This is a genomic window from Streptomyces sp. NPDC057694 (assembly GCF_042799415.1).
In the GTDB taxonomy this organism is placed as follows: domain Bacteria; phylum Actinomycetota; class Actinomycetes; order Streptomycetales; family Streptomycetaceae; genus Streptomyces.
Window position 1 is genome coordinate 192,557 of the sequence record NZ_JBHVIX010000006.1, and the last position, 55,811, is coordinate 248,367.

General features: G+C 72.4%; 49 protein-coding genes, 4 tRNA genes and 1 other RNA gene (1 of these 54 cut by a window edge). 24 read left to right on the plus strand and 30 right to left on the minus strand.

Annotated features, from left to right (window positions below; genetic code table 11):
* Positions 1-125: 125 nt before the first annotated feature.
* Positions 126-4,079 carry a PAS domain-containing protein gene (locus tag ACFVDP_RS17110; RefSeq protein WP_383490026.1) on the minus strand — a complete coding sequence of 1,318 codons (3,954 nt, stop codon included), beginning with the start codon at positions 4,077-4,079 and terminating at the stop codon, positions 126-128.
* 203 nt (positions 4,080-4,282) lie between these two features.
* Positions 4,283-4,756, minus strand: coding sequence for an SSI family serine proteinase inhibitor (locus tag ACFVDP_RS17115; protein WP_383490029.1), 474 nt, complete (start codon positions 4,754-4,756; stop codon positions 4,283-4,285).
* Between the two features lie 160 nt (positions 4,757-4,916).
* On the opposite strand from ACFVDP_RS17115, the gene ACFVDP_RS17120 reads away from it, so the two are divergent.
* Together ACFVDP_RS17120 and ACFVDP_RS17125 are read left to right on the plus strand one after the other, a co-directional pair.
* Positions 4,917-5,007 (plus strand) — tRNA-Ser (locus ACFVDP_RS17120).
* Between the two features lie 193 nt (positions 5,008-5,200).
* Positions 5,201-5,273: transfer RNA gene (locus tag ACFVDP_RS17125), tRNA-Arg, on the plus strand.
* A 51-nt stretch (positions 5,274-5,324) separates the two neighbouring features.
* Here the strand turns inward: ACFVDP_RS17125 and ACFVDP_RS17130 are convergent.
* The 3 genes from ACFVDP_RS17130 to ACFVDP_RS17140 form a co-directional block, all read right to left on the minus strand.
* The gene (locus ACFVDP_RS17130; protein WP_383490032.1) at positions 5,325-6,206 is read right to left on the minus strand and encodes an alpha/beta fold hydrolase; all 882 of its coding nucleotides are present in this window, start codon (positions 6,204-6,206) and stop codon (positions 5,325-5,327) included.
* Positions 6,207-6,258: 52 nt separating this feature from the next.
* Positions 6,259-6,699: a VOC family protein gene (locus ACFVDP_RS17135; protein WP_383490035.1), complete on the minus strand. Its 441-nt coding sequence runs from the start codon at positions 6,697-6,699 to the stop codon at positions 6,259-6,261.
* Positions 6,700-6,797: 98 nt separating this feature from the next.
* Positions 6,798-7,172, minus strand: a complete 375-nt coding sequence (locus ACFVDP_RS17140; protein WP_383490038.1) for a hypothetical protein — start codon at positions 7,170-7,172, stop codon at positions 6,798-6,800.
* A 156-nt stretch (positions 7,173-7,328) separates the two neighbouring features.
* On the opposite strand from ACFVDP_RS17140, the gene ACFVDP_RS17145 reads away from it, so the two are divergent.
* The 7 genes from ACFVDP_RS17145 to ACFVDP_RS17175 all read left to right on the plus strand — a co-directional run bounded on the left by ACFVDP_RS17145 (position 7,329) and on the right by ACFVDP_RS17175 (position 15,673).
* On the plus strand, positions 7,329-8,159 hold the full coding sequence (locus tag ACFVDP_RS17145) for a DUF2797 domain-containing protein (RefSeq protein ID WP_383490041.1): 831 nt from the start codon (positions 7,329-7,331) through the stop codon (positions 8,157-8,159).
* A gap of 66 nt (positions 8,160-8,225) precedes the next feature.
* Positions 8,226-8,579 carry an antibiotic biosynthesis monooxygenase family protein gene (locus tag ACFVDP_RS17150; RefSeq protein WP_383490044.1) on the plus strand — a complete coding sequence of 118 codons (354 nt, stop codon included), beginning with the start codon at positions 8,226-8,228 and terminating at the stop codon, positions 8,577-8,579.
* On the plus strand, positions 8,536-9,504 hold the full coding sequence (locus ACFVDP_RS17155) for an amidohydrolase family protein (protein ID WP_383490047.1): 969 nt from the start codon (positions 8,536-8,538) through the stop codon (positions 9,502-9,504). Before ACFVDP_RS17150 ends, ACFVDP_RS17155 begins: the two co-directional genes overlap by 44 nt.
* 178 nt (positions 9,505-9,682) lie before the next feature.
* A complete protein-coding gene (locus ACFVDP_RS17160; RefSeq protein ID WP_383490050.1) occupies positions 9,683-10,432 on the plus strand; it encodes a response regulator transcription factor in 750 nt (249 codons plus the stop codon).
* Positions 10,429-12,033, plus strand: a complete 1,605-nt coding sequence (locus ACFVDP_RS17165) for a sensor histidine kinase (protein ID WP_383490052.1) — start codon at positions 10,429-10,431, stop codon at positions 12,031-12,033. Before ACFVDP_RS17160 ends, ACFVDP_RS17165 begins: the two co-directional genes overlap by 4 nt.
* Positions 12,034-12,059: 26 nt before the next feature.
* Entirely contained in the window at positions 12,060-13,478 is a 1,419-nt protein-coding gene (locus tag ACFVDP_RS17170; protein WP_383490055.1) for a glycosyltransferase, read from the plus strand.
* Positions 13,475-15,673: an ArnT family glycosyltransferase gene (locus ACFVDP_RS17175; protein ID WP_383490058.1), complete on the plus strand. Its 2,199-nt coding sequence runs from the start codon at positions 13,475-13,477 to the stop codon at positions 15,671-15,673. The genes ACFVDP_RS17170 and ACFVDP_RS17175 overlap by 4 nt, the downstream gene beginning before the upstream one ends.
* Before the next feature lie 268 nt (positions 15,674-15,941).
* Here the strand turns inward: ACFVDP_RS17175 and ACFVDP_RS17180 are convergent, their stop codons facing one another.
* Complete coding sequence (locus tag ACFVDP_RS17180; RefSeq protein ID WP_383490061.1) at positions 15,942-16,808, minus strand: endonuclease/exonuclease/phosphatase family protein; 867 nt, start codon at positions 16,806-16,808, stop codon at positions 15,942-15,944.
* A 93-nt stretch (positions 16,809-16,901) separates the two neighbouring features.
* On the opposite strand from ACFVDP_RS17180, the gene ACFVDP_RS17185 reads away from it, so the two are divergent.
* A complete protein-coding gene (locus tag ACFVDP_RS17185; protein WP_383490064.1) occupies positions 16,902-18,455 on the plus strand; it encodes an MFS transporter in 1,554 nt (517 codons plus the stop codon).
* Between the two features lie 87 nt (positions 18,456-18,542).
* On the plus strand, positions 18,543-19,301 hold the full coding sequence (locus tag ACFVDP_RS17190; RefSeq protein ID WP_383490067.1) for a TetR/AcrR family transcriptional regulator: 759 nt from the start codon (positions 18,543-18,545) through the stop codon (positions 19,299-19,301).
* Here ACFVDP_RS17190 and ACFVDP_RS17195 read toward each other — a convergent pair.
* The 4 genes from ACFVDP_RS17195 to ACFVDP_RS17210 all read right to left on the minus strand — a co-directional run bounded on the left by ACFVDP_RS17195 (position 19,298) and on the right by ACFVDP_RS17210 (position 23,897).
* Positions 19,298-19,759, minus strand: a complete 462-nt coding sequence (locus tag ACFVDP_RS17195) for a PPOX class F420-dependent oxidoreductase (RefSeq protein ID WP_383490070.1) — start codon at positions 19,757-19,759, stop codon at positions 19,298-19,300. The genes ACFVDP_RS17190 and ACFVDP_RS17195 overlap by 4 nt on opposite strands.
* A gap of 39 nt (positions 19,760-19,798) precedes the next feature.
* Complete coding sequence (locus ACFVDP_RS17200; RefSeq protein ID WP_383490073.1) at positions 19,799-20,617, minus strand: YceI family protein; 819 nt, start codon at positions 20,615-20,617, stop codon at positions 19,799-19,801.
* 209 nt (positions 20,618-20,826) lie between these two features.
* Positions 20,827-23,376: an MFS transporter gene (locus ACFVDP_RS17205; protein ID WP_383490076.1), complete on the minus strand. Its 2,550-nt coding sequence runs from the start codon at positions 23,374-23,376 to the stop codon at positions 20,827-20,829.
* Positions 23,377-23,396: 20 nt separating this feature from the next.
* Complete coding sequence (locus tag ACFVDP_RS17210) at positions 23,397-23,897, minus strand: MarR family winged helix-turn-helix transcriptional regulator (protein WP_383490079.1); 501 nt, start codon at positions 23,895-23,897, stop codon at positions 23,397-23,399.
* A 195-nt stretch (positions 23,898-24,092) separates the two neighbouring features.
* Here ACFVDP_RS17210 and ACFVDP_RS17215 point away from each other — a divergent pair, with 195 nt between their 5' ends.
* Positions 24,093-24,305, plus strand: a complete 213-nt coding sequence (locus tag ACFVDP_RS17215; protein ID WP_383490082.1) for a hypothetical protein — start codon at positions 24,093-24,095, stop codon at positions 24,303-24,305.
* A 15-nt stretch (positions 24,306-24,320) separates the two neighbouring features.
* Here the strand turns inward: ACFVDP_RS17215 and ACFVDP_RS17220 are convergent, their stop codons facing one another.
* The 9 genes from ACFVDP_RS17220 to ACFVDP_RS17260 form a co-directional block, all read right to left on the minus strand.
* Positions 24,321-25,127, minus strand: coding sequence for a hypothetical protein (locus ACFVDP_RS17220; protein WP_383490085.1), 807 nt, complete (start codon positions 25,125-25,127; stop codon positions 24,321-24,323).
* 120 nt (positions 25,128-25,247) lie between these two features.
* On the minus strand, positions 25,248-26,165 hold the full coding sequence (locus tag ACFVDP_RS17225; RefSeq protein WP_383490088.1) for an RNA polymerase sigma factor SigF: 918 nt from the start codon (positions 26,163-26,165) through the stop codon (positions 25,248-25,250).
* A 246-nt stretch (positions 26,166-26,411) separates the two neighbouring features.
* Positions 26,412-27,317 carry an RNA polymerase sigma factor SigF gene (locus tag ACFVDP_RS17230; RefSeq protein ID WP_383490090.1) on the minus strand — a complete coding sequence of 302 codons (906 nt, stop codon included), beginning with the start codon at positions 27,315-27,317 and terminating at the stop codon, positions 26,412-26,414.
* Positions 27,318-27,509: 192 nt separating this feature from the next.
* A complete protein-coding gene (locus ACFVDP_RS17235; protein ID WP_383490093.1) occupies positions 27,510-27,803 on the minus strand; it encodes a Dabb family protein in 294 nt (97 codons plus the stop codon).
* Positions 27,804-27,826: 23 nt separating this feature from the next.
* Positions 27,827-27,997 carry a hypothetical protein gene (locus ACFVDP_RS17240; RefSeq protein ID WP_383490096.1) on the minus strand — a complete coding sequence of 57 codons (171 nt, stop codon included), beginning with the start codon at positions 27,995-27,997 and terminating at the stop codon, positions 27,827-27,829.
* Positions 27,998-28,425: 428 nt separating this feature from the next.
* Positions 28,426-28,513 (minus strand) — tRNA-Ser (locus ACFVDP_RS17245).
* A gap of 10 nt (positions 28,514-28,523) precedes the next feature.
* On the minus strand, positions 28,524-28,982 hold the full coding sequence (gene tadA, locus ACFVDP_RS17250) for a tRNA adenosine(34) deaminase TadA (protein WP_383490432.1): 459 nt from the start codon (positions 28,980-28,982) through the stop codon (positions 28,524-28,526).
* A 93-nt stretch (positions 28,983-29,075) separates the two neighbouring features.
* Entirely contained in the window at positions 29,076-29,657 is a 582-nt protein-coding gene (locus ACFVDP_RS17255) for a hypothetical protein (RefSeq protein ID WP_383490099.1), read from the minus strand.
* 253 nt (positions 29,658-29,910) lie between these two features.
* On the minus strand, positions 29,911-30,141 hold the full coding sequence (locus tag ACFVDP_RS17260; protein WP_383490102.1) for a hypothetical protein: 231 nt from the start codon (positions 30,139-30,141) through the stop codon (positions 29,911-29,913).
* A gap of 152 nt (positions 30,142-30,293) precedes the next feature.
* Between ACFVDP_RS17260 and upp the strand changes: the two genes are divergently transcribed.
* Positions 30,294-30,929: a uracil phosphoribosyltransferase gene (upp, locus tag ACFVDP_RS17265; protein ID WP_383490105.1), complete on the plus strand. Its 636-nt coding sequence runs from the start codon at positions 30,294-30,296 to the stop codon at positions 30,927-30,929.
* Between the two features lie 153 nt (positions 30,930-31,082).
* Here the strand turns inward: upp and ACFVDP_RS17270 are convergent, their stop codons facing one another.
* Positions 31,083-31,736, minus strand: a complete 654-nt coding sequence (locus tag ACFVDP_RS17270) for a LytR C-terminal domain-containing protein (RefSeq protein WP_383490108.1) — start codon at positions 31,734-31,736, stop codon at positions 31,083-31,085.
* 114 nt (positions 31,737-31,850) lie between these two features.
* Positions 31,851-32,147 (minus strand): type II toxin-antitoxin system VapB family antitoxin, encoded by a 297-nt coding sequence (locus ACFVDP_RS17275; RefSeq protein WP_003955420.1) that lies wholly within the window; start codon positions 32,145-32,147, stop codon positions 31,851-31,853.
* Between the two features lie 121 nt (positions 32,148-32,268).
* On the opposite strand from ACFVDP_RS17275, the gene ACFVDP_RS17280 reads away from it, so the two are divergent.
* The gene (locus tag ACFVDP_RS17280) at positions 32,269-33,939 is read left to right on the plus strand and encodes a helicase HerA-like domain-containing protein (protein ID WP_383490112.1); all 1,671 of its coding nucleotides are present in this window, start codon (positions 32,269-32,271) and stop codon (positions 33,937-33,939) included.
* Positions 33,940-34,225: 286 nt separating this feature from the next.
* Here the strand turns inward: ACFVDP_RS17280 and ACFVDP_RS17285 are convergent, their stop codons facing one another.
* The 3 genes from ACFVDP_RS17285 to ACFVDP_RS17295 all read right to left on the minus strand — a co-directional run bounded on the left by ACFVDP_RS17285 (position 34,226) and on the right by ACFVDP_RS17295 (position 35,436).
* Positions 34,226-34,366 (minus strand): hypothetical protein, encoded by a 141-nt coding sequence (locus ACFVDP_RS17285; RefSeq protein ID WP_383490115.1) that lies wholly within the window; start codon positions 34,364-34,366, stop codon positions 34,226-34,228.
* A 54-nt stretch (positions 34,367-34,420) separates the two neighbouring features.
* A complete protein-coding gene (locus ACFVDP_RS17290) occupies positions 34,421-34,756 on the minus strand; it encodes a hypothetical protein (RefSeq protein WP_383490116.1) in 336 nt (111 codons plus the stop codon).
* A gap of 77 nt (positions 34,757-34,833) precedes the next feature.
* The gene (locus ACFVDP_RS17295; RefSeq protein ID WP_383490119.1) at positions 34,834-35,436 is read right to left on the minus strand and encodes an HhH-GPD-type base excision DNA repair protein; all 603 of its coding nucleotides are present in this window, start codon (positions 35,434-35,436) and stop codon (positions 34,834-34,836) included.
* Between the two features lie 88 nt (positions 35,437-35,524).
* On the opposite strand from ACFVDP_RS17295, the gene ACFVDP_RS17300 reads away from it, so the two are divergent.
* Positions 35,525-38,128 carry a GNAT family N-acetyltransferase gene (locus tag ACFVDP_RS17300; protein ID WP_383490122.1) on the plus strand — a complete coding sequence of 868 codons (2,604 nt, stop codon included), beginning with the start codon at positions 35,525-35,527 and terminating at the stop codon, positions 38,126-38,128.
* A 1-nt stretch (position 38,129) separates the two neighbouring features.
* Here the strand turns inward: ACFVDP_RS17300 and ACFVDP_RS17305 are convergent, their stop codons facing one another.
* Positions 38,130-38,891, minus strand: coding sequence for a sulfite exporter TauE/SafE family protein (locus ACFVDP_RS17305; RefSeq protein WP_383490125.1), 762 nt, complete (start codon positions 38,889-38,891; stop codon positions 38,130-38,132).
* A gap of 177 nt (positions 38,892-39,068) precedes the next feature.
* Here ACFVDP_RS17305 and ACFVDP_RS17310 point away from each other — a divergent pair, with 177 nt between their 5' ends.
* Both ACFVDP_RS17310 and ACFVDP_RS17315 read left to right on the plus strand, forming a co-directional pair.
* Positions 39,069-39,986: a LysR family transcriptional regulator gene (locus tag ACFVDP_RS17310; RefSeq protein WP_383490127.1), complete on the plus strand. Its 918-nt coding sequence runs from the start codon at positions 39,069-39,071 to the stop codon at positions 39,984-39,986.
* Between the two features lie 42 nt (positions 39,987-40,028).
* Entirely contained in the window at positions 40,029-40,355 is a 327-nt protein-coding gene (locus ACFVDP_RS17315; RefSeq protein ID WP_383490130.1) for a cupin, read from the plus strand.
* 10 nt (positions 40,356-40,365) lie between these two features.
* On the opposite strand, the gene ACFVDP_RS17320 is transcribed toward ACFVDP_RS17315, so the two are convergent.
* Complete coding sequence (locus ACFVDP_RS17320; RefSeq protein WP_383490133.1) at positions 40,366-43,533, minus strand: BTAD domain-containing putative transcriptional regulator; 3,168 nt, start codon at positions 43,531-43,533, stop codon at positions 40,366-40,368.
* 135 nt (positions 43,534-43,668) lie between these two features.
* Here ACFVDP_RS17320 and ACFVDP_RS17325 point away from each other — a divergent pair, with 135 nt between their 5' ends.
* Positions 43,669-44,934, plus strand: a complete 1,266-nt coding sequence (locus tag ACFVDP_RS17325) for an MFS transporter (RefSeq protein WP_383490135.1) — start codon at positions 43,669-43,671, stop codon at positions 44,932-44,934.
* A gap of 55 nt (positions 44,935-44,989) precedes the next feature.
* A complete protein-coding gene (locus ACFVDP_RS17330; RefSeq protein ID WP_383490138.1) occupies positions 44,990-45,469 on the plus strand; it encodes a LuxR C-terminal-related transcriptional regulator in 480 nt (159 codons plus the stop codon).
* Between the two features lie 15 nt (positions 45,470-45,484).
* Here ACFVDP_RS17330 and ACFVDP_RS17335 read toward each other — a convergent pair whose 3' ends face one another.
* The 3 genes from ACFVDP_RS17335 to ACFVDP_RS17345 form a co-directional block, all read right to left on the minus strand.
* A complete protein-coding gene (locus tag ACFVDP_RS17335) occupies positions 45,485-47,548 on the minus strand; it encodes a TerD family protein (RefSeq protein WP_383490140.1) in 2,064 nt (687 codons plus the stop codon).
* A gap of 168 nt (positions 47,549-47,716) precedes the next feature.
* Entirely contained in the window at positions 47,717-49,003 is a 1,287-nt protein-coding gene (locus ACFVDP_RS17340) for a sensor histidine kinase (RefSeq protein WP_383490142.1), read from the minus strand.
* Between the two features lie 130 nt (positions 49,004-49,133).
* Positions 49,134-50,465 (minus strand): DUF1254 domain-containing protein, encoded by a 1,332-nt coding sequence (locus ACFVDP_RS17345; protein ID WP_383490145.1) that lies wholly within the window; start codon positions 50,463-50,465, stop codon positions 49,134-49,136.
* A 107-nt stretch (positions 50,466-50,572) separates the two neighbouring features.
* Here ACFVDP_RS17345 and ACFVDP_RS17350 point away from each other — a divergent pair, with 107 nt between their 5' ends.
* Complete coding sequence (locus ACFVDP_RS17350) at positions 50,573-51,046, plus strand: hypothetical protein (RefSeq protein ID WP_383490148.1); 474 nt, start codon at positions 50,573-50,575, stop codon at positions 51,044-51,046.
* Between the two features lie 64 nt (positions 51,047-51,110).
* On the opposite strand, the gene ACFVDP_RS17355 is transcribed toward ACFVDP_RS17350, so the two are convergent.
* Positions 51,111-51,195, minus strand: a tRNA-Ser gene (locus tag ACFVDP_RS17355).
* Positions 51,196-51,290: 95 nt separating this feature from the next.
* Here ACFVDP_RS17355 and ffs point away from each other — a divergent pair.
* From ffs to ACFVDP_RS17375, 4 genes are all read left to right on the plus strand, one after another.
* Positions 51,291-51,389: signal recognition particle sRNA small type (gene ffs, locus ACFVDP_RS17360), an RNA gene on the plus strand.
* A gap of 54 nt (positions 51,390-51,443) precedes the next feature.
* Positions 51,444-53,657 carry a DNA polymerase III subunit gamma and tau gene (locus tag ACFVDP_RS17365; protein WP_383490151.1) on the plus strand — a complete coding sequence of 738 codons (2,214 nt, stop codon included), beginning with the start codon at positions 51,444-51,446 and terminating at the stop codon, positions 53,655-53,657.
* Positions 53,658-53,948: 291 nt separating this feature from the next.
* A complete protein-coding gene (gene purD / locus ACFVDP_RS17370) occupies positions 53,949-55,208 on the plus strand; it encodes a phosphoribosylamine--glycine ligase (protein ID WP_383490154.1) in 1,260 nt (419 codons plus the stop codon).
* Between the two features lie 381 nt (positions 55,209-55,589).
* Positions 55,590-55,811, plus strand: the 5' end (the start) of a protein-coding gene (locus tag ACFVDP_RS17375) for a hypothetical protein (protein ID WP_383490435.1). It continues 1,659 nt past the right edge of the window; only the first 222 of its 1,881 coding nucleotides appear in the window; the start codon lies at positions 55,590-55,592; its stop codon lies beyond the right edge, outside the window.

Sequence of the window (55,811 nt, forward strand, 5' to 3'; positions counted from 1 at the left end):
AAGGGGGGGGGGGGGGGGGGAGGGGAAGGTAGCAAGGGGGGGATGGTTTGTGGAAGGGAAAAAGGGAGGGGGAGAAAGGGGGGGGGGGGAGACCAAAACGTCCCCCCCCCTCCTGTCACTTGACGCTAGTTGGTGCCGATCTTCGCCAGCAGGTCCACGATCCGGCCCTGCACCTCGGGGCTCGTCGAGCGCTCGGCCAGGAACAGCACCGTCTCCCCCGCCGCGAGCCGCGGCAGGTCGTCGTGGTCGACGGCGGCCGTGTAGACGACGAGCGGGGTGCGGTTCAACTGGCCGTTCGCGCGCAGCCAGTCGATGATGCCCGCGCGACGACGGCGTACCTGGAGCAGATCCATGACCACCAGGTTCGGCCGCATCTGCGCGGCGAGCGTCACCGCGTCCGCGTCGCTCGCGGCCCGCGCCACCTGCATCCCGCGCCGCTCCAGGGTCGCGGTCAGGGCGAGCGCGATCTCCTCGTGCTCCTCGATCAGCAGGACCCGCGGCGGGTGCTGCTCGCTGTCGCGCGGAGCGAGCGCCTTCAGCAGGATCGCGGGATCGGCCCCGTACGCGGCCTCGCGCGTCGCCTGCCCGAGCCCTGCGGTCACCAGGACCGGGACCTCGGCCGCGACAGCGGCTTGGCGCAGCGACTGCAGCGCGGTCCGGGTGATCGGCCCGGTCAGCGGGTCGACGAAGAGCGCGGCCGGGAACGCCGCGATCTGCGCGTCGACCTCCTCGCGGGAGTGCACGGTCACCGGGCGGTAGCCCCGCTCGCTCAGCGCCTGCTGCGTCGTGACGTCCGGCGCCGGCCACACCAGGAGGCGGCGCGGGTTGTCCAGCGGCTCCGGCGGCAGTTCGTCGTCCATCGGCTGCGGCTGCGGCCGGTTGGCGACCTCGACCATGCCGCCGGGACCGTCGAGCGGCTCGGGGCCCTCGTCGGCGTTCTGGTCGGGGGCACCGATCGCGTAGGAGCGGCCGCCGCCCTCGGACGGGTTCATCGACGACAGCAGCGGCGGCTGCGGCTGCTGCGCGGACTGCGGCTGGGGGTGCGGACGCGCCGCCGTCCCCTGTGCCGGGGTCTCGGTGCCCTCCGGCTGGTCCTGCCGGTTGGACAGCTTGCGCCGCCGTCCGCCCGACGCCGAACCACCACCGAGCGTCTGGCTCTCCTGCGACTGCGGCACACCCTGCGCGGGCGTCGCCCCGGGCCGCGGCGGGGCGGCCTGCTGACCGCCCTGCTGCTGAGCGATCTGCCGCCCGAACGGCACGCCCTGGCCCAGGGTGCGCACGCTGAAGGCGCGGCCCTGCGTCGAGTTGGTGTCACCGGTCGGCGCGGCCGGTTCCTGCGAGGCCTCGGCGGGCAGCGGCTGGGCGGCGGGCAGCGGCTGAGCCACCGACTCCGCGGGCTTCGGCGTGCCCTGGGCGGGCGTGCTCTGCGTCGGGTGCGGCTGCGGCGGGGTGTGGTCGTCCTGCGCCGGATGCCCCGCGGTGGCGTGCTGCTGCTCGTCGGGCAGCGGAAGCGGCAGGGGCTGCCCGCCCGTGTTCTGCGGTACGTCGGTGGTGCCCTGCGGGCCGCCCGGCCGCCGATGCTGCTGTGCGGCGGCGGGGCTCGTCGGCGGTGCCGGCTGGGCCGTCTCGGGCGAACGGTCGGCCTGCGCGGGCGGCAGCGCGAACATCTCGCGCGGGCCCGCCGGCTCGGCCGGTGCCGTGGGGGTCTGCGCGGAACCGAGCGCACGCCGCGCCCGCCGTCCCGAGGGCTGCGCCGGGGCACTCGCGAGTTCCAGCTCGCTGCCCTGGCCCTGGCCCCTGTTCTGCTCGGTGGGGGCGGACGGCAGGGCGGGCAGCGCGGGCTGCTCCTGGCCCTCGGCGCGCCTGGCCCTGCGGCCGGTCGGCGCGGGTACGCCCTGCGGCGGCACCGTGTCGCCCAACGCCGGGGAGCCCGCCGCGTGTTCGGCCGCGGTCCGCACGGAACCCTCGGCCGCCGCACCGCCCGGCGCGGACCGCGCCCGGCGCCGGCCGGTGCCACCGGAGGCCTGCGCCTGCGCCTCCGCCTGAGCGTCCGCCTGCGGCTGAGTCTCTTCCTGAGCCACGTCCTCGTCGGCGGTCACCGACACGGCAGAAGGGCCGGTCGGCTCCGCCGCGGCGGGGGACCCCTCCTCGGCGGCACGCCGTCCGCGCCGCCGCCCGGTGCCCCCGGAAGGGGCAGCTGCGGCGGCCTCGCCCGGCAGCCCGCTCTCCAGGAACGCGTCGACCGAGGGACCGGCGGCCCGGCGCGCACGCCGTCGCCCACCGCCCGCGGCCGAACCGGCCTGCTCCGGCACGCTCGGCCTGGCCTCGTCGGCCACCGGCTCGGGTGCGGACGGCACGGACGGCGCGGGCGGAACCACCCCGGCCCCGCTCCCGATCGGCACTTCGAGCACGTACGCGCTGCCGCTCATGCCCGGCATCTCGTGCGTCTGCAGCACACCGCCGTGCGCCCGCACGATGCCCCGGACGATCGGCTCGTGCACCGGATCGCCACCGGCGAACGGACCGCGCACCTCGATGCGCACGCTCTCGCCGCGCTGGGCCGCGGCCACGACGACGGTGTTGTCGACGTACCCGGCACCGGCCGGCACCCGCGCGTTCCCGGTCGCGTCGATCCCGGCGACGTCGGCGACCAGATGCGCGAGCGCGGTGGCGAGCCGTCCGGCGTCCACCTCGGCCTCTATCGGCGGCGCGTGCACGGCGAACTGCACCCGGCCGGGCCCGATCAGCTCGACGGCCCCGTCGACACCCGCCGCCACGACGGCGTCGAGCATCACCTTCGTACGGGAGAGTTCGCCACCGCCCTCGTCCAGCGACTGGTACGCCAGGACGTTGTCGACGAGCGTCGTCATCCGTGAGTAGCCGGCGGCCAGGTGGTGCAGGACCTGGTTCGCCTCCGGCCACAGCTGTCCCGCGTCGTCGGCGGCGAGCTGGGACAGCTGGTGCCGCAGGTCGTCCAGCGGCCCGCGCAGCGACTGCCCGAGCACGGCGAGCAGCTGCGTGTGCCGGGCGGCCAGGGCCTCGTAGCGGTCCTTCTCGCGCTCGGCGAAGGCGGCACCGCGCTCCCGCTCGGCGGACAGCTCCTCCACGTGCTGTTCGCGCAGGTCCGCGAGCTCGGCGGCCAGTTCGTCGCGCACCCGCGCGAGGTCGGCGTCCCGCTCCGCGCGCTCGTGCTCGGCGGTCTCGTCGCGCCGGGCGATCTCCTCCGCGTGCTCCTCGACGAGCTTGTCGTAGGGGCGGCGGTCGGTGAAGGTCATGACCGCGCCGACCAGTTGGTCCCCGTCGCGCACCGGCGCCGTCGTCATGTCGACGGGCACCTTGGCGCCGTTCTTCGCCCACAGCACCTGCCCGCGCACCCGGTGCTTGCGCCCGGAGCGCAGGGTGTCGGCGAGCGGCGACTCCTCGTAGGGGAACGCCTCGCCGTCGGGCCGCGAGTGCAGTACGAGGTGGTGCAGTTCCTGCCCGCCCAGGTCGCTCGCCCGGAATCCCAGGATCTGCGCGGCCGCGGGATTGACGAGCACGATCCGCCCGTCGGTGTCGGTACCGACGACGCCCTCGGCCGCGGCCCGCAGGATCATCTCGGTCTGCCGCTGCGAACGGGCCAGCTCGGCCTCGGTGTCGACCGTGCCCGACAGATCGCGCACGACGAGCATCAGCAACTCGGTGCCGCTGTAGGAGCCGCCGCCGGTCGCGTACGAGGAGCTGTACGGGTCCACGGCGTCCCGGGCGCCGTCGGCGAGGTTGGCCGAGGTGACCTCGACCGGGAAGTCACTGCCGTCGGTGCGCCGGGCGACCATCCGCGTCGGCTTGGTCCGTCCGCGCTCGTCGGTGACCGTGTCGGGCCGCCGCATCGAGCCGGGGATCAGCCGGGAGTCGAACTCCGGCAGCAGATCGAGCAGTCCGCGCCCGACCAGCGCCGTGCCCGGAGCCTCGAAGGTCTCCAGGGCGATCGAATTGGCATTGACGACGGTTCCGTTGGTGTTGACCAGCACCAATGCGTCCGGAAGCGCATCGAGTATCGCTGCGAGGCGAGCAGCGCCTCGGGATGGCCTGCTGCTCACGACGACGCTTCCTCCCTGATGTACCGCTTTACCGCGACGTGCCGGCCGCGCCAGTCATCTTGCCGCGCGAAGCACAACGTGTCACGGGAGGGAGTCTACGGGCACGGCCTGCGCGCGCGACCCCGGATGAGAGGGAGCCCACGTAGAGGCGACGAAGAGGATGTGGGGATCGCGCGGGGGCGATGTGCTCGGTGGACCCAGGGTCACGGGGCGGTAGCAGGCAGCACGGGCGCCAGTTGCCGCCAGCGCGCGACCTCGCACCCGTTGCTCAGCTTGTACGAGGCGTCGACGGGCCGCCCGTGCCAGGTGCCGGTGATGTGCGCGGTCGCGGGGCCGCCGTAGAGCATCGAGCAGTACGCCCCGGCGGGCACCGGCGCGAACGGGTCGGTGCCGTCCGCCGCGATCCGGTCGAGCGTCGCGCAGGCGGCGGCCGGGTCGCGATGGGTGCCGCCGGCCGGGTCGCAGCGCAGGTCGGACGTGCCGTCGTTGCCGTTGCCCGAGTCGGCGACGGTGACCGTCAGCTCGTCGCGTCCGATCCCGTCCAGGGCGCTGAAGGGGGGCGGCGCGATGTGTCCAGGCCCGGTGTCGGCGTGCGCGGCCGCGGGCAGGGCCGTGAGGGCGGCGACGGTGGCGGCGGACGTGAGCAGGACGCAACGGGAGAGACGACGCAGCAGCATGCCCTGCCTAACGCGGGCACGGCCGCGACGTTGCGCCCCCGCAAAGGGCTTTGCTCTGCGGCCCGACCTCCTAGTACCGTGGGAGCCGATTGGTGACACGGCGCTCAGCTGTGTCATCATCTGCACGCAGCCGCTCGCGTTCGCGCAGGCGGGATGTGCTGGAGGCGTCGCCTAGTCCGGTCTATGGCGCCGCACTGCTAATGCGGTTTGGGACTTAAATCCCATCGAGGGTTCAAATCCCTCCGCCTCCGCAGCAAGATCCGAAGCCCCGGTCCACCAGGACCGGGGCTTCGCTGTGTCTGGGGCGCCTGGGATGCGTTTTCGCAGGTCACAAGCGGTGTGGCTAACGGATTTCACATGACGGCGGCAGTCATGTAATGTTCTTCTTGTCGCCGGGACGGGCCGAAAGGCCGGGAACTAAGACAACGACAAAAGAACAAACAAGCACTCGTAGCTTAACGGATAGAGCATCTGACTACGGATCAGAAGGTTGCAGGTTCGAATCCTGCCGAGTGCACACTGACAGAAGGCCCCGCCGGTTCTCCGGCGGGGCCTTCTGCTGTTTGCCTCAGGCTGTGTGGGTCGCCACGGCGTCGACGAGGGTGGGCCAGAGTTCGCGGGGGCGGTCGTGGCCCATGTCGGGGAGCAGCAGGAGTTCGGCGTCGGGGACCAGGGCCGCGGTGCGTTGTCCGCCGCTGGGGGCGATCAGGGTGTCGTCCAGGCCGTGGATCACCAGGGTCGGCACCCGTAGCTCGCGCAGGGCGTCCGCGCGGGAGCCGCTGAGGATCATGGCGCCGAGCTGCCGGGCGATGGCCGTGGGGTGGTGGGCGCGGTCGTAGGCGGCGGCCGCCGCCTCGCGCAGTACCGCGGGGTCGCCGTATCGCTTGGAGGCCCAGACCAGTTCTCTCTCCGCCGCCGCGATGTACCCCGCGCGATCGGCGGGCTTCGGGCCGAAGAGCACGGCCTGGGCCTCCGGGCTGGCCGCGCCGTACTCGCTCTCGCCGGTGGAGGACATCATCGACGTCAGGGTCAGGACCCGCTCGGGGGCGGAGAGGGCCATCGTCTGGGCGATCATCCCGCCCATCGAGGCACCCACCACGTGGGCGCGCTCGATGCCGAGCGCGGTGAGCAGGCCGAGGCCGTCGTCGGCCATGTCGGTGAGCCGGTAGGGAACCATCGCGAGGGCGGCGGGGATGTCTCCCGAGGTCACCGCGGCGATGAACGCGCCCATGTCGACGGGGTGGTCCTCGAACCGGGTGGACAGCCCGCAGTCGCGGTTGTCGTACCGGATGACGTGGCGTCCGCGGTCCGCCAGCATCCGGCAGAAGCCCTCGTGCCAGGAGATCATCTGCGCCCCGAAGCCCATCACCAGCAGGACGGCGGGGTCGGCGGGGTCACCGAACGTCTCGTAGGCGAGCGACACTTCGGGGGACACGTCAATGATCGACATGGAGGGAGCGTGACACGGCGCGTCGCGGGGCGCACTCGGGATTCCGGCGCGCTCAGTCCAATTGCTGGGCCAGGCCGACGATGATGCCTTCCGGGCCGCGGACGTAGGCGAGCAGGTAGCTGTCCTCGAAGCGGGCGATGTCGCCGAGGACTTCGGCGCCGTGCGGGCTCAGGCGGGCGACCGTGGACTCCAGGTCGTCGACGGCGAACATGACGCGGTGGGTGCCCAGGATGTTGTGGGGGCGGTCGCGCGGCTCGGGGCCGATGGCCTCGGGGGTGCGGTACTTCGAGAGTTCGAGCCGGCTGTGGCCGTCGGGGGTGCGGAGCATCGCGATGTCGCAGTGGACGCCGTCGAGCCCGGTGCACCGGTCGGCGACGGGGCCCTTGACCTCGGCCCTGCCCTCCAGCTCCATGCCGAGTTCCTCGAAGTACGCGATGGCGGCGTCCATGTCGTCGACGACGATGCCCACGTTGTCCATCCGCTGAATCGCCATGCCGGTCTCCCTTGCCTCGTGCGTCCGCTGTCGGTCGCTGTTGTACCCGGGACGGAGCCGGTGGGGCGTTCTCGACATCCCGGGGAGGCGCGATCCGGTCAGGCGATGGCCCGGCGGGTGGCGCTGATCGTCGCCGAGACCGTCGCCGTCGCGGCCAGGGTGCCGAGGGCGATGAGGACGACGCCGACCATGAAGAGGCCGCTGGAGTCGTCCGACCAGTCGTAGGCGGCCGCCGCCGTCAGTCCGGCCGTGGTGCCGAGGGTCGCCGCCGCGGCGTGGTGGCGGGAGGCCGCCCAGTAGACCGGCGCCAGCAGGGTCAGGACCAGGCCGATCACCTGCCAGGCGGCGTACGGGCCGGTCGTCGAGCCGTCGGGGTGGACGTCGCGGTGCTGGTCCCAGCCGAGCCAGGCGGCCCAGGCGATCAGGGCCGTCGCGGCCGGGACGAGGGCGGTGAGCAGGTGTTCTTTCTTCATGTCGTCGAGTGTCGGGCCGGGCGGCGCCGCAGAGGAGAGCGCACGTACTCAGGAGGTACTCAAAGCCGCGTTGTCGGCATTGTCAGTGGGCTGCGCCATCCTGGACGTATGACGTGGTGGTGCACCGGGATGCGATGGCGTGGGGGCGGGCCGGGCATGGGGTGGACGGGGGACGGGGGTGCTGAGCGGGAGAGCGTCGTGCGGTTCGGGGAGAGCGTGGCGTTCCGGATCGCGGGGCCGAGACGGTGCCTGGGCGTGTGGCGCGGCGGGCGGCGCAGCGCGTGCCCGGGGTGGGCCGATGTGCCGGTGCGGGGGACACGGGCGCAGTGCGCGGAGTGCGCGGGGATCGACCGGGCGCAGTCCGTGGCCGCCGACACGATCGCGGACGATCCGCGGCCGTACCACGTGTATCTGGCGTGGTTCGGGGACGGACTGGTGAAGGTGGGGATCACGGGGGTGGCCAGGGGCAGCGCGCGGCTGCTGGAGCAGGGGGCCGTCGCGTACACCTGGCTGGGGCAGGGGCCGCTGATGGCCGCGCGGCGGGCCGAGGAGTTGCTGCGGGTGGCTCTCGGGGTGCCGGACCGGATCCCGTACGGCACCAAGCGGATCGTGCGGGCCACGGTGGTGACGGGGCATGCGCGGGCCGAGCTGGGCCGGGCGCACGAGGTCGCCGTGGGGCTCGGCGGCTGGCCCGAATCGCTGGCGCGGCTGCCCTGTGAGGTCGTCGGGCACGAGGAGGTGTTCGGGCTCGGCGCCGTGGACCGGGTGGACGCCGTCGTGAGCGGTCTGGGCGAAGGGGCCGTGGTGGCGGGGCGCGTGGTGGCCGCCGCCGGGCCCGATCTGCATCTCGTCGAGGCCGGCGGGCGGCGGCTCGTGGTGGATACGCGGGTGCTGGCCGGGTGGCCGCTGGTGGGGGCCGGTGACGGGGCGGCCGGGACGGGGGTCGAGGTGCGGGAGATGCCCGCTGTGCAGGGCGGGTTGTTCTAGGGGCCGTCACCCCCTGGGCGCGGCGAGGGTGTGGACAGGGAGGAGGGCGCGGGTGACCGTAGGGGGATGAGTGATCACGCCGAGGCGCCCGGGGCGCCGTTGCCGGCCTTTGAACTGCCGTACTACGTGGTGGTGTTCAGCTCCGTACGGACCGCGGGGGACCGTGGGTACGGGGAGACCTCCGACCGGCTGGACGCGTTGGTGGCGGAGGTTCCGGGATATCTCGGGCACGAGTCCGCGCGGACGCCCGGCGGGCTCGGGATCACCGTCGGGTACTTCCGGGACGTGACGGCCATCGAGGAGTGGCGGTCCATCGCCGCGCACCGGGACGCGCAGAAGCAGGGGCGGGCCGAGTGGTACGAGGGGTACACGGTGCATGTGGCCAAGGTCGAGCGCAGCCACGGGTTCGTCCGTGACTAGCCCCGACACCTCCGCTTCCGGCCCCGCCGTGCCCGAAGACGTGTCCGAAGACGTACCCGAAGCGGAGCGTGTCGCCGGGTTTCTCGCGCGGCACGGGCTGCCCGGGCTCGTCGACGTGCACACGCACTTCATGCCCGAGCGGGTGCTGCGCAAGGTGTGGGCGTACTTCGACTCGGCCGGGCCGCTGGTCGGGAGCGAGTGGCCGATCACGTACCGGGAGGAGGAGGACCGCCGGGTCGCGCGGATGCGGGAGTTCGGAGTCGTCGCCTTCACGTCGATGCTCTATCCGCACAAGGCGGGGATGGCCGAGTGGCTGAACGGATGGGCGGCCGATTTCGCCCGGCGTACGGACGGCTGCCTGCACACGGCGACCTTCTTCCCCGAGCCGGGGGCGGAGGACTACGTGCGGCGGGCGATCGAGGACGGGGCGCGGATCTTCAAGGCGCACGTCCAGGTCGGGGCGTACGACCCCACCGACCCGCTGCTCGACCCGGTGTGGGGCCTGCTGGCCGAGGCCGGGGTGCCCGTCGTGACGCACTGCGGGTCCGGGCCCGCGCCCGGCAAGCACACCGGGCCCGAGCCGATGGCGCGGGTACTCGAACGCCATCCCCGGTTGCCGCTCGTCGTCGCGCACATGGGGATGCCGGAGTACTCGGAGTTCCTGGATCTGGCCGAGCGGTACCGGGAGGTGCGGCTCGACACGACGATGGCGTTCACGGACTTCGTCGAGCGACGCTCGCCGTTCCCCGAGAAGGAACTGGGGCGGCTGGTCGAGCTCGGGGACCGGGTGCTGCTCGGCAGCGACTTCCCGAACATCCCGTATCCGTACGCGCATCAGCTGGAGGCGATCGAGCGGCTCGGTCTCGGGACGGAGTGGGTGCGGGCCGTCTGTCACGACAACGGCGCACGGCTGTTCCTCCGCTGAGGCCATGAGGCCATGAGGCCATGAGGCCATGAGGCCATGAGGCCCCGCCGCTGTGGGACGCCGCTGACCTGCTGTTTTCGCAGCGCCTGCGGGATTCCTCAGAGGCAGCTGTGTGTTTCTCAGGGTATTCACAGGTAAGGAAAAGGGTGCTCTCAGAGGGCCGCCGCATGGTTGCAACATGACCGCGACCTCGCCCCAGGGGCGTACCGAACTGCTGAGGCCGGACGGAAGCCCCGTCCGGGTGCTTGTCGTGGACGACGAGCAGTCGATCACCGAGCTGTTGTCCATGGCGCTGCGCTATGAGGGCTGGCAGATCCGTACCGCCGGTGACGGGTCCGGAGCCGTGCAGAACGCACGTGAGTTCCGGCCCGACGCCGTCGTGCTCGACATGATGCTGCCCGACATGGACGGACTGAGCGTGCTCGGGCGGCTGCGCCGTGAGCTGCCCGACGTCCCCGTTCTCTTCCTGACCGCCAAGGACGCCGTCGAGGACCGGATCGCCGGGCTGACGGCGGGCGGCGACGACTACGTCACCAAGCCGTTCAGCCTGGAGGAGGTCGTCGCGCGGCTGCGCGGACTGATCCGGCGCACCGGCGCCGCCGACCGGCGCAGCGATTCCGTGCTGGTCGTCGGCGACCTGATGCTCGACGAGGACAGCCACGAGGTGTCGCGCGGTGGCGCCAACATCCATCTGACCGCCACCGAGTTCGAGCTGCTGCGCTTCCTCATGCGCAATCCGCGGCGCGTGCTCAGCAAGGCGCAGATCCTGGACCGGGTGTGGAGCTACGACTTCGGCGGCCAGGCCAACGTCGTCGAGCTGTACATCTCCTACCTGCGACGGAAGATCGACGCCGGGCGTGAGCCGATGATCCACACCCGTCGGGGCGCCGGATATCTGATCAAGCCCGCCGCCACCACGGTGTCGTGACCCGGAGCGGACGCCGCAGGCGCGGGGCGCGGGGTCCGCGGACGCTGCGGACCCGGCTCGTCGTGTCGGCGATAGCGCTGATCGCGGTCGTCGCCGCGGTGATCGGGACCGTGACCACGGTGGCGGTGAGCAGTTCGCTGTACGAGCGGCTCGACACCGACCTGGAGTCGATCTCCAAGCGGGCGGCCGATCCGCCCGGGAACATCGGCCACGTCGGGCAGCAGCAGTTCCAGCCTCCCGACACCGAGAACGTCAACGAGGATCTGCGCTGGGTGGTCGGCGGTGGCTCGCCGAACAACACCGTCGGCGCCGTCGTCGAGAACGGCGAGGTCGCCAAATCGGTGCGGGGTCTGGGCGGTACGGACACCGCCAAGCTCACCAGCACTCAGAAGAGCGAGCTCGCGGCCGTCTCCCAGGACGGTGACATCCACAGCACCGATCTGACCGGTCTCGGAACGTACCGGGTGAAAACGGTGCAGTCCGAGGACGGCGGCATCGTCGTCGTGGGCATCCCCGCCACCTCGGTCCAGGACACCGTCCGAACCCTGATCATCGTCGAGCTGTCGGTCACCCTCGCGGGGCTCGTCGCCGCGGGCATCGCCGGTGCCGTGATGGTCGGCGTCAACCTGCGCCCCCTGCGCCGGGTCGCCGCCACCGCCACCCGCGTCTCCGAACTCCCCCTGCACACCGGCGAGGTGACCCTCTACGAACGGGTGCCCGACGCCGAGGCCGATCCGAGGACCGAGGTCGGCCAGGTCGGGGCCGCGCTCAACCGCATGCTCGACCACATCCACGGCGCGCTGCACGCCCGCCAGCAGAGCGAGACGCGGGTCCGGCAGTTCGTCGCCGACGCCAGCCACGAGCTGCGCACCCCGCTCGCCTCCATCCGCGGGTACGCCGAACTGACCCGGCGCGGCCGCGAGGAGGTCGGCCCCGACACCCGGCACGCGCTGAGCCGGATCGAGTCGGAGGCGCACCGCATGACGGGCCTCGTCGAGGATCTGCTGCTGCTCGCGCGGCTCGACTCCGGGCGGCCCCTCTCGTACGAGCCGACCGATCTGTCGCCGCTGGTCATCGACGTGCTCAGCGACGCCCGCGCGGCCGGCCAGGACCACAAATGGCGCCTTGAACTGCCCGACGAGCCCGCCCTGGTGCTCGCCGACTCCGCACGCCTGCAACAGGTCCTCGTCAATCTCCTGGCCAACGCGCGGACCCACACGCCGCCCGGCACCACCGTCACCGCGCGCGTGCACCGGCACGGGCCCTGGGTCTGTGTCGACGTACGCGACGACGGTCCCGGCATCCCCGCGGAGCTGCTGCCGCACGTCTTCGAACGGTTCGCCCGGGGGGACTCCTCCCGGTCGCGCAAGGCCGGGTCCACCGGGCTCGGGCTCGCCATCGTGCAGGCCGTCGCGGCCGCGCACGGAGGGGCCGTGACCGTGGACAGCGGGCCCGGCCGCACCGTGTTCACCGTGCACCTGCCGGCCTACGACGAGCCGGTCAGCGCGCTGCCCGCGGACGCCGACGCGCTCTTCACCCCCGTACAGGTGAGCGCACAGCCGGACTCACAGGCAGCCCAAAGGTCCACCACACAGCGCTAACAGGGGAGTTGGCGAGTGTCAATGGCATGCGAACCGACTCTTCTCCGGGCATCGACCCCACCGCCGCGAATCTCGGCGCGCTGCCTGCGCGGGAGCACCTGCCCGTGGGCAGCGGCCTCGGCAACGTGCCCGTGCTGGACGTCGTCATTCCGGTCTACAACGAGGAGACGGACCTCGGTGAGTGCGTGCGCAGACTCCACGCCCACCTGGTCCGCACCTTCCCCTACCGCTTCCGCGTCACGATCGCGGACAACGCCTCCACCGACACCACCCCGCAGGTGGCGCACCGGCTCACCGTCGAGCTGCAGGGCGTCCGCTACTTCCGGCTCGAACAGAAGGGCCGCGGCCGCGCCCTGCGCACCGTGTGGTCCGCGTCCGACGCGCCGGTCCTCGCCTACATGGACGTGGACCTGTCCACCGACCTGAACGCGCTGCTGCCGCTGGTCGCCCCGCTCATCTCCGGCCACTCGGACCTGGCGATCGGCTCGCGCCTCGCCCGCTCCTCGCGCGTGGTGCGCGGCCCCAAGAGGGAGTTCATCTCCCGGGCCTACAACATGATCCTGCGGGGCTCGCTCCAGGCCCGCTTCTCCGACGCCCAGTGCGGCTTCAAGGCGATCCGGCGCGATGTCGCGCAGGTGCTGCTGCCGCTGGTCGAGGACACCGGCTGGTTCTTCGACACCGAGATGCTCGTGCTCGCCGAGCGCGCCGGGCTGCGGATCCACGAGGTGCCCGTCGACTGGGTCGACGACCCGAACTCGACCGTGCACATCGTGAAGACGGCCACCGACGACCTGAAGGGCGTATGGCGGGTGGGCAAGGCCCTTGCGACCGGCTCCCTGCCGCTCGACCGGCTCGCCCGCCCGTTCGGCGACGACCCGCGCGACCGCCGGCTCCCGGGCGTGCCGAAGGGGCTCGCGCGGCAGCTGGTCGGGTTCTGCGTGGTCGGCGCGCTCTCCACGCTGTTCTATCTCCTGCTGTACTCCGGCTTCCGTACGTTCTCGGGGTCGCAGATCGCCAACGCGCTCGCCCTGCTGGTGTCGGCCTTCGCCAACACCGCGGCGAACCGGCGCCTCACCTTCGGAGTGCGCGGCCGCGACAAGGCCGTCCGCCACCAGGCGCAGGGACTCGTCGTCTTCGGCATCGGCCTCGCGCTGACCAGCGGTTCGCTGGCCGCCCTGAACGCCGCGTCCACCGACCCCGCGCACTCGACCGAACTGGCCGTACTCATCGCGGCCAACCTCGCGGCGACCGTGCTGCGCTTCCTGCTCTTCCGGGCCTGGGTGTTCCCCGCCGAGCGCACCCCCGACCCCACCGCCCCGACCGCCCCCACCCTCACCACCGTCTCGACCCCTCAGGCTCCGCGGGCCTGGGACGACGATGCCACCGCGCGGATGACGCCGGTCGGCACGCACGACCCCTACCTCGACCCCAGGGAACAGCGATGACGACCACCACCGACCTGACGACAGCCGGTTCGAGTTCGAGTACGAGTACGGGCCCGCCGTCCGCCGCGCCGGGTGAGCCCGGCGGTGGACACGGCGGCGGGGGCCACGGCCGGCCCCGGGACCGGTTCCTGACGCGGGTGTGGCGCGGGCGGCCGGGGGACGCGCGCTGGGTGCGTCCCGCCTTCCTCGGGCTGCTCCTCGTCATCGGCCTCGCCTACCTCTGGAACCTCTCCGCCTCCGGCTACGCCAACTCCTTCTACTCGGCGGCCGTCCAGGCGGGCAGCGAGAGCTGGAAGGCGTTCTTCTTCGGCTCGTCCGACGCGGCCAACGCCATCACCGTCGACAAGCCCCCGGCCGCCCTGTGGCCGATGGCCCTCTCCGTGCGCCTCTTCGGACTGAACTCGTGGGCGATCCTCGTCCCCGAGGTGCTGATGGGCGTCGCCACGGCCGGTGTGCTGTACGCGGCCGTGCGCCGCCGGTTCAGTGCGGCAGCGGGCCTGATCACCATGGTGGTGTTCGCGACGGTGCCGGTCGCCGCGCTGATGTTCCGGTTCAACAACCCGGACGCGATCCTCGCGCTGCTGATGACCGTCACGGTCTACTGCGTGCTGCGCGCCATGGAGCGGGGCCGCACCAAGTGGCTGGTGTGGGCGGGCGTCGCGGTGGGGCTCGCGTTCCTCGCCAAGACGCTCCAGGCCTTCCTGATCCTGCCGCCGCTGGCCCTGCTCTACGGGGTCTTCGGCCCGACCCGGCTGCGCAGGCGGCTCGGTCAGCTGGCCCTCGCCGGGCTCGCGATGGTCGTCGCCGGGGGCTGGTGGGTGGCGATCGTCGAACTGTGGCCGGCGTCCTCACGCCCGTACATCGGCGGCTCCCAGAACAACTCGTTCCTCGAACTCACCTTCGGCTACAACGGACTCGGCCGGATCAACGGCGACGAGACCGGCAGCGTCGGCGGCGGTGGCGGCGGCGCGGGCGGTGGCACCGGGCAGTGGGGCGAGACCGGGCTCGGCCGGATGTTCAACTCCGAGATCGGCAGCCAGGTCTCGTGGCTGCTGCCCGCCGCGCTGATCCTGCTCGTGGCCGGCATCGTGCTGACCTGGCGGGCGAAGCGGACGGACACGGCACGCGCCGCGTTCCTCGCGTGGGGCGGCGCGCTGGTCACCACCGCGCTGATCTTCAGCTTCATGGCCGGCATCTTCCACCAGTACTACACGGTGGCCCTGGCCCCCTACCTCGCGGCCGTCGTCGGCATGGGCGCCGCCGTGCTGTGGGAGGAGCGGTCCCTGATCGGCTGGTCCGTGACGCTGGGCGCGGCCGTCGCCGCCTCGGCGGTCTGGGGGTACGTGCTGCTCGGGCGCACGCCGGACTATCTGCCGTGGCTGCGCTGGGCCGTGCTGATCGGGGGACTGGTGGCCGGGCTCGGGCTCGCGCTCGCCGGGCGGCTCAATCGCCGACTCGCGCTGGGGGCGGCCGGTCTCGGGCTCGCCGCGTCGCTGGCCGGGCCGACCGCGTACACCGTGTCCACGCTGAACACCGGGCACTCCGGGTCGATCGTCACGGCCGGGCCCTCGGGGGCCAGCTCCATGGGGTTCGGTGGGGGTGGTGGCGGTGGCGGTGGCGGCCAGGGTGGTCCTGGTGGCGGCGGTCAGGGTGGCCAAGGTGGCCAGGGCGGTCAGATGGGGCAGCCTCCGACCGGTGGCACCGGCAAGGGCAACGGCGGCCAGCAGGGTGGCTTCCCCGGTGGCGGGATGCCCGGACAGAGCAAGAGCACCACGGGTGGCATGCCCGGCATGGGTGAACGCGGTGCCGGTGCCGGTGCCGGGGGCGGTGGTGGCATGGGTGGCCTTCTCAACGGCGCCGAGGTCAGCTCCAAGGCCGAGAAGCTTCTGGCGGAGGATGCCGGGGACTACACCTGGGTGGCGGCCACGGTCGGTTCGCAGAACCAGGCGAGTTACCAGCTGGCCACGGGTGACCCGGTGATGGCTGTCGGCGGTTTCAACGGTACGGATCCGTCGCCGACGCTGGCCCAGTTCAAGCAGTACGTCGCGGATGGGAAGATCCACTACTTCATCGGGGGTGGGTCCGGGGCCAGTTCCGGATCGGCGTCGAAGATCACGAAGTGGGTGGAGGCCAACTACAAGAAGGTGACGGTGGGTTCGTCGACCTTCTATGACCTGACCCAGCCCAAGAGCTGATTTCTTCCCCAGCCCCGCCCCTTCCCGAAAGTGACGCTTCGCGTCGGGTGGTTGTACGTCGGCCGACGGCCGGTGGGGGCTGGTCGCGCAGTTCCCCGCGCCCCTGGCAGCGAGCTCCGCTCGCCCAGGGGTGCAAGGGGAAGCTGCGCGAAGCGCATGCTTCAGGGGCGCGGGGAACGGCGCGAGAAGCGGCCACCGGCCCGCAGGCGAATGACAACCCGGGGGCGCGGGGAACTGCGCGACCAGCCACGACGCGAGCCGCACCTGTCTACCGGCGGACCGCCACCTCCGCCACCACCGGCCGGTGATCCGAAGCCGTCGGCTCGTCCGGGATCGACGTCGAGCGGACGTCGATGCCCGCGCCCACCGCCACGTAATCGATCCGCTGCACCGGAGCACCGGCCGGGTACGTGCCTCCGTCCGCCGGGCCGGCATCCCGCAACTCCCCCCACAACGGCCCGAGTTCAGCAGCCCCCGGCGCCGCGTTGAAGTCACCCAGCAGAACCTGCCGCGCCCCCCGCACCGCGGAGCGCTCGGCGGTCATGATGCGGCGGGTGTCCGCGACCTGCGCCACCCGTACCGACGGATCCGCGCGGTAGTCCAGGTGCGTCACGAAGACCTGCACGGGCACCCCGCGCACCTTCAGGGTGACCTCGCCGAAGCCGGGGGCGGGCGCCGGTACCGGGTTCGGGTCCTGCGTGGACAGGCGGGTGATCTCGTGGTTGACGGCCGAGCGGATCGGATACCGGGACAGCACGGCCACCCCGAACTCCCGCCGCGGCTCCCCCGCCGTCACCGGATCCAGGCTGTAGATCGGCGCGAACGACACCCGCATCCCGAGCCGGTCGGCCAACTCCCGTGCCACGTCCAGGTTCTGGCTGCGGGTGCCCCAGTGCACGTCGACCTCCTGGAGGCCGATCACGTCGGCGTGCAGGGCGCGCAGCGCGGCCGCCTGCCGGTCCAGGTCGAAGACGTTGTCGGCGCCCGCGCCCGCGTGGATGTTGTACGTGGCGATGCGCAGCGGGACCGGCGGTGGCCCGTGCTGCCCGGCGGCCGCGGCGGGGGCCGCTGCGACCAGGCTCAACACGGCTATGGCCAGGGCTAGTTGAGAAGCGGAACGAGATCGTCTCGGCATGGCCGAACCGTATGCCGAAAACCCACTTGTACGCCGTAAGAGTTGTCCTTTACGGTGTACAGCACCGCCCATCGCCCCCCGACAGGAGCCCGCATGACGGCGACGACCGCCGAGAACACCGGCGGCAGCCCCCGGCAGCCCGCCCCGGCCGCAGGCCACCCGCAGCGCTGGATCATCCTCGGCGTCATCTGCCTCGCCCAGCTGACCGTGCTGCTCGACAACACCGTCCTGAACGTCGCGATCCCCTCCCTCACCCGGGAACTGCACGCGTCGACGTCCGACATCCAGTGGGTGATCAGCGCCTACTCGCTCGTCCAGTCCGGACTGCTGCTCACCGCGGGCTCCACCGCCGACCGCTACGGCCGCAAGAAGATGCTCGCGGCCGGACTCGTACTGTTCGGCGTCGGCTCGCTGATCGCCGGACTCGCCGACTCCACCGCGCAGTTGATCGCCGCGCGGGCCGGCATGGGCGTCGGCGGCGCGCTGCTGATGACCACGACCCTCGCGGTCGTCGTGCAGATCTTCGACGACACCGAGCGGGTCAAGGCGATCGGCCTGTGGGCCACCGTGAACTCGCTCGGGTTCGCCGTCGGACCGCTGCTCGGCGGCGTGATGCTGGACCACTTCTGGTGGGGCGCGATCTTCCTCATCAACATCCCGGTCGCGGTCATCGGGCTGATCGCCGTCCTCACGCTCGTACCCGAGTCGAAGAACCCGCAGGGCGACCGGCCCGACCTGCTCGGCGCGCTGCTCTCCACGGTCGGCATGACCGGGGTCGTCTACGCGATCATCAGCGGTCCGGACGAGGGCTGGACCTCCGGGACCACGCTGCTCTCGGCGGCGGTCGGGATCGTCTTCATGGCCGCGTTCGTCGGCTGGGAGCTGCGCATCCCGTACCCGATGCTGGACATGCACTTCTTCCGCAACCAGAAGTTCACGGGCGCCGTCGCCGGGGCGATCCTCGTCGCGTTCGGCATGGGCGGCTCGCTGTTCCTGCTCACCCAGCACCTCCAGTTCGTGCTCGGGTACGGGCCGCTGGAGGCCGGACTGCGCACGGCGCCGCTCGCGCTGACCATCGTCGCCCTGAACCTCACCGGCGTCGGCGCCAAGGTCCTCGCCAAGGTGGGCACCCCGGTCACCATCGCGGCCGGCATGTCCTGCCTGGCGGCCGGGCTCGCGGCGATCGCCGTGCTCGGCGGGGACTCCTACGGCGGCATGCTCCTCGGCCTGATCGTCATGGGCGTCGGCATCGCCTTCGCCATGCCCGCGATGGCCAACGCCATCATGAGCGCCATCCCGCCGGCGAAGGCGGGCGTCGGCGCGGGCGTGAACGGCACCCTCGCCGAATTCGGCAACGGGCTCGGGGTCGCCGTCCTCGGCGCCGTCCTCAACGCCCGGTTCGCGGCGCTGGTCGCCGTCTCCGCCGCCTCCCTCCCGGCGGCGCTCGCGGCAGCCGACTCGGCCGGCGAGAAGGCCCGTATCGCGGACGCCTTCTCCTCGGGACTGGAGACCAGCCAGCTGGTCGGCGCCGCCGCCGTCCTCGTCGGCGGACTCCTCGCCGCTGCGTTGCTGCGGCGCGCGGAGCGGGCAGAGTCAGCAGGGAAGACGGCTCCGGGCGCTTTCCCACAAGCCCCTGAACAGTCCTAGCATCGTGGCAGGCGGACGGGCGGATTCCGCGGGTGCGAGCCCGCGGGTCCGCCCCGCCCGGTACGTCAACTCCTGGGAAGGTGCGCCATGGCGAAGGCAGCGCGGATGAGTGTCTGGCTCGAAGAGAGCAAGCCCGGACGCGGTCGGCGCAGCGAGCAGCCCAGCGGCCTGGACCGCGAGCGGATCACCGACGCCACGGTGAAGCTGCTCGACGCGGAGGGGCTCGCCAAGTTCTCCATGCGGCGCCTCGCGGGCGAGCTGGGCGTCACCGCGATGTCCGTGTACTGGTACGTCGACACCAAGGACGACCTGCTCGAACTGGCCCTGGACCGGGTCTTCGGCGAACCCGAGGTGGCCGGCACGGTCACCACCGACGCCGACTGGAGCGAGCAGGTGCGCCGGCTCGCCACCGAGTACCGGGCGCTGCTCGTGCGCCACCCCTGGATCTCCCCGCTGGTCGGCAGCTACCTCAACATCGGCCCGAACTCACTGGAGTTCTCCACCGTCGTCCAGCGCGTCTTCGCCCGCACCGGGCTGCCGATGAGCGCGCAGCGCGGGGCGATCGCCAGCGTCATGCAGTTCGTCTACGGGTACGGCACCGTCGAGGGCCACTTCCGGCAGCGGTGCGCCGACGTCGGCATGACGCAGGACGAGTACTTCCGGCGGACGATGACCACGTTCACCGCACCGGCCGACAAGCCGGAGATGCTGCGGCACGCCGAGGAGACGATGGCGCAGGTGGAAGCCGGGGGCACGGTCGAGGAGATCCGCGACCTCGACTTCCACATCGCGCTCGATCTCCAGATCGCCGGGATCGCGGCGCTGGTGGCGCGGGAAAAGCCTTAGCCGAGCCGCGCCGGGAAGCCGCCGGTCGCCACCGGGCCCCACTTGTCCGGGGTGATCCGGATGATCGACTTGCCCTGCTTCACCATGGCCTCCCGGTACTCGTCCCAGTCCGGGTGCTCTCCCGAGATGTTGCGGAAGTACTCCACCAGGGGTTCGACCGAGTCGGGGGTGTCGAGGACCTCGGCGGCGCCGTCGATCTGCACCCACGGCCCGTTCCACTCGTCGCTCAGCACGACCACGCTCACCCGCGGATTCCGCTTGGCGTTACGGGTCTTGGCGCGCTCGGGGTACGTGGAGACGACGATCCGCCCGGCGTCGTCGACCCCGCAGGTCAGTGGTGAGGCCTGCGGGGTGCCGTCGGCACGGGCGGTGATGAGGAGGGCGCGGTGGCGGGGTCGTACGAAGTCGAGCAACTCGTCCAGGGAAACACGGGTGTTGGTCGCGATGTTCGGAGCCATACGGCCCAGCCTAATGACTGCCGCCCCCTGAACGCCCTGCTACATGCTGGGCAGCGAGTCGCCCTGCACCGCCTGGATGTCGAGTTCGACCTTGAGGGTCGCGCCGATCGCCGCGATACCGGCCTGGACGACCTGGTTGTAGTTCATGGCGAAGTCCTCGCGCTTCAGCTCGGCCGTCGCCTTGAACGCGGCGCGGGTGCCGCCCCACGGGTCGGCGCCGGTGCCCAGGTAGCTGAGGTCGAGGTCGACCTGGCGCGCCACACCGTGCAGGTTCAGCTCGCCGTGCACGGTCCAGCGGTCGGTGCCGGCCGGGGTCAGGCCCGTCGACCGGTAGGTGATCTCGGGGTGCGACTCGACGTCCAGGAAGTCGGGGGACTTCAGGTGGCCGTCGCGCATCCCGTTGCCGGTGTCGATCGACGCGGACCGGATGACCGCCTCGACGCGGGACTTCTCCACGTCCTGCGCGATGTCGATCCGGGCCCGGAAGTCGGTGAACCGGCCGTGCACCGAGGTGATGCCCAGGTGCTGCGCGGTCGCTGCGACCGCGGAGTGCGCCGGGTCGACGGTCCACGGTCCGGGCGGCGGCAGCTCGGCCCCGCCCTGCCGGGCGAGCACCACGGTGCCGACCTCGGCCCGGCCGGTCGCCGTGACCAGCGCCGTGGAGGCCGCGGGGCCGTATCCGACCGCGGTCACGATCACGGTGTACGGGCCCGGGGTGAGGACCGCCGCGTCGTGCACGGCGCCCTCGTCGTCGGCCTCGGCACGCAGCACCTGCGCGCCCGTCATGTCGGTCACCGTGACGACGGCGTGCGGCAGAGCCCACCCGTCCCGCGTCCGGATCCGCGCGCTGAGTCCCATCGTCCACATCTCCTAGCTGAAGTTCTCACACACGTAAGGGAGTTGAGTACGTCCCGTACGTGAAACGGCCCCGGCCCGCAGCGTCTCGGCCGTCCCCTGCCGTTAACGACGCCACCGGGTCCGGGGCCCTTTTCCCACATCCGGGCGAACGGTGCGGCTCACGTCTCCGCTCGAAACGCGGGCCGCACCGGGTGTCCGTCCGGAGTCAGTTACTCGCCGGGGTGGGCGAGTTCGATGTCGTGACCGTCGACGCCACTGCCGTTCACGGTCAGGTGCGTGGCCATCGGCGGGTAACCGGTCGCGATGACCGTGTACTCGCCGCCGTCCAGGTCGGTGAAGGCGTACGCGCCGTCGTCACCGGTGGTGGAGGTCGCGACCACATTGCCCGCGGCGTCGACGAGCGTGACCCGCGCGTCGTTCAGCGAGCGGCCCGCGGCGCGCACGGTGCCCTGCACCTGCGAGCCGGAGTTCAGCTCGACCTCGACGCGGGTGACACCCGTGCCGCCGACCTCGACGGGCAGGGCGAGCGGCCGGTGACCGGCCGCGTTCACGGCCACGGTCACCGCGCCCGGGACCAGCTCGGCGAAGGTGAACTCGCCGTCCTGGCCGGAGAGCCCGGTGGCCAGCACGTCGCCGCGCACATCGGTCACGATGACCATGGCACCGACGACCGGGGCCTTGGTCTCCGCGGCCCTGACGACGCCGCTCAGACCGCTGGTGCCGCTGAGCAGGATGTCGTACGTGGTGCCGGTCCCGGCGCTGTCCTCGCCGACGAGCACCGTGGAGGCCTGCGGCTGGTAGCCGTCGGCCGAGGCGATCAGGACGTAGGACCCGGCGCCGGGGGCGTCGACGGTGTACGAACCGTCGCCCTGGGCGACCGCGCGGCCCAGCTGCCGTCCCCCGAGGGAGATCAGCGTGATCGCGGCGCGCGGGACCGGGGCGGACTCGGCGCCGCGGACGAAGCCGTGCACCGGGGTGCCGCCCGTGCCGGGCTGCGCCGGGACGCTGCCGGTCGCGGCGGACGCGACGGCGGCGAGGCGCTGGGTGCCGTCGTCGGCGGGCTCGTGCGCACCGACCAGGCTCGGCACCTTCTCCGGCTCGGTGACCGGGTTCGCGGTGAGGCCGGCGGGGGCGCCGGAAGCGGCCGCCTCGGTCTCCTTGGCCTGGTCCAGGCCGCCCGACGTACGCAGCGGAACCTCCTTGATGAACAGCATGGCGATCAGGGCGACCAGCGCGATCGGCGCGGCGATCAGGAAGACGTCGGCGATGCCGTGCCCGTAGGAGCTCTCCATGATCGTGCGCAGCGGCTCGGGCAGCTTGTCCAGGTCCGGGATGGCGCCGCCACCCGTACCGCCGTGGCCGAGGGCCGCACCCTTGGGGCCGAGGTCGGCGAGGCCGTCCTTGACGTAGTGCGTGATGCGGGTGGACATGATCGAACCGAGCGCCGAGACACCCATCGCACCACCGAGGGAGCGGAAGAAGGTGACGGTGGAGCTGGCCGAACCGATGTCCTGCGGGGCGACCTGGTTCTGGGTGCAGAGCACGAGGTTCTGCATCGTCATGCCGATACCGAGACCCATGAGGGCCATGAAGATCGCGACGTGCCAGTACGGGGTGTCGTAGCGGATCGTGCCGAGCAGGCCCAGGCCCGCCGTGATGAGGACGCCGCCGGAGACCAGCCACGCCTTCCACTTGCCGGTCTTGGTGATGACCTGGCCCGCGACGGTCGACGAGATGAACAGGCCGCCGATCATCGGGATCGTCATGACACCGGACATCGTCGGCGACTTGCCGCGCGCCAGCTGGAAGTACTGCGAGAAGAACACGGTGCCCGTGAACATCGCGACGCCCACGAAGAGCGAGGCGATCGAGGCGAGCGTGATCGTGCGGTTGCGGAAGAGGCGCAGCGGGATGATCGGCTCGGCGGCCTTGGACTCCACCAGGATGAAGATCAGGGCGAGCACGACCGCGCCGCCCACCATCGCGCCGGTCTGCCACGACAGCCAGTCGTACTTGTCGTCGGCGAAGGTGACCCACAGGAGCAGGGTGCAGACCGCGGCGGTGATGAAGAAGGCACCGGCCCAGTCGACCTTGACGTTCTCCCGCTTGACCGTGGGGAGCTTCAGCGTCTTCTGGAGCACGATGAGCGCGATGACCGCGAACGGCACACCGACGTAGAAGCACCAGCGCCAGCCCAGCCACGAGGTGTCGGTGATGACACCGCCGAGCAGCGGGCCGCCGACGGTGGCGACGGCGAAGGTCGCACCGAGGTAGCCGGAGTAGCGGCCCCGCTCGCGCGGGGAGATCATCGCGGCCATCACGATCTGGGCGAGGGCGGACAGACCGCCGACGCCGATGCCCTGGACCACACGGCAGGCGATCAGCATGCTGGGGCTCTGCGAGAGCCCCGCCACGACCGAACCGCCCACGTAGACGATCAGGGCTATCTGGACGAGCGCCTTCTTGCTGAAGATGTCGGCGAGCTTGCCCCACAGGGGCGTGGTCGCGGTCATCGCGAGCAGCGAGGCGGTGACGACCCAGGTGTAGGCGGACTGGCCGCCGCCGAGGTCTCCGACGATCTCGGGCAGAGCGTTGGTGACGATGGTCGACGACAGAATGGCGACGAACATGCCGAGCAGCAGCCCGGACAGTGCCTCCATGATCTGACGGTGCGTCATGGTGGCGCCGGCGCCGGGGGCATTGCCTCCGTGCTTGGCGGCATGGCTGCCCCGCACACCGGACGGTGTGGATGTTGCCATGGGAATCCTTTTCTTACGTCTTACGCGGGTGTACGGGTGGTCTGTGCCGAAGCCTGCGCGGCGACGGGGAGCGGTGTCCGGGACGCCGTCGTCCGGCAGTCCCCGAAGCTGTCGCGCAGTCGCGTCATCAGGGCGATGAGCTGGTTGACCTCGTCGTCGGACCAGTCGCTCAGCCGGTCGGCGAGCAGCTCGGTCGTCCGGTCGTTGAGGTCGTCCATCTGTTCGTGCCCCTCGGCGGTGAGGGTGAGGATGCGCGAGCGCTTGTCGGCGGGGTCGGGGCGGCGCTCGATCCAGCCGCGGTCCGCGGTGTGTGCCACGTGCCGGCTGGCCACGGACATGTCGACGGCCATCAGCTCGGCCATCCTGCTCATCCGCATGTCGCCGTAGCGCTTGAGGAGAGCGAGGACGGCAGCCGAACCTGCCGGACAGTCGTGGGGCAGGATGCGCGCCATGTCCCTCTTGACGGCGCCGAAGGCGCTGAGCTGTCGGGCCAGTTCGTCGTAATGACGCTGTGCGGCCACAGCACCTCCTGACCAAAACCTTATTTGTTGCTTAGAGCAACCATAGAAGCAGTTGGTTGCCGCAGGCAAACTAAAAAGGGCGTTCGACCCTAAAAACTAGGCAAACGTCCGGGCCTGATGGCGTAAAGCTGCAGCTCAAGAGGGCTGTGGGAGACCTGTGGCGCCTGTGCCGCCGATTCGCTAGGGTCCTGCCCCATGGCACACAACCCCCAGGGCCCGGGCCCCGAAGGCAACATCGACCCCGCGGGCAGCACCCAGATGTTCCGCGCTTTCGTCGACGACGGCGGCACGCCGTCGCCGCGCGCGGAGGCGGCACCGGTGAAGTCCGGTCCGAGCGCGGGACTGATCGTCGGCATCGTGGTCGCGATCGTCGTGGTGGCGGCGGTGGCCTGGCTGGCGCTCAAGTAGCGGTCGGCCGCGCTCTCACTTCCACTGCACGGAGACGTCCCGCGTCTCGACATGCATCCCGAGCGGTACGCGCCAGGAGTCGACGCAGACCGTCCACGTCTTCTCCTTCTTCTCCCCGGGCCCGATGGGCACGGGGAGTTTTTCTTGCGACTCGATCGTCGCCCAGTCGACACCGAGGGCTCCGATGATGTGGGTCTTGAACGTGACGGTGCCCGAACGCACCGCGCTCCCACCGGAGTTGTGCAGCGCCAGGGTCACGTCCTGGCACCACCGCTCGTCGGCGTCCTTCAGGACGGGGTCGCCCACTTTCAGGGCGGCGGGGGCGGGGGAAGAGGAGGTGCCGCCACCCGTGGGGGTGCCGGAGCCCGACCCCGAGGGGGTGCCGCCCTTGCCGCCGCTCTGTGCGCCGCCGCCACCCGTGGAGCCGGACGAGCCGGACGAGCCCGCTCCGGCGCCGGACGATCCGGGGCCCGACGACCCGGCGCCGGCGGAACCCCCGGCGGCCGATCCGCCGCCGCCCGCGCTCTTCTCGCCGCCACCCTTGCCGCCGGCCTTCGCGCCGCCCTTCGGCGTGCTCCCGTCCCGGCCGCTCCCCGACGATCCCGGGGAGTCCGGGTCCAGCGGCACCAGCTCCACCTTCCCGGTGGGCGCGACGCTGTCAGCCGGTGCGTCCGAGCCGCCGGCGGCGCCCACGGCCACGTATTTCGAGGGCCCGCCGTCTCCGCCGAAGGCAACGGTGGCGGCTCCGCCGAGTCCCACCACAGCGGCCGAGGCGACCCCGACGGCGACGCCCCTACGTCCTCGTACCCAAGTCCGCAGCATCGCGCCAGTGTGTCTGACGGACCGTCAATTAGGAACCCTCATGGAGCCGTCGGCCCGCGACGGCGTCGGGGCGGCGACTCCGGTCGAGTCGCCGCCCCGTGACATCCACCGGGTAGGGGGTCAGTCCGCGATCAGGCCCTCGCGCAGCTGCGCCAGCGTCCGCGTGAGCAGCCGCGACACGTGCATCTGCGAGATCCCGACCTCCTCGCCGATCTGCGACTGCGTCATGTTCGCGAAGAACCGGAGCATGATGATCCGGCGCTCGCGGGGCGGCAGCTTCGCCAGCAGGGGCTTGAGCGACTCCCGGTACTCGACGCCCTCCAGGGCGGTGTCCTCGTAGCCGAGGCGGTCCGCGAGCGAGCCCTCGCCGCCGTCGTCCTCGGGGGCCGGCGAGTCGAGCGAGGACGCGGTGTAGGCGTTGCCCACCGCGAGCCCGTCGACGACGTCGTCCTCCGAGACTCCCAGCACCACCGCGAGCTCGGGCACGGTCGGCGACCGGTCCAGCTTCTGCGCCAGCTCGTCGCTCGCCTTGGTCAGCGCGAGCCGCAGCTCCTGGAGGCGGCGCGGCACCCGCACCGACCACGAGGTGTCCCGGAAGAACCGCTTGATCTCCCCGACCACCGTCGGCATCGCGAACGTCGGGAACTCGACGCCCCGCTCGCAGTCGAACCGGTCGATCGCCTTGATCAGGCCGATCGTGCCGACCTGGACGATGTCCTCCATCGGCTCGTTGCGGCTGCGGAAGCGGGCCGCCGCGTACCGCACCAGCGGCAGGTTCAACTCGATGAGGGTGTCGCGGACATAGGGACGCTCCGGGCTGTCCTCGTCGAGTGAGGCGAGCCGCAGGAAGAGGGAGCGGGACAGGGTGCGGGTGTCGATGGGTCCCGATGCCACGGGAGCCACGGGCACCACCGGCGTGCCGGAGGTCTCCGGAACCGCAGCCGGGGCCGGGGTAGTGGCCGAGGCCTGGGCCGGAACAGGAACAGGCGTGTCGGGCGAGAGCGTGAGCACCTTCGAGCTGCCCTGGTCTGCGGACATGCCACCCCCTTGAGGTCGCGGACGGTCGCGGCGGACGCTCCCGTCAGGTAGGAACGCAGCCTCCACCTGAATACCGGACGTGAGGCTGCGCCAAACGCGGTTCCAGCAGAATGTCACATGTCGGCAACACGCTGTAGTGACATGTCGACAACGAAGGGGCGAATCACCGCAGTTAGCAGGGGGTGTGGCCGAAGGTGGCGGGGTTTCCGCCGGGAAATCCCCGCAGAACCGGTCTACCCGATTCAGCTACGCATCGATCCTGTTTGCGGATCGAAGTCGGGCGAAGCTGCGGGCGAGGAGTCTTGACACATGCATCTGTGAGACACCCAGTTCGGCGCTGATCTGGGACTGGGTGAGGTTGTTGTAGTAGCGAAGCAGCAGGATCCGCTGCTCCCGCTCGGGGAGTTGCACGAGGAGATGGCGGACGAGGTCGCGGTGCTCGACGCCGTCCAGCTCGGGGTCCTCGTAGCCGAGCCGGTCGAGCAGCCCCGGCATCCCGTCGCCCTCCTGCGCGGCCTCCAGAGAGGTCGCGTGGTACGAGCGTCCGGCCTCGATGCAGGCGAGCACCTCGTCCTCGCCGATGCGCAGCCGCTCGGCGATCTCCGCGGTGGTCGGGGAGCGGCCGAACGCCGTCGTCAGGTCCTCGGTGGCGCTGTTCACCTGCACCCACAGCTCGTGCAGGCGCCGCGGGACGTGCACGGTCCGTACGTTGTCGCGGAAGTACCGCTTGATCTCCCCGACCACGGTGGGCATGGCGAACGTCGGGAACTGCACGCCGCGGTCCGGGTCGAACCGGTCGATGGCGTTGATCAGCCCGATCGTGCCGACCTGGACCACGTCCTCCATCGGCTCGTTGCGGCTGCGGAAGCGGGCGGCCGCGTAGCGCACCAGCGGCAGGTTCGCCTCGATCAGGGCGCCGCGCACCCGCGAGTGCTCCGGGCTGCCCGGCAGCAGGTTCTTGAGCTGGCCGAAGAGGACCTGGGTGAGCGCCCGGGTGTCGGCCCCGCGCGACTTCGCGGTCGACGCCTGCGGTGCCTGCGGCTCCTGCGGTACCTGTGGCTCCTGTGTCGCCTGCTGTGCGAGCGGCGCTGGTTGCACTTCCGGTGCTTGTCGTACCTGTGGTGCTTCTTGAGGCGCAGTACTGGCCGGCACGGTCAACCCCACCTCTATTTCCGTCAACTCTTCGATCAAAAGCGGTCATAGCATCACAAGACATGTGCACTGTGTGCAAGCACCGCATCACTACGTGTTGATGGGCCAGTCAGAGGTCTCAGCGGCCGAGGACAGCGAAAAGCCCCTCACCGTTCAGGTGAGGGGCCGCTCGATCGTGTGACGCGGCGAGCGTCAGAACTCGTAGTCCGCGATCACCCACGTGGCGAACTCGCGCCACTGCGCGACGCCCGCCTGGTGCGCGGGATGCTCGATGTACCGCTTCAGGGCGTCGGTGTCCTCGACCGCGGAGTTGATCGCGAAGTCGTAGGCGATCGGGCGGTCGGTGATGTTCCAGTCGCACTCCCAGAACGTCAGCTCGGGGATCTGCTCGCCCAGCGCGCGGAAGGCCTCGACGCCCTTGACGACGCGGGGCTCGTCACGGCCGACGCCGTCGTTGAGCTTGAACAGGACCAGATGGCGGATCACGGGCGACGCTCCTGGGGCCGGACTCACTTGCCGCCGTTGGCCACCCAGGTCATGAAGTCCCCGATGGCCTGCGCGGCGGACGATACGCCTTCGAACCCTATCTGGACGTAGTCCGCGGCCTTGGCCGGGTCGGTGATGATCAGATACAGCACGAACACGATCACAACGAAGAGCCCTATTTTCTTCGGATCCATCGCGTCCGGCCTCCCCGTGTTGCCCGTGTGTGCCCCTGTTGCCGGGCGCGAGTCTAACGTGACGCTCTCTCACCTGACCTTTAAGGACCAACGACCCCTCGTTCCAGGCCCTTTGCCGCGTCCCGGAGGCGTTCCGGAGGCGGAGGATAGGTGGTGAGCCCGGACGATCTGGCAGGAATCGGAAGGGCAGGGACCGGACCCCGACTGCGGGGTTCACGCCGCGTCTTTCCCCCCTGAAGCGGCGTGGGCTTACGGGAGTCGGTCCTCTTCGGGGGAAGCGGCTCGCCCCCCGAAGCCGCTTCCCCCGCCCCGAGCGGGACGAGATCCCCGGTGCCTTGGTCAGGCGCCGGGGATCTTTGTGTGTGAGCGGGCGGGAAACGCAGAACGCCCCTCTTCTCCGGTGACCCGGGGAAGAGGGGCGTTGTCAGCGGTAGCGGTGGGATTTGAACCCACGGTGACGGGTTACGCCACACTCGCTTTCGAGGCGAGCTCCTTCGGCCGCTCGGACACGCTACCGAGAGGAACTCTAGCCCATAGGGGGCCGTGGTTTGAAATCCATATCCCTGAAGAAGCGGGTGAGGGGTTCGGCGCACTCGGCGGCGAGGACCTCGGCGATGACTTCGGGGCGGTGGTTGAGCCGGCGGTCCCGGAGCACGTCCCACAGCGAGCCGGCCGCCCCGGCCTTGTCGTCACGGGCTCCGTAGACGACACGGTCGAGGCGGGACTGCACGGCGGTGCCCGCGCACATGGTGCACGGCTCCAGGGTGACGACGAGCGTGCAGCCGGTCAGCCGCCACTCGCCCAGCCGCTGAGCGGCCCTGCGGATCGCCAGGACCTCGGCGTGGGCGGTGGGGTCACCGGTCAGCTCGCGTTCGTTGCGCGCGGCGGCGAGGACCGTCGTGCCGTCCGGGGCGAGCAGGACGGCGCCGACGGGGACGTCGCCGCCCGCCGCGGCGAGCCCGGCCTCGGCCAGGGCCTGCCGCATGGCGGGCTTCCATGGATCACGTACGGGATCGGGGATGTCAGGAACGGGGGTCGTCACGGCCAGGAATCTAACCCCGGCGGCCGGCCCCCGGGGTCAGCGGACCGTTTCGAGAACCTCCGAGGCGCCCAGTGCGTCGGCGATCTCGCTCAGGGCGTCCGCCCCGTCGAGCGCGAGCAGTTCCTTCTCGGAGACGCCGAGATCGGCGAGGATCTCCCGGTCCCCGAGCGGCCCCGCGGGCACCGCCTCGGACCCCGGGCCACCGCCGCCGTCGTCGCTGTCGTCGTCGTTGTCGTTTCGTCCGTCGTTGTCATCGGCCGCCGGCTCCGGCTCGCCGTCCTCGGTGCCGTCCAGGTCGAGGGCATCGAGTTCGTCGGCGTCCGGATCCTTGCCGAGCAGTTCGTCGGTGAGCAGGATCTCGCCGTAACTGCTGCGGGCTGCGGCCGCCGCGTCCGAGACGTAGATGCGAGGGTCGTCCTCGCCGTCCACGCGGACGACGCCGAACCACGCGTCCTCCTGTTCGATGAAGACGAGGACCGTGTCGTCCCCTGCGTCGGCCTCGGCCGCCGCTTCGCGGGCCAGGTCGGACAGGTCCGACAGGGTCTCCACGTCGTCGAGCTCTGTATCGCTCGCTTCCCACCCGTCTTCGGTGCGCGCGAGCAGTGCGGCGAAGTACACCGTGACTCTCCCACTGGTCTCAGTGCCGGTCGGGGGTCCCCCGGCGGAGTCTGATGGACGGGAGTGCAGTTCAAGCCCCGCCCACTCGGAATCGTGGCAGAAAGAACGCCGTCAGGAGAGGTCTTCCGTGCGCTGTGTTGGCGTCGCGTCTCCGACAGGCCACGCACACCCGTGTCCGGTGTGAGCCGCGTCACCCGCGGGACGCCGCTGAGCCGGGCGGGACGCGGTCCCCGGCGCCGGGCGCGCCGCGCCGTCACCAGCGGAACGTACGCATCCGCATCTGCTGGCGCATGCGCGCGGCCCGGGCGCGGCGCGGCTGGACCCGGGCCCGCAGCTCGCGGGCCTCGGTCAGTTCGCGCAGGAACACCGCTCGGCGGCGCCGTCGTTCGGCGTCCGTCTCGAACTCGGGACGCTCCGCCGCCGGTATGTCATCGGCCGTGTCATCGGCGGAGGCCGACCGTGCTCGGCGCTCGCTGTCCGGCATGAGTCACCTCACCACCCCACTCGACGGGTCCTCTCCATTGTCCCCGACCCTCGGATTTCCCTCCTTGCGCGCGTTTGATGCCCCGTGCGGGGCCTGTGCCGTCCTGGTGCGCGGGGGAGCCATGGGGCTGGGGCCCGGTTACTGTTGAGGACATGCGGATCCACGTCGTCGACCACCCTCTTGTGGCGCACAAACTCACCACGCTGCGCGACAAGCGCACCGACTCCCCGACCTTCCGGCGCCTGGCCGACGAGCTGGTCACCCTGCTCGCCTACGAGGCGACCCGGGACGTGCGCACCGAGCAGGTCGACATCGAGACCCCGGTGACCGGGACGACGGGCGTGAAGCTGTCGTACCCGCGCCCGCTGGTGGTGCCGATCCTGCGGGCCGGCCTCGGCATGCTCGACGGCATGGTGCGCCTCCTGCCGACCGCCGAGGTGGGCTTCCTGGGCATGGTGCGCAACGAGGAGACCCTGGAGGCCTCCACGTACGCGACGCGCATGCCGGACGACCTCTCCGGCCGCCAGGTCTACGTCCTGGACCCGATGCTCGCCACGGGCGGCACGCTCGTCGCGGCGATCCGGGAGCTCATCAAGCGCGGCGCGGACGATGTCACCGCCGTGGTGCTGCTGGCCGCGCCCGAGGGCGTCGAGATCATGGAGCGCGAGCTGGCCGGGACGCCCGTCACCGTGGTGACGGCGTCGGTCGACGAGCGGCTGAACGAGAGCGGGTACATCGTGCCGGGTCTCGGTGACGCCGGGGACCGGATGTACGGCGCGGCGGAGTAGCTCCGCCGGCGGGCGCGGGTCGGGTTCTGCCCCGCCAGGGGCGCGGGGAACTGCGCGACCAGCCACGACGAAAGCCGCAGTCGCGTCTGCTCATGTACCGAGCAGATGCGACTGCGGCTTTTCTGTGGTTGCTCGCGCAGTTCCCCGCGCCCCTTACGGGGCGCAGCTCGGGGAGGACGAGGGGTTCGGCTTCGTGTCGGTCAGCGCGGCCAGCGCCTTGTCGGCCTCGGCCTTCGAGGACAGGGTCTTGAACTGCTTGCCGATGATCAGGTCCACCTCGGCCGGCTTGGCGCGGGTGTCCGTCTTCAGCTCGGCGCCGGCCAGCTGTGTGCCGAGGACGGGCAGCGCGGCGTCGGAGGCCGACTTCGCGCCGAGCAGTATCCCGACGCCCTTGACCTTCTTGTCGTACGCCTTTGTCGCGTTCCCTACGTCCCCGATGGCGAAGCCGCGCTTCTTCAGCTCGTCGGCGGTGTCCTTGGCCAGGCCGCCTCGGGTCGTGGCGTTGAGAACATTGACCTTGATCTTCGCGGGGGCGGGCAGCTTCGCCGCGGCCTTGGCGGGGGACGGGCTCGCGCTCGGATTCTTCGGGCAGTCCGCGGCGCCGGACCCGGCCGCACTGGCCTTGCCGCCACCCGTGAAGACATCGACGAGCTGGAACGATCCCCAGCCGATCAGGCCGATCGCCGCGACGGACGCGACGACGGCGAGCACGATCCTGCTGCGTGAGCGGCCGCGCCGCATGCGGGGGTACTTGTCCCCCGTGATGCGGTATTTGCCGCCCATGCCGGGGGGAGTGAGCATGCTCATGGGCGCAGCGTAGTGCCGCTCGGCGGCGATGCCTATTAAATGATCAGTGGCGAGCGCCCGGTGCAACCCGAAAGGGCCAATACGGACGTGAGGGACACTCAGCCGCCGGGGTCGTCAGCCGAGTTCGAGCACGCGGGCGTGCAGCACCTGGCGCTGCTGGAGCGCGGCGCGGACGGCGCGGTGCAGCCCGTCCTCCAGGTAGAGGTCGCCCTGCCACTTCACGACGTGCGCGAAGAGATCGCCGTAGAACGTCGAGTCCTCGGCGAGCAGCGTCTCCAGGTCGAGCTGACCCTTGGTCGTCACGAGCTGATCGAGGCGGACCGGGCGCGGCGCGACGTCCGCCCACTGCCGGGTGCTTTCCCGGCCGTGGTCGGGGTACGGCCGGCCGTTTCCGATGCGCTTGAAGATCACACGGAAAGCCTACCGGGCCGGGCTCTCCGGGCGCAGCCATGGGGACGGAGTGCAACCCTGTGAAATAACGCCCTGAACTTGGGCGAAACAGGACCACTCAAACCCGGGACAGGGGCCTGAAATGAGTGACAGCGAGCCGATAGCGGGCGAACAGGCGAATGCGGCGGACACGTCCGGGGTAGCGCAAGGCGTCTCGTTGACGCAAGAGCAGGCGCACCCCGAGACCGTCACCGGTGGCCCGGCGCTGCCCGCCGAGGCGCTGGAGATCGCTGCCGGGTACGCGTTCAGCGGGCCAGCCCTCGAACTCGGCGCGCTGCTGTGGGACGGGCAGTGCCATCCGGACGCCCAGATCCGCATCCCGCTGCCGATGCTGAACCGGCACGGCCTGGTCGCGGGCGCCACCGGCACCGGCAAGACCAAGACCCTCCAGCTCATCGCCGAGCAGCTGGCCGCGCAGGGCGTGCCCGTCTTCCTCGCCGACGTCAAGGGCGACGTCTCCGGGATCTCGGCGCCCGGCGCGGACGGCGAGAAGGTGCGCGAGCGGGCCGGGCAGGTGGGGCAGGAGTGGCGGCCCACCGGGTTCCCGTGCGAGTTCTACGCGCTCGGCGGCCTCGGCACCGGCATCCCGCTGCGCGCGACGGTCACCAGCTTCGGCCCCGTCCTGCTGTCGAAGGTGCTGCAGCTCAACCAGACGCAGGAACAGTCCCTCGGCCTGATCTTCCATTACGCGGATCAGAAGGGCCTCGAACTCTTCGACCTGAAGGATCTGCGGGCGGTCGTCACCTTCCTGACCTCCGACGAGGGCAAGCCCGAGCTGAAGACCATCGGTGGTTTGTCGAGCGTCACCGCCGGGGTGATCCTGCGGGCCCTGACCGCGTTCGAGGCGCAGGGCGCCGGGGACTTCTTCGGGGAGCCGGAGTTCGACACCAGCGAGCTGCTGCGCACCGCTTCCGACGGCCGCGGGCTGATCTCCGTACTGGAACTGCCGGCCGTGCAGGACAAGCCGCAGCTGTTCTCCACGTTCCTGATGTGGCTGCTCGCCGATCTGTTCCAGCGGCTGCCGGAGGTCGGCGACGTCGAGAAGCCGAAGCTCGTCTTCTTCTTCGACGAGGCGCATCTGCTCTTCAACGGGGCGTCCAAGGCGTTCCTCGAAGCCATCACGCAGACCGTGCGGCTGATCCGGTCCAAGGGCGTCGGCATCTTCTTCGTGACACAGACCCCGAAGGACGTGCCCGCCGACGTCCTCGGGCAGCTCGGCAACCGGGTGCAGCACGCGCTGCGGGCCTTCACGCCCGACGACCAGAAGGCGCTGAAGGCGACCGTGAAGACGTTCCCGCACTCCGGGTACGACCTGGAGGAGACGCTCACCTCGCTCGGCACCGGCGAGGCCGTGATCACCGTACTCAGCGAGAAGGGCGCGCCGACGCCGGTCGCGGCGACCCGGTTGCGGGCGCCGGAGTCGTTGATGGGGCCCGTCGAGGCGGGGGCGCTCGACGCGGCCGTGAAGGGGTCGCTGCTGTACTCGCGGTACGCCGATGCCGTGGACCGGGAGTCGGCGTACGAGAAGCTGACCGCTCGGGAGGCCGAGAGCGCGGAGCGCGAGCGGGCCGAGGCCGAGGCCGCCGCGGCGGCGAAGGCGGAGAAGGCGGCCTCTCGGGGGAAGCCCGCGCAGGACGCCTCCGTCGTGGATCAGGTGGTGGGGAGCGGGATCTTCAAGTCGTTGGCGCGTTCTATGGGGACGCAGCTGGGGCGGGAGATCTCCCGGTCGATCTTTGGTACTCGGCGCCGCTGACGGTTCCGGTGGCCCCGGGTCGGCGGGGCTGATTGCGCAGTTCCCCGCGCCCCTGATGGGTTGTGGGTCGGCCGACGGCCGGTGGGGGTTCTCGCGCAGTTCCCCGCGCCCCTGAAGGCTGCGCTTGGCGCGCCTTCCCCTTGGGCGGGTGGGCGCGCCATTGATGAGATGGCGCACGAAGTGCGCATCTCAGGGGCGCGGGGAACTGCGCGAGAAGAGGCCACCGGGCCGCGGACGAATGGCGGGCCGAGGGCCGGGCTGCCCGGGTGGGGGCCCGGCCCCCGGTTCAGCTGCCGTCGTTCTTCTGGTGCGCCTGCGGGGATCGCTTTCGGGCGGGCGACGGTTCCTGCGACCGGTGGGCCCGGGCGTCACGGGCGGCCTCCGCGCGGAGCAGGGCGCGCAGGAGGGCGTACGGGTCCTTGGGCATGGTGGGACGTCCTTTCGAGCTGACTGACGGGGTGGTCCGGGGATGCCGGGACCGTCAGCAGCGCAGGACGACGGTGCGCAGGGCGCGGTGCTCGGGACGGGCGGGGTGGGGCGGGGGAACGGGCCGCTGGGGCGCGGCCGCCGGGCGGGGCCGCGGCGGCGGAGCCGTCAGCAGCCGGGTCGGATGCCCGGTGGAAAGACGGAGCGCGGCCTCGGGCACGTCATGCTGCTCGCCGCCCTCGCAGGAGGCCGAGGCCACCGCGGGCGGAGCCGCCGCCTCGGCGGGCGGCGCGGCGAACGGGGCGAGCAGCAGGGCGAGGACCAGCAGGAGCGCGCCCGCCCACGTCCGGGCACGCGGGCCCGGCGCGGTGGGGGACGGCGCGACACTCATGGGTCGACTTGTCCCCCGGACGCGCCCGTGACGCAATCACCGGAGGCCGTTTTCCGCTCTCATGGGCTACGCGGACGTCACTGTGCTGACGACTTGGCGGCCTTCGCGGCCTTCGCCGCCGCCTTCATCTCCTGCTTGTGCGCGCGGACCTTGGTCAGCGACTCGGGGCCGGTGATGTCGGCGACCGAGCGGAACGCCTTCGCCTCGCCGTAGGCGCCCGCCGCCTCGCGCCAGCCCGTGGGGCGCACGCCGAGCTGCTTGCCGAGCAGGGCCAGGAAGATCTGGGCCTTCTGCTTGCCGAAGCCGGGCAGCTCGACGAGGCGGGCGAGGAGTTCCTTGCCGTTGGCGACGCCGGTCCAGACGGCCGCCGCGTCGCCGTCGTAGTGCTCGACGAGGTACTGGCACAGCTGCTGGACCCGCTTGGCCATGGAGCCGGGGTAGCGGTGCACGGCCGGCTTCTCGGAGAGGAGCGCGGCGAAGGCCTCGGGGTCCCGGGCGGCGATCTCGTGCGCGTCGAGGTCGTCGGCGCCGAGCCGGTCGGCGATCGTGCGGGGCCCCGCGAAGGCCCACTCCATGGGCACCTGCTGGTCGAGGAGCATTCCCACCAGCGCGGCGAGCGGGCTGCGGCCGAGCAGTTCGTCGGCGGCGGGGTCCTGGGCGAGGTGGAGGGTGACGTCCATACGTCGATGATGACCCACCGGCGCGGTCCCGACATGTGGGGATTAGGTTAGGCTCCCCTAACCATTATGGAAGTCGAGTGGGGGAACGGTGAACTTCGAGGTTTTCCGGGACGAGTGGGGGATACCGCATCTGCGGGCCGGCGACGCGTCGGCGCTCGCGTACGCGCAGGGGTACGTGACCGCCGTCGACCGCGGCTGGCAGATCGAGGTCGAGCGGCGCCGGATGCTCGGCACCTCCGCCGGACTGCTCGGGGCGGGCGAGGCCGGCTGGGACGCCTTCGCGCGGCGGGCCCGGCTCGCGGACACCGCCCGGCGCTGCCACGACGCCCTCGACCCGGACACCCGCGCCTGGGTGGCCGCGTACGTCGACGGGGTCAACCGGGGACTGGCCGAACAGGGCGGCCGGGCGCCGGAGTTCGCCCGCGCGGGCGGGGCGCCGGGCCGCTGGGAGCCGTGGACGCCGCTCGGGGTGTGGCTGTCGGCGCACGTGCTGTTCGCCGGGTTCCCGGGGAAGCTGTGGCGCGACGAGGTCGTGCGGCGGCTCGGGGTGGACGCGCCGGCGCTGTTCGCGACCGACGGCCCCGGCACGCTGGGCAGCAACGGCTGGCTCGTCGACGCGGCCCGCGCGGCGGACGGCGGCGCGCTGATCGCCGGGGACCCGCACCGGTACATCGAGGACCCGGGCGTCTACCAGCAGATCCGCCTCGCCTGCCCGGAGTTCGACGTGGTGGGCCTCGCCGTGCCGGGCGTCCCCGGCATCGGGCACTTCGGGCACGCGGGCGCCGTCGCCTGGGCCATCACCAACGCCATGGCCGACTATCAGGATCTGTACCGCGAGCGGCTGCGGCGCACCGGCGACGGCGGTGTCGAGGCGCTGGGCCCGGACGGCTGGCGGCCCGCTCACGTACACGTGGAGGAGGGCGTCGAGGTCGTCGAGACCGAGCGTGGCGTCATCGTGATCGGCGGCCCCGACGAGGCCGGGGGCGAGGGCGTCAGCCTGCGCCAGCCCGCCCGCGTCTTCGGGAACCTGGGCTTCGCCACGCTGCCCGCCCTGCTGCGCGCCCGGACCGTCGCCGACGTCGACCGTGCCCTCGACGGCTGGGCCGAGCCGGTCAACGTCGTGCTCGCCGCCGACACCGAGGGCGGCACGCTGCACCGGGTCGCGGGCACCGTGCCCGTGCGCGACCCGGAGAACATGGTGCGGGTGGTGCCCGCGTGGGAGGAGCGGTACGCGTGGCGCGGCGTTCACGCCCCCCTGCCCCGCGCCGAGGTCGACGGCGTCGCCGTCATGGCCAACGAACGCTCCCTGGCCGCCCCGCTCGGCACCGAGTTCGCCCCGCCGCACCGCGCCCGGCGCATCGGCGAGCTGCTCGCCGGGCGGGAGACCTGGGCCGCCGCGGACATGGCCGCCGTGCACACCGACACCGAACTCGCCTCGTCCAAGCCGCTGTTGGCGCTGGTCGAGCGGCTCGAAGGGCTGTCCCCCGAAGGGGCGGAGCTGAGCGAGTCGCTGCTGAACTGGGACCGGCGGATGGCGGCGGGCAGCGTGCGCGCCGCCGCGTACGCACGGGTGCGGTCCGCCGTCGTGCGCCGGATCGCCGCCCATCCCTCCCTCGCAGATCTGACCGGGCTGGCCCCCGCCTACCCCGAGGTCTTCCGCCCCTGGCTCGCGCTCGTGCCACGGGTCGCGTACGGCCTGGAGAACCTGCTCACCGGCGGCCCGCTTCCGTACGAGGACCGGCTCGCGGCCGTCCGGGAGGCCGTCGAGGACGTCTCGGGCGCGGTGGAGACGACCTGGGGCGAGCTGCACCGGCTCGCCGCCTGGCAGGCGCTGCCCGATCCTATTGCCGAGCGGCCCGCCCTCGACGGCGACCACGACTGCGTCCTGTCCACGTCGAGCGTGCCCGGCATCACGCACCTCGCCGCGCGCGGGCCCGCCGCCCGCTATGTGTGGGACCTCGCGCGGCGCGAGAACAGCCGCTGGATCGTGCCGCACGGCGCGTCCGGCGTACCCGGCACGCCCCACCACCGCGACCAGCTGCCGCTGTGGCTGCGCGGTGAACTCGCCCCGGTCGTCACCGACTTCGACCGGCTGACCCTCAGCAAGGAGACCTCAGTGAGCGACGTGTACGAGCGCGCCGTCGACGGCTTCGGCACCTTCCGGCTCGCGCCCGTCGACCCGGCAGGCGCCGACATCGACGTGCTGCACGGCTGGGTGAGCGAGGAGCGCGCCACGTTCTGGGGGATGACCGGCCTGGGCCGTGACGACGTCCGCGACATCTACGCGCACATGGCCGGCCTCGACACCCACCACGCGTTCCTGGTCCGCCTCGACGGGGTCCCGGTCGCGCTCTTCCAGACGTACGAACCGGAGGCGGACCGGGTCAGCGAGTGCTACGAGGTGCTGGACGGGGACGTCGGCGCGCATCTGCTCGTCGGGCCGCCGGACGGCCCGGCGGGCGCACGGCACGGGTTCACCGGGGCCCTGGTGGACGTCCTCGTCGCGTACGCGCTCGACGGGCTCGGCCGGAAGCGGATCGTCGTCGAGCCGGACGCCCGCAACGACAAGGCGATCGCGCTGTTCGCCCGCTCCGGGTTCGACCTCGCCGGCGAGATCGTGCTGCCGGAGGTGGACCTGCCCGAGGTGTACCTGCCGGAGAAGCGCGCCCGGCTGGCCACCTACACCCGGTAGTTCACGAGCGGACGATCAGCAGGATCGAGGCCGTGACGCCGACCGTGACGATGACACCCCGCAGCACGGTCGGCGGCAGCTTCCGGCCCAGGCGCGCGCCGAGCAGACCGCCCGCCGTCGAGCCCGCGGCGATCAGCGCCGCCACCGCCCAGTCGACGTCGGCCACCGCGATGAAGACGACCGCGGCGATGCCGTTGACGAGGGACGCGAGCACGTTCTTGGCGGCGTTCAGGCGTTGCAGGTCGTCGCGGAGCACCGCGCCGAACATGCCCATGAGCAGCACGCCCTGGGCCGCGCCGAAGTAGCCGCCGTAGACGCCGGTGCCGAGGACGCCGAGCCACATGGGCAGGCCGCCGTCGGCGCGTGAGCCGGAGCCCTGCCGGCTTTTCGCCCACCGGTTGAGGCGGGGCTGGAGCAGCACCAGGACGCACGAGGTCAGGATCAGGACCGGCACGATCGCGCGGAACGCCGAGCCGGGCAGCCGCAGCAGCAGGAGCGCCCCCGCGAGCCCGCCGAGCAGCGAGGCGGTGCCGAACCGGATCAACCGCCGCCGCTGGCCGCGCAGTTCGCGCCGGTAGCCGTACGCGGCGCTGAGCACCCCGGGCACCAGGCCCACATTGTTGGAGACGTTCGCGAGCACCGGCGGGTAGCCAAAGGCCAGCAGGGTCGGGAACGTGATGAGGGTGCCGGAGCCGACCACCGCGTTCATGCCGCCCGCGGCCAGCCCCGCGGCACCGATCGCCACCGCTTGCACCAGGTCCACCGGTCGCCGCTCCTCCGTAGTTTATGCAGCTCAACGGGTCGGCACCCGCCGGGAGTTCGCGACCTCCGTGGCGGGTTGCCGCCCTGGGCCGTCCCGCCGACGATCGTGCGCCGCCCGCCCGACCCAAGTCAATCGTCGGGTTTTCTTGCAGATACCCAAGCTGTAGCTTCGGTCGGTGTGACCCTCGACGACCTCCGCGTCTTCGTCGCCGTCTGCCGCGCGGGCAGTCTCAGCGCCGTCGCACGCGAACTGTCCTGTACGCAGTCCGCCGTGAGCCAGCACGTCAAACGGCTGGAGAAGGAGACCGGCATCGGGCTGCTCGAACGGCATCCGCGCGGGGTCGTGCCCACCCCCGCCGGCCGGATCCTGCGCGCCGCGGCGGCCGACGGGATCGGCGCCCTCGACGACGCGCTGCGCCGCCTGGACGACCTGGCGCGCGGGGCGAGCGGCTCGGTGCGGGTGACCACGGGCGCCACCTCGGTGCGGCACTTCATGGCCGAGGCGATCGTCGCCTACCGGCGCGGGCACCCGGAGATCAGCCTGGAGTTCCAGACGGTCAGCTCCAGCCGCAGCTGCTTCGAGGCGCTCTTGGCGCACGACCTGGACCTCGCCTGGATCACCATGGGTCCCGGCGAGCGCGGCATCGAGCTGCGGCCGGTCGTCGAGCTGCCCTGGGTGCTCGCCGTGCAGGAGCGGGACCCGCTGGCCGCGACGCCGTCCGTCGCACCGGCCGATCTCGCGGACTCGGCGCAGCTGATCCTGCCGCCCGAGCACTCCACGTCCCGCTCCCACCTGAACGACCGCTTCGCCGAGCTGGGCATCGCGGACGCGGCGTCCGCCGGTACCGGCATCGCCGACTGGGACACCGCCGCGCACCTGGCGCAGCTCGGCCTCGGCCACGCCGTCGTCCCCGACCTGCCGGGCCTGCGCGGTCCCGGCCACCCCGGGCTCGTTCTCGTCCCCGTGCCCTGTCTGCCGCCGCTCCAGGTCGGCTGGGCGGTGCGCCGCTGGGCCGCGCTGTCGCCGCAGGCCCGGGCGTTCGCGGATCTGGTGGAGCGCAGCTGCCCCGGCGCATCGGTGCGCCCGAACGGCTGACGCGGCCTCGCGCACGCCGCCCGACGCCGCGACCCTGAACCCATGACGACCACACACCATCTCGCCGCCCTCGCCGACGACCATCTGGCGGCCGCCCGCTCGGCCCCGCACGGCCGCAGCGCCGAACTGATCGTGCACGAGGACCAGTTGCGGCAGAGCGTCATCGCCCTGGTGGAGGGCAGCGCCCTGGAGGAGCACAACGCGCCGCCCGCCGCCGCCCTCCAGATCCTCACCGGCCGGGTCCGCCTCACCGCCGTCTCCGGCGACGTGGAACTGGGCCCCGGCGACCTGCGGCCGATCCCCCAGGAACGGCACGGGCTCGTGGCACTGACCGACGCGGTGGTGCTCCTGACGGCGGTCACGGCCTGACCGGGGGCCCTCACAACACCGTGCCGAGTACCTTCTCGGGCTCCAGCGCGGCGCCCTCCCGGAACCGGACGTCGTACGCGGCCTCGCCCAGGGCCCGGCGGACCCTGGCCGCGATCCGCCGCACGTCGCCCCCTTCCGCCGCGGGCAGCGGCGCGCCGACACCCCGCCGGGCCGCGTCCGCCGCCCCCAGCAGCAGCGCGGCCCCCGCCGCGTCTCCCGCCAGGGACACCGCGCCCGCCAGCCCCTCCAGCGACAGCGCGTAGGCGCGCGGCTCGGCGAGGATCCGGGCGGCGTCGAGGCCGCGCAGATGGTGGGCGCGGGCGGCGACGGCATCGCCGTCCAGCTCGGCGAGGAATCCGAACTCGGCGGCGTAGAGATGGTCACCGGCGGGGGAGGACACGTCGCCGTGGCTGTCGCGGAGCCGGATCAAGTGCGCCCGTGCCGCGTCGAGTTCACCGGCGCGGCGGGCGCCGAGGGCGAGCCCCGTCTCGGCGTGCACCTCGCCGTACCGGTAACCCTGCGCCACGGCCCGGGCGCGCGCCTGTTCGTGCAGGTCACGGGCGCCGGCCCAGTCGTGCCGCAGCAGGGCGACGCGGCCGAGCCCGGAGAGGCGGGCGGCGACCTCGGCGGCGAGCCCGAGGTCCTGGGCGAGGGCGAGCCCGGCCCGGCCGAGCCGCTCCGCCTCCTCGTACGCGCCCCGGATCTCGGCCAGCGCGGCGAGCGGCCCGACCGTCTGCAACTCGCCCCACCGGTCGCCGAGTTCGCGCAGAAGCGTGGCCGCGCGCCTGCCGTCCCGTTCCAGGGCCGACAGATCGCCGCGGATCAGGGCGTGCAGGGCCCGCAGGGCGAGGCCGGCGGCCGTGGCCCAGGTGTCGTCCGGGGGCGGCGGGCATGCGTCGAGCCGGCGTCCGCAGGCGTCGGGGTCGCCGCTGTGGAACAGGGCGTAGGCGCAGAGCCAGGACGTGGCAGCCGACACCTCGCCCACCGGGGGTGCGGCGGCCGGGGCCACGGCCCCGGTCAGCAGCCCGAACGCGGTCCGCAGAGCGGGCAGTTCACCGCTGTCGCCCGGATCCGGCAGTGCGGACAGGGCCCGGTGCCCCTCGGTGAGCCGGCCGCGCAGCAGCCACCACCAGGCGAGCGCCGCGCCCAGCCGTTCCGCCGCGGCCGGGTCGGCGCGCACCGCCTCGTCGAGGGCGGCCCGCAGATTCCCGGACTCGGCGTCGAGCAGCCCGAGCCACTCCTGCTGTCCCGCGCCGCGCAGCCGGGGCGCGGCCCGCTCGGCGAGCCCGAGGTAGTACCGCAGGTGCCGCTCCCGCAGGTCGGCGGTCTCCCCCTGCCCGGCCAGCCGCTCCAGGGCGTACGCGGCGACCGACTCAAGGAGCCGGTAGCGCGGCCGGGGCCCCGGCACGGCCACGACCAGGGACCGCTCGACGAGCCGCGTCACGAGACCGGCGACCTCCTCGCGGGCCACGCCCCCGCCCGCGCACACGTCCTCCGCCGCGGCCAGGGTGCAGCCGTCGGGGTGCACGGCCAGCCGCCGCAGCACGGCCTGTTCCGGTACGCCGAGCAGCTCCCAGCTCCAGTCGAGCACCGCCCGCAGGGTCCGCTGCCGTGCCGGGACGCCGCGCTGGGCCGCCCCGAGCAGCCGGAACCGGTCGTCGATCCGCTCCGCCAACTCCCGTACGCCCAGCGCTCGTACACGGGTGGCGGCGAGTTCGACGGCGAGGGGGATGCCGTCGAGGCGGCGGCAGATCTCGGCGACGGCCTCGAGGGCGTCGGTCGGGTCGTGGCCCGGCGCGGAGGCGGTGGCCCGCGCCGTGAACAGGCCGACGGCGTCGGCCGGCCGCAGCGGCTCCACGGCCCGCACGGCCTCCCCGGAACCGGCCAGCCCCAGAGGTTCCTGGCCGGTCGCGAGGACGCGCAGCCGGGATGTGGAGCGCAGCAGCGCGTACGTCAGCTCGGCGGCGGCGTCGACGACGTGCTCGCAGTTGTCGAGGACCAGCAGGGCGTCGCGCTCACGCAGGGCGACGATCAGCTGCCGTACGGGGGCGCCGCCGCGTTTCCCCGAGTGCGGCTGCCCGGTGTGGGGCTGCCCGGTGCGGGGCGGTCCGGCGTGGGGTGCGTCCTCGCGCAGGCCGAGGGCGGCGGCGACGGCCTGCGCGAGATCGTCGGCGTCACTGCCGCCGCGCAGCCCCGCGAGTTCGACGAACCACACGCCGCCCGGCGGGGTGGCGTGCCGGGCGGCCTCCACGGCCAGCCGCGTCTTGCCGACACCGCCCGGGCCGGTCAGCGTCACCAGACGGTGGGCGGTGAGCAGCCGGGACACGGCGTCGAGGTCCTCGGCCCGGCCGAGGAGCGGCGTGGGCGGGGAGGGGAGGCCGGAGTCGGGCGCGGGGAGCGTCGGGGCCGCCCCGGGAGGCGTCGGCGTCCGGTCCCGGGGGCCGGGGCACAGCGGCTCGTGCCGGAGCATCCGGGCGTGCAGGGCGGCCAGTTCCGGAGTGGGATCGACGCCCAGCTCCCGCGCGAGGACCCGGCGCAGCTCCTCGTACGAGGCGAGGGCCTCGCCCTGCCGCCCGGCGCGATACAGGGCGCGTATCTGCAGGGCCCGCAGCCGCTCCCGCAGCGGATGCCGGGCGACGAGCCCGCCCAGCTCACCGGCGACGAGATCGTGCTGCCCGGCATCGATCCGGGCGGCGGCCCGCTCCTCCAGCGCGACCAGCCGCACCTCCTCAAGGTGCCGTACCGGTCCCCGTACGAACGCGGCGTCGGCGAAGTCGGCGAACGCCGGTCCGCGCCAAAACTCCAGCGCCGCGTCGAGGAGTTCGGCCCGCTCGACCGGATCCGTGGCGGCCCGCGCCCGCTCCACGCGCTCCCGGAACGTCACCGCGTCCACCTCGGCGCCGGCCAGGTCGAGCCGGTACCCCGGCGCCTGCCGCACCACCCGCGAGCGGCCGACGGCCCGGCGCAGCTGGGACACCTTGGCCTGGAGCGCGTTGGCGGGTTTGCCCGGTGGCCGGTCGCCCCACAGGTCCTCGACGAGCCGGTCCACGGAGACGACCCGCCCCTCGTGCGCGAGGAGGACCGCCAGCAGCGCCCGCACCTTCACCTCGGGCACCCCGACCACGGCCCCGCCGACCCGCTCGCGGACGACGAGTCCCCCCAACACCCCGAACCACATGGGGAAACGGTAACGCCGGGACCGGCGCTCCCACGGGGCCCGCCGTCAGCCGTCATCAGCACTTCATCAGCGCTCCCGAACGGCACGGGGCCAGGCTCGCTCCGCCCACCAGAACCCCCGGCAGGGAAGCGAACCATGTCTGACGCGACGACCACAGGACCCTCGAAGCCACCACCGGAAGCACCGGAAGCACCGGGAACAAAGGAGGCACCGGAAGCACCGGAAGCAGATGCGGCAGGGTCGGCGCCCTCGACGAGACTCCCCCTCCCGGCCCTCCTCGCCCTGGCCACCGCCGTCTTCATCACGAGCCTCACCGAAACCCTCCCGGCGGGCCTCCTCCCGGCGATGAGCCGTTCCCTCGGCACCACGGAGTCGGCGACGGGCCAGACCGTCACCGTCTACGCCGCCGGAACGTTCCTCACCGCGATCCCCCTCACCGCCGCGACGGCGGGCTGGAACCGGCGCCGCCTGCTGCTCACGGCCATGGCCGGATTCGCCGTCGCCAACACGGTGACGGCGCTCTCCTCCTCGTACGCCCTGACGATGACGGCGCGTTTCGGCGCCGGTGTCGCGGCCGGTCTGGCCTGGGCACTCCTGGCCGGTTACGCGCGCCGCCTCGCCCCGCCCGGCCTGGCGGGCAAGGCCATGGCGATCGCCATGGCGGGCATCCCGGTGGCGCTCTCGCTCGGCGTCCCGGCCGGCACCTTCCTCGGTACGGCGTTCGGCTGGCGCACCGCGTTCCTGGCGATGACCGGGCTCACCGTCGTCCTGCTCGGCTGGATCCGCCTGACGGTCCCCGGCCACCCGGGCCTGGAACGCGCGGCCCGCACCCCGATGCGGCACGCCCTGCGCGTCCCCGGGGTCCCCGCCGTCCTCACCGTCACTCTGGTCTTCGTCCTCGCGCACACGATCCTCTACGCGTACATCGCCACGTTCCTCGACGACATCGGCCTGGGCGGCTCGACCGACCTGATCCTGCTGGTCTTCGGCGCGGCATCGCTGCTGTCCATCTGGATCGTCGGCGCCCTCGTCCAGCGCAGGCTGCGCCGGCTCACGCTCGCCGGAACCGTCCTGGTGGCCGCCGCCGCGACCCTCCTCGCGCTCACCGCCGACTCCCCCGCGCCGGTCTACGCCGCGGCCGCCCTGTGGGGCCTGGGCTGGGGCGGCGTCCCGACGCTGCTCCAGACGGCGGCGGGCCGCGCGGGCGGCGAACAGGCCGACGCCGCCCAGGCGTTGCTGGTCACCCTCTGGAACGTCGCGATGGCGGGCGGCGGCGTGGCGGGCGGCGTCCTGCTTCGGCTGTGGGGTTCGGCCGCGCTCCCGTGGGCGGTGCCGCTGCTCCTGGCACCGGTCCTTGCGGTGATCGTCACCTCCCGCGAGCACGGGTTTCCCAGAACCTGACGGACGGGTTCACCGGCGTCGCTCACCGACCGACGGTCCGCTCGATCCACCCGCGGTGGGCGGTCAGGTCGGTGTAGATGCCGGGGCCGGTGGCGCACTTCGGGTCGGCGTCGCCGTCGCGGTCCTCACCACGTTCGACGTCGACGAATACGTCTACGCCGCACTCCGGCACGGCGCGGCCGGGTTCCTCCTCAAGGACACCTCACCGCGTGAACCGACCGACGCTGTACGGGTTCTCGCGCGCGGGAAGGCGATGCTCTCGCCGCAGATCACCACCAGGCTGCTGACGGCGTTCGCGGCGGGCGACGCCGTCCCTCGCGCACGCAAGCGGATGGCGGAACTGACCGCCCGCGAACGCGAGGTCGCCGTGGCGGTCGCCCGGGGCCACAGCAACTCCGAGATCGCGGACGGCCTGCGCATCACCCCGTCGACGGTCAAGGCCCACCTCACCCGGATCATGACCAAGCTCGACGCCGCCAACCGCACCCAGGTCGCCCTCATCACCCATGACGCGGGGCTGGACCGACGGGTCTGAAGGGGCGTCGGCGAATCAGGCGGGCACCGTGGCCGCGGCGGCCCGGGAACGTGTCGCCGGGCGGCGGTCGAGGCCGGCGAGGTGGGTGACCACGGTCCCGTAGAAGCGGTCCACCGCCTCGTCGACGCTGCGGATGAACCCCGACTCGGCGTTGCCGCGCGCGCCTCCCATCCCCTTGAACAGGGACAGCCGGAACCCCGTGATGGCGGCCCCGTCCTTCGGCAGCAGGTCCGCCGGCTCCGGGCGCAGCCGTTCAAGGGTGCTGCGCGGACCGCCTCCGGCCTCGACCAGGGTCTCCACGTGCAGATCGGCCGGGGCCTGCGCCAAGGCCTTGAGCAGGCGCTTCGCGGAGGACAGGGGGTAGCTTCCCTCGGGCGCGGCCACGTCGATCGACGTCCGCAGCTTGCCCGTTCGCAGGTCGGCCGTGATCGCCAGGATGCCGGGTGACCCGTCCACGCGCAGCTCCGCCGTGAGCCGTCCTTCGTCGCAGAGCCGGTCCGCGAGTGCGGCCCGCCGCGCACCGGCGTCGGCGCCCTTCCTGCTGCGCTGCACCGGGAGCGCCTTCTGTCCGAGCTCTCCGCCGAGCCGCAGGCAGACCTGACGGATCAGCCGCTCCCAGCTCTCCACGACCTGGGCCGCGCGCGGGTCGCCCTGGCACAGGGTCTCGGAGTCGATCGCGTTGCGCACCGGTACCCACGCGGGCCCCATGTTCTGGAAGCCGTGACAGCCGGAGTTCTCGTGCTGGAGGTAGTGCAGCAGCTCCTGGAGCAGCCAGGCGTGCGCGGCGTTGCCCACGCCCTCGTGCCGGATCAGCATCTGGGCCTGATGAGCGACCTCCGCCCAGGACAGGTGCCACAGGGACACCTTGTGCTTGCGGCGCCCGTCGATCTTCACGTCGACCAGCGGACTGCCGTCCAGAGCAACGTCGTTGGAGAGCGTGATGACCGCCTCGTAACCCCGGCGGGCCGCGATGTCGACGTAGTTCTGCACCTGCTCGGCCTTGAGCGGGTTGCCGTTGGTCTTCGTCTCCAGGAGCGCCGTCCAAAGCTTTCCGGCCCGCTCCACGCGGATGACGCCGTCCGGGCGCTTGGGGGAGTCGCCGCTGGGCAGCGACACCTCGGTGAAGGTCTGCATCCGGCCGGACGGGGCTCCGAAACCGGCGGTGAGCCGGCGCCCGAACTCCGGGACCTCGGTCATGACCGCGAGCAGCACCGACGTCGCCCGCGTCTCCCGTTCCTTGTCGCTGCGGAAGGACGGCACGGGAAAGAGCCGCGCGGGCCTCCACGTCTCGTTCTCCGCCAGCGACTTCTTGGCGGCCTTCGGGAGCGTGACCTTCTTCTTCGCGGTGCGGGCGGTGCGGGCGGTGTGCGGACGGGCGGGCCCGGTCTGTGCGGGGCGCGCGTCGGGCGGGCCGGGCTGGGCGGGGAGCGCCGGGACCGTGCCCGCGGCGACCGGGGAGGCCGGAGCGGAAGGCGGGACCGCGGTCTCGGCGGCCTCGACGGCCTCGGGGTTCTCGGAACTCTCCGCTTCGGCGTCGTCGACGATGGTGATCCCGAAGTCCGTGGCGAGCCCCGCGAGACCGGATTCGTAGCCCTGTCCGACAGCCCGGAACTTCCACTCGTCGCCGCGCCGGTACAACTCGCCGAAGACGAAGGCCGTTTCGACGCTCGCGTCCTTGATGGAGAAGTCCAGCAGCGCCTCACCCGCCCTGTCCGACAACGTCACCCGGAGGTCGTCGAGGTCGCCGAAGGTCGCGGTCCCGTACTGGCTGGCCGCGACGACGACCCGGGAGACGTCGGCGGGCATGGCGGCCAGATCCAGGCCGATCCGGTCCTCGCTGCCGTCGTCCGTGGGGGACTTGCCCAGTAGATGAACCGTCCCGTCGGCGGCCGACGGGTGGTTGTAGAAGTAGAAGTCGTCGTCGCCGCGCACCTTGTCGTCCGGGCCGAGCAGCAGCACGGACACGTCGGCGTCCCCGTCGCCCGCCGTGCTGCTCCAGCTCAGACTCACCGTCACGGAGTCGGTGTCCTCCGCCAAGGACGCCAAGCCGATGTTGGCTCCTTTGGACATGTTGTGCATGTATCCCCCTCGACCCCCACCGACGTCATTGACGCGGCGCATATGACGCACCGTAGTGCCAAAGGGCGTTACTTGAGGAGAAGTTGTGGAGGTTGGTGTTTCATTTTGTGGAGCGCCTGCCGCTTCCGCGCCGGTTTCGTGAGCTGCCCCGGACCTCTGCGCCGTGCTTCAGACGGCCGCCGTGGGCAGCGCGGCATCGATCCGGAACCCGCCGTCCCCGGTCGGCCCGGACTCGATGGTGCCCCCGGCCAGCCGCACCCGCTCCGCCAGCCCGATCAGCCCGTGCCCGCCGCTGGGCAGCAGCGGTTCACCGTCGGCGGGATCGGCGCCGGGTCCCTCGGCCGGCCCGTTGACGACCCCGACGCGCACGCCGTCCCGCTCATAGGCGAGCCGGATCCGGGTCGTGGCGCCCGGGGCGTGCTTGTGCACGTTGGTCAGCGCCTCCTGCACGACCCGGTGCGCGGCCCGCTCGACCGGCTCGGCCAGCGGCTGCGGCGCGCCCTCGACGAGCACGGTGACGGGCAGCCCGGCGGCCCGGGAGCCGTCGGCCAGCTCGTTGATCCGGTCGACGGCCGCGCCGGGAACGGGCCGCTGGTCGTCGTCCCCCGCGTCCCCCGCGGGCCCGTTCCTGAGCAGCCCCAGCATCTCGCGGAGTTCGGTGAGCGCCCGCCGCCCGGCGTTCTGGATGATCTCCGCGGCCGCGCTCGTCACCGCCGGGTCATGGGCTACGGCACTGAGCGCGTTGGCATGCACGACGATCAGGCTCACCTGGTGCGAGACCACGTCGTGCATCTCGCCCGCGATCCGCCGCCGCTCCTGCTCCCGCGCGGCCTCGGCGACGAGCCGCTGCTCCCGCTCGGCGCGCTCGGCCCGTTCCACGAGCCCGGCCACGACCGCGCGCCGCTGGCCCACGTAGAGCCCCAGCAGCATCGGCACCAGGCAGGAGAAGACGTAGTTCACCGAGAACCAGAGCGCCACGGTCCGCGGACTCGACCACGCCCCCGCGTCCCACGGCGCCACCACCACGAACCCGATCCCGGCCGACGCCCAGACGGCCCGACGGCTGTGCGGGCCCCGGTAGGCGCCTTCCGCGTAGTACGCGATCGGCGTCGCGAACGCCGAGACCTGGAGCACCTTCGCGAGCAGCGCGACGGCGAGCGCCGCCTCCGGCGCCCGGCGCCGCGCCAGCAGCGGCAGCGCGCTCGCGACGGCCAGCAGCAGGTTCACCCAGGGAGCGCCCGGCCCCAGGTGCGGGTTCTGAACACTGGTCACCACCGCGAGCAGCAGCGCCGCGCCCGCCAGCAGCAGATCCGTGACCCGCGCGGGCAGCACCGGCTTGCGCGGCACGGGCGCCGTCGCCACTGGTCTGTCCGCCGTGCCCCCGTCGCCGGAGGGCAGCAGGGCCCAACCGCGCAGCGTGTTCCAGAGGTGGTGGGGGCGACGGGTCATGGTCATCAGAGCGAGGATAGGGGGAGGCCGGAAGGCGCGGCCGAACGGAACCCGGCGCACTCGGCGCACCGGCCGCCGCTCGCTGACGAACAGGGCCCGGGCGATCTCCCGGTCTTCTCCCACCCCCTCCGGGGTGCTACTTCCTGGTGATGGGAGACAGGGTGTACGTGCCGTCGAAGACGGCCGGGCGTGGCTGGTACATGCGCAGGACGGGGCGGAAGCGGCCGGGCGGGGTGGGGAGCCAGTTGGCGGCGGCGGCCGGGTCGGCGGGGCGTTCCGGCTGGAGGTGGAGGGTCAGCGAACCGTCGTGGTCGTAGTGCAGTCCCGGGGTGCGGTCGCCGATCGAGTAGCGGTCGATGGCGTTGTCGACCAGGTAGTAGTCGGGCAGGTCGTACATGGTGATCGACCAGAAGGCGTCCACGGGCGGGGTCGTTCCGAATCTCAGGGTGTAGGACCGGGCCCCGTCCAGAGGATCGCCGTCGCCGTCGTTCCAGGTCATGGCGTAGGCGGCCTCGTAGGCGTGGTTGCCCCAGAGTCCGGCGCGAGCGGACGCGGCGCGGACGGTCCGGGCGGTGGCCCGGTCCTGGATGACCCACTGGGCGGAGTCGAGGGTGCCGGTCTCGAAGAAGTCGAGGTTGTAGTTGAAGGCGTCGTAGGTGAGCCTCCACCCGTTCTGCTCCGGGCTGCTGCCGTGCGTGGTGGCGTGCTCCACCCGCTCCTTGCCCTCGCGGTACCCGGCCGTCAGGGCTCGCTCCAGGTCGGGTGAGGGAGCGGCGTAGGGATCGCCGTCGTCGAGGAGCCCGAGCTGGGCGAACCGCTGCTGGTAGTCCTGATCGGTGGCGGACGGCGGGAAGGCCCGCATCCAGGTGCGCATCTTCTCGAAGAACCGCAGCTCGGTGCCGCTGACCTCGTGGTGGGGTTCGGGCAGCCCTGCCGGGGGCGGCGTACCGGGGTCCAGGGGCTCCAGGCCGGTGGCCCGCTGGAGATCGCGGACGGCGGCGAGATCGTCCCGGCCCTCGCAGGCCCAGCGGCCCACGAGAGAGGCCACGGTGGTCGGTACCGGAATCCGCGTGGCGCCGGCGGGTACGTCACCGCTCCAGCCCGGGCCGGTCAGGAGATAGGACCCGGCGGCGGTGCCGGTGGCGCGCCGTCCGACGTACGCGAAGTTGTTCGTCCACGCGTCGACGAACTGGAACACGTAGTACCGCCCGGCGGTGTCGGGCACGCTCAGCACGAGCGGGCCGCCGCTCAGGTCGATCTGGGCGATGGAGTAGACGGTGTCGTTGTTGACGCTGACGAAGGTGTCCTTCGGCCCGGCCAGGTCCGTGGCGTGGCTGAACCGGTTGAAGGGGGCCGCGGGCAGCGAGCCCATGCCTTCGCGGGTGAAACGGCTCACCTCGTCCAGGTTGAACACCATCGGAAAGCCGTAGACGAAGGCCTCCGCCGCCAACTCCTCGAGATCCGACATCCCGCACCGCCCTTTCGCGACCACTCTGGACAGCAAGCGTCACGCAAGGCCTCCGGCCCCGCCATCGGGCGCACCAGGCGGCGGCACCGCGGGTTAGCGTGCCGCCCATGGACCGCCTGAGCCGCGCAGCGATGAAACTGGCCCTCGGCGAGCAGCCCAGCGAGGACCTGCCGATGATCGCCGCCCTGGCGCTGGCCGACGGCCTGGAGAGTCCGGCGCTGATCGACCTGGCGGGCCTCTCCCGGCGTGACCCGGCGGCCGACATCCGCGATCTCTTCGCACAGGCCCTGGCCGAGCTGGGCCGCCCCCTGCCCGGAGCCGAGGAGGCGTGGCGCGAACGGATGCTCGATACGGCGCGCGCCCTGCTCAGCGGCTCCCTCCCGCCCTACGAGGCCTGCGACGAGATCTATTGGTGCGCCTGCCACCTGGAACGGCCGGGTTCCGCTTCGGAGCTGGTGGTCGGCTTCCTGGGGCTGTGGAGCAGCTGGGAGGACCGGCCGGACCGACGACCCGCCATCGAACGGGACATGCGGGCGGCCGCCGCCGACCTTCTGCGCAGTCATGGCGAGCAGGTGCCGTAGCGGCGGCCCTGCCCGGACAACGACGAAGGCCCGGACCGTTCACACGGTCCGGGCCTTCAGCCGGCGGAGGATACGAGATTCGAACTCGTGAGGGGTTGCCCCCAACACGCTTTCCAAGCGTGCGCCCTAGGCCACTAGGCGAATCCTCCGCGGCAAACAATACAAGACGTTTGAGGGTGCTCGCGAACGCCTGCCCCTGGTCCGGAGGGAGCTCGTTCCACGGGCCCGGAGCATGTACTCTGGGCGCAGCCCCTCACGTGGCGCTATCTGACTGAACTCCCCCAGGGCCGGAAGGCAGCAAGGGTAGGTTGGCTCTGGCGGGTGCGTGGGGGGCGCTTGCGTTCCCGGAGCCGTGGGGCGGGGCCGGTTGTCAGTGGGCGCCTATAACCTCGTATGCGTGTCGTCTCTCGCGCTGTACCGCCGTTATCGCCCGGAGTCGTTCGCCGAGGTCATCGGGCAGGAGCATGTCACCGACCCGTTGCAGCAGGCGCTGCGGAACAACCGGGTCAATCACGCGTACCTGTTCTCAGGTCCGCGTGGCTGTGGCAAGACGACCAGCGCGCGCATCCTTGCCCGTTGTCTGAACTGTGAGCAGGGCCCCACCCCGACGCCGTGCGGGGAGTGCCAGTCCTGCCAGGACCTGGCGAGGAACGGGCCGGGTTCGATCGACGTCATCGAGATCGACGCGGCCTCGCACGGTGGTGTCGACGACGCCCGTGACCTGCGCGAGAAGGCGTTCTTCGGCCCGGCAGGCAGCCGCTACAAGATCTACATCATCGACGAGGCCCACATGGTCACCTCGGCGGGGTTCAACGCCTTGCTGAAGGTCGTCGAGGAGCCGCCGGAGCACCTCAAGTTCATCTTCGCGACGACGGAACCCGAGAAGGTCATCGGGACGATCCGGTCGCGTACGCACCACTATCCGTTCCGGCTGGTGCCGCCGGGGACCCTGCGGGAGTACCTCGGTGAGGTGTGCGGCAAGGAGGACATCCCCGTCGCGGACGGCGTCCTTCCGCTCGTCGTGCGGGCCGGTGCGGGCTCCGTGCGTGACTCCATGTCCGTCATGGACCAGCTTCTCGCCGGTGCCGGCGAGGAGGGTGTGACGTATGCCATGGCGACCGGTTTGCTCGGATACACCGAGGCATCGCTGCTCGACTCCGTCGTCGAGGCGTTCGCCACCGGTGACGGGGCGGCCGCGTTCGAGGTCGTGGACCGGATCATCGAGGGGGGCAACGACCCGCGCCGGTTCGTCTCCGACCTGCTTGAGCGGCTGCGCGACCTGGTGATCCTCTCCGCGGTGCCGGACGCCGCCGAGAAGGGGCTGATCGACGCCCCGGCCGACGTCGTGGAGCGGATGCAGGCGCAGGCGAGCACGTTCGGCGCCGCCGAGCTGAGCCGCGCCGCCGACCTGCTCAACGAGGGCCTGACCGAGATGCGCGGGGCCAACGCGCCGCGGCTCCAGCTCGAGCTGATCTGCGCGCGCGTGCTGCTCCCCGCCGCGTACGACGACGAGCGCTCCGTCATGGCACGGCTCGACCGCATCGAGCGCGGCGGCGTCTTCACTCCGGGCGGGCAGGGGCCGGGTCCGGCGATGGCCTACGTTCCCGGTCCCGATGCTCATGCCGTGGCTCCCGCGGCGCCGGTCCCGCCGGGCGGCGGCCCGGCGGCGGCCCGGGCGGCCGTCCGCGGCGGCGGTCCGGCCGAGCCGCAGATCCAGCCTCAGCCTCCGCAGCCGGTGCAGGCCCAGGCCCAGGCTCCGGCACCCGCGGCGCCCCCTGCTCAAGCCCCGGCCCCGGCCCCCGCACCGGCTCCCGCCCCCGTTCCGGAACCCCAGCCTCAGGCGGCCCCGCAGGCCTCGGGCGCCTGGCCCACCGCGGCGCCCGCCGGAGGAGGCCGCAGGCCCGGTGGCTGGCCCACCGCGGCGGCGGCCGGCACCGGACAGCCCCCCGCGCCGCAGCAGCCCGCATCCGCATCCGCACCGGAGCCCGCGGCCCAGGCACCCGCGGCCCAGGCCCCCGCACCGATGGCGGCGGCTCCGGCCGGCGGCCCCGACCCGCGCACCCTCTGGCCGAACATCCTGGAGGCGGTCAAGAACAAGCGCCGCTTCACGTGGATGCTGATCAGTCAGAACGCCCAGGTGACGGGCTTCGACGGCACCACCTTGCAGCTCGGGTTCGTGAACGTGGGCGCGCGTGACCGTTTCGCGAGCAGCGGTGGTGAAGAGGTCCTGAGGGCGGCCCTCGCCGAGCAGTTCAAGGTCCAGTGGAAGATCGACGCGGTCGTCGACGCCTCGGGCGGCGGCGCCCCGGCGCCCGTCGGTGGCTACGGCGGCGGTGGCGGTTACGGAGGCGGTGGCGGCGGTTACACCCCCGCCCCGCCGACCCCGCAGCCCGCAGCCCCCCAGCCGGCCGCACCGTCCCCCACCCCGTCCCCGGCTCCGTCGGCCCCCGCTCCGACACCGCCCCCCGCACCGGCCCGCCGACCGGTCTCGGTGGAGGACGACACCCCGGAGGACGACGACCCGGACCTGGACGAGAACGCCCTCTCGGGCCACGACCTGATCGTCCGCGAACTGGGCGCGACGGTGGTGGAGGAATTCACCAACGAATAGCCCCCGGGGCCGCGCCAGTGCCCCGCTAGGGGCGCGGGGAACTGCGCGAGAAGCGGCCACCGGCCCGCACCCGACCGACAACCCAGGGGCGCGGGGAACTGCGCGAGAAGCGGCCACCGGCCCGCACCCGCCACAACCACCCCACCCACCCCCACCACGGCGAGACGGCGCCGCGAGGCACCCCGGGCCCGCCCTCCCCGGCATACCCCTGGAGAAACCCACAATCCCCGCCCACCCCCACCGTGGGACGCCCCTACAAAACCCCCCGCCCCCGCCGGATAGGCTGACGGCGTGAAGGTCCTCGTCATCGGCAGCGGCGCCCGCGAACACGCCCTGTGCCGCTCAATGTCCCTCGACCCCGACGTCTCCGCCCTGCACTGCGCCCCAGGCAACGCAGGCATCGCCGAGGTCGCCGAGCTGCACGCGGTCGACGCCCTCGACGGTGCGGCGGTCGCCGCCCTCGCCCAGAAACTGGAGGCCGACCTCGTCGTCGTAGGCCCCGAAGCCCCCCTGGTGGCAGGCGTCGCGGACGCCGTCCGGAGCGCCGGGATCCCGGTCTTCGGCCCGTCCGGTGAGGCCGCCCAGCTGGAGGGCTCCAAGGCGTTCGCCAAGGACGTCATGGCCGGCGCGGGCGTACCCACCGCCCGCTCGTACGTCTGCACGACCCCGGCCGAGATCGACGTGGCGCTGGACGCGTTCGGCGCCCCGTACGTCGTGAAGGACGACGGGCTCGCCGCGGGCAAGGGCGTCGTCGTGACCGACGACGTCGACGAGGCGCGCGCCCACGCGAACGCCTGCGAGCGCGTCGTCATCGAGGAGTTTCTCGACGGCCCCGAGGTCTCGCTCTTCGCGATCACCGACGGCACGACGGTCGTCCCGCTCCAGCCCGCCCAGGACTTCAAGCGCGCGCTGGACGGCGACGAGGGTCCGAACACCGGCGGCATGGGCGCGTACTCGCCGCTCCCGTGGGCCGACCCGAAGCTGGTGCAGGAGGTGCTCGACACCGTCCTCCAGCCGACCGTGGACGAGATGAAGCGGCGCGGCACGCCCTTCTCCGGCCTGCTCTACGCCGGTCTCGCCATCACCGGCCGCGGCATCCGCGTCATCGAGTTCAACGCCCGCTTCGGCGACCCGGAGACCCAGGTCGTCCTGGCCCGCCTGACGACCCCGCTGGCCGGCATCCTGCTCGCCGCGGCGAACGGCACGCTCGCCGACCTGGAGCCGCTGCGCTGGAGCGACGACGCGGCCGTCACCGTCGTCATCGCCTCGCACAACTATCCGGGCACCCCGCGCACCGGCGACCCCATCACCGGGCTCGACGAGGTGGCCGCGCAGGATGCCCCGTACGCGTACGTCCTGCACGCCGGGACCAAGCGGGACGGCGAGAACGGGCCGGTCCTGAGCGCGGGCGGCCGTGTGCTGTCCGTCACAGCGACGGGCGGCGATCTCACGCAGGCCCGCGAGCGCGCGTACGCCGCCGTGACCCGCATCGGCCTCGACGGCTCGCAGCACCGCACCGACATCGCCGCGAAGGCGGCGACGGAAAGCTGACCGGGCTACCCGGACCACTCAGACCGCGCTGAGAACGTGCCGCCGGGCGGGAGTCACCCTCTCCCGCCCGGCGCCGTCATGTCAGCCACCTTTGCCCAAAGCCATTCCATCGGGTGACCGCTCGCCCATCCGGCTGACGACGCACCGGAGCCCAACTAGGGTGCGGCGCACGGAGTTCGGGCACCCGTGAAGCCGGACCCCGCCAAGGCGAAACCCGAGGCGGAGCCGGAGACAGAACCAGACGGACCACCGGCATTGCGATGTCAGTGACGGGTGCCACAGTGGGGGAGTGAGCAACGCCACCAGTGTTCTGCCGTGGGCCTCGGCCCCCGGCCGGACAAAAGGCAGAGGCAGCAGGGGGTGACATCGGTCGTGTCCGGTATGGGTGCGGAGGTGGGTGCGCGCATGGCGCGCTCCCGAGCCCTCGCCGTGCTGCGCATCCGCGGCAGGGCGACGGCGCTGGCCCTGCTGCCCGCGGCCGCCTCCGTGGTGCTGCTCGCGGGCGGCGCCACCGGCCATCTGACGGGCGGGAGTTGGGACGTCGCGCGGATCGTGGTCTCCGCGGTCGCGGTGGTCGTGCTGCTCGCCGCGGCGGGCGTCGCG

What these genes read in the sequence shown, in the direction of transcription:
- ACFVDP_RS17115 (WP_383490029.1), bottom strand. Translation starts at nt 4,756, where the DNA reads ATGCTGCTGCGTCGTCTCTCCCGTTGCGTCCTGCTCACGTCCGCCGCC.
- ACFVDP_RS17130 (WP_383490032.1), bottom strand. Translation starts at nt 6,206, where the DNA reads ATGTCGATCATTGACGTGTCCCCCGAAGTGTCGCTCGCCTACGAGACG.
- ACFVDP_RS17135 (WP_383490035.1), bottom strand. Translation starts at nt 6,699, where the DNA reads ATGGCGATTCAGCGGATGGACAACGTGGGCATCGTCGTCGACGACATG.
- ACFVDP_RS17140 (WP_383490038.1), bottom strand. Translation starts at nt 7,172, where the DNA reads ATGAAGAAAGAACACCTGCTCACCGCCCTCGTCCCGGCCGCGACGGCC.
- ACFVDP_RS17145 (WP_383490041.1), top strand. Translation starts at nt 7,329, where the DNA reads ATGGGGTGGACGGGGGACGGGGGTGCTGAGCGGGAGAGCGTCGTGCGG.
- ACFVDP_RS17150 (WP_383490044.1), top strand. Translation starts at nt 8,226, where the DNA reads ATGAGTGATCACGCCGAGGCGCCCGGGGCGCCGTTGCCGGCCTTTGAA.
- ACFVDP_RS17155 (WP_383490047.1), top strand. Translation starts at nt 8,536, where the DNA reads ATGTGGCCAAGGTCGAGCGCAGCCACGGGTTCGTCCGTGACTAGCCCC.
- ACFVDP_RS17160 (WP_383490050.1), top strand. Translation starts at nt 9,683, where the DNA reads ATGACCGCGACCTCGCCCCAGGGGCGTACCGAACTGCTGAGGCCGGAC.
- ACFVDP_RS17170 (WP_383490055.1), top strand. Translation starts at nt 12,060, where the DNA reads ATGCGAACCGACTCTTCTCCGGGCATCGACCCCACCGCCGCGAATCTC.
- ACFVDP_RS17175 (WP_383490058.1), top strand. Translation starts at nt 13,475, where the DNA reads ATGACGACCACCACCGACCTGACGACAGCCGGTTCGAGTTCGAGTACG.
- ACFVDP_RS17180 (WP_383490061.1), bottom strand. Translation starts at nt 16,808, where the DNA reads ATGCCGAGACGATCTCGTTCCGCTTCTCAACTAGCCCTGGCCATAGCC.
- ACFVDP_RS17185 (WP_383490064.1), top strand. Translation starts at nt 16,902, where the DNA reads ATGACGGCGACGACCGCCGAGAACACCGGCGGCAGCCCCCGGCAGCCC.
- ACFVDP_RS17190 (WP_383490067.1), top strand. Translation starts at nt 18,543, where the DNA reads ATGGCGAAGGCAGCGCGGATGAGTGTCTGGCTCGAAGAGAGCAAGCCC.
- ACFVDP_RS17195 (WP_383490070.1), bottom strand. Translation starts at nt 19,759, where the DNA reads ATGGCTCCGAACATCGCGACCAACACCCGTGTTTCCCTGGACGAGTTG.
- ACFVDP_RS17200 (WP_383490073.1), bottom strand. Translation starts at nt 20,617, where the DNA reads ATGGGACTCAGCGCGCGGATCCGGACGCGGGACGGGTGGGCTCTGCCG.
- ACFVDP_RS17205 (WP_383490076.1), bottom strand. Translation starts at nt 23,376, where the DNA reads ATGGCAACATCCACACCGTCCGGTGTGCGGGGCAGCCATGCCGCCAAG.
- ACFVDP_RS17215 (WP_383490082.1), top strand. Translation starts at nt 24,093, where the DNA reads ATGGCACACAACCCCCAGGGCCCGGGCCCCGAAGGCAACATCGACCCC.
- ACFVDP_RS17220 (WP_383490085.1), bottom strand. Translation starts at nt 25,127, where the DNA reads ATGCTGCGGACTTGGGTACGAGGACGTAGGGGCGTCGCCGTCGGGGTC.
- ACFVDP_RS17225 (WP_383490088.1), bottom strand. Translation starts at nt 26,165, where the DNA reads ATGTCCGCAGACCAGGGCAGCTCGAAGGTGCTCACGCTCTCGCCCGAC.
- ACFVDP_RS17240 (WP_383490096.1), bottom strand. Translation starts at nt 27,997, where the DNA reads ATGGATCCGAAGAAAATAGGGCTCTTCGTTGTGATCGTGTTCGTGCTG.
- tadA (WP_383490432.1), bottom strand. Translation starts at nt 28,982, where the DNA reads ATGCGGCAGGCCCTGGCCGAGGCCGGGCTCGCCGCGGCGGGCGGCGAC.
- ACFVDP_RS17260 (WP_383490102.1), bottom strand. Translation starts at nt 30,141, where the DNA reads ATGCCGGACAGCGAGCGCCGAGCACGGTCGGCCTCCGCCGATGACACG.
- upp (WP_383490105.1), top strand. Translation starts at nt 30,294, where the DNA reads ATGCGGATCCACGTCGTCGACCACCCTCTTGTGGCGCACAAACTCACC.
- ACFVDP_RS17270 (WP_383490108.1), bottom strand. Translation starts at nt 31,736, where the DNA reads ATGAGCATGCTCACTCCCCCCGGCATGGGCGGCAAATACCGCATCACG.
- ACFVDP_RS17280 (WP_383490112.1), top strand. Translation starts at nt 32,269, where the DNA reads ATGAGTGACAGCGAGCCGATAGCGGGCGAACAGGCGAATGCGGCGGAC.
- ACFVDP_RS17285 (WP_383490115.1), bottom strand. Translation starts at nt 34,366, where the DNA reads ATGCCCAAGGACCCGTACGCCCTCCTGCGCGCCCTGCTCCGCGCGGAG.
- ACFVDP_RS17290 (WP_383490116.1), bottom strand. Translation starts at nt 34,756, where the DNA reads ATGAGTGTCGCGCCGTCCCCCACCGCGCCGGGCCCGCGTGCCCGGACG.
- ACFVDP_RS17295 (WP_383490119.1), bottom strand. Translation starts at nt 35,436, where the DNA reads ATGGACGTCACCCTCCACCTCGCCCAGGACCCCGCCGCCGACGAACTG.
- ACFVDP_RS17315 (WP_383490130.1), top strand. Translation starts at nt 40,029, where the DNA reads ATGACGACCACACACCATCTCGCCGCCCTCGCCGACGACCATCTGGCG.
- ACFVDP_RS17320 (WP_383490133.1), bottom strand. Translation starts at nt 43,533, where the DNA reads ATGTGGTTCGGGGTGTTGGGGGGACTCGTCGTCCGCGAGCGGGTCGGC.
- ACFVDP_RS17325 (WP_383490135.1), top strand. Translation starts at nt 43,669, where the DNA reads ATGTCTGACGCGACGACCACAGGACCCTCGAAGCCACCACCGGAAGCA.
- ACFVDP_RS17335 (WP_383490140.1), bottom strand. Translation starts at nt 47,548, where the DNA reads ATGCACAACATGTCCAAAGGAGCCAACATCGGCTTGGCGTCCTTGGCG.
- ACFVDP_RS17340 (WP_383490142.1), bottom strand. Translation starts at nt 49,003, where the DNA reads ATGACCATGACCCGTCGCCCCCACCACCTCTGGAACACGCTGCGCGGT.
- ACFVDP_RS17345 (WP_383490145.1), bottom strand. Translation starts at nt 50,465, where the DNA reads ATGTCGGATCTCGAGGAGTTGGCGGCGGAGGCCTTCGTCTACGGCTTT.
- ACFVDP_RS17350 (WP_383490148.1), top strand. Translation starts at nt 50,573, where the DNA reads ATGGACCGCCTGAGCCGCGCAGCGATGAAACTGGCCCTCGGCGAGCAG.